This is a genomic window from Streptosporangium sp. NPDC049376, assembly GCF_044466505.1.
Classification (GTDB): domain Bacteria; phylum Actinomycetota; class Actinomycetes; order Streptosporangiales; family Streptosporangiaceae; genus Streptosporangium.
Genome location: NZ_JBITMT010000032.1, coordinates 1 through 57,671, shown reverse-complemented (window position 1 = coordinate 57,671; position 57,671 = coordinate 1). Strand labels below are relative to the sequence as shown.

Annotated in this window: 43 protein-coding genes (1 of these 43 running past the window's edge); 19 read left to right on the top strand and 24 right to left on the bottom strand. The window is 70.7% G+C overall.

Annotated features, from left to right (window positions below):
• From ACIBVQ_RS38680 to glgP, 10 genes are all read right to left on the bottom strand, one after another.
• Positions 1–884, bottom strand: the start of a protein-coding gene (locus tag ACIBVQ_RS38680) for a serine/threonine-protein kinase (protein WP_399183836.1). It extends 1,156 nt beyond the left edge of the window; the window shows 884 of its 2,040 coding nt (coding positions 1–884); it begins with the start codon at positions 882–884; its stop codon lies beyond the left edge, outside the window.
• Positions 881–3,073: a protein kinase gene (locus ACIBVQ_RS38675; protein WP_399183834.1), complete on the bottom strand. Its 2,193-nt coding sequence runs from the start codon at positions 3,071–3,073 to the stop codon at positions 881–883. Before ACIBVQ_RS38675 ends, ACIBVQ_RS38680 begins: the two co-directional genes overlap by 4 nt.
• Before the next feature lie 131 nt (positions 3,074–3,204).
• Positions 3,205–3,723 carry a YbaK/EbsC family protein gene (locus ACIBVQ_RS38670; protein WP_399183832.1) on the bottom strand — a complete coding sequence of 173 codons (519 nt, stop codon included), beginning with the start codon at positions 3,721–3,723 and terminating at the stop codon, positions 3,205–3,207.
• A 49-nt stretch (positions 3,724–3,772) separates the two neighbouring features.
• Positions 3,773–5,362 (bottom strand): flavin monoamine oxidase family protein, encoded by a 1,590-nt coding sequence (locus ACIBVQ_RS38665; RefSeq protein ID WP_399183830.1) that lies wholly within the window; start codon positions 5,360–5,362, stop codon positions 3,773–3,775.
• Positions 5,359–6,606, bottom strand: coding sequence for a DUF6395 domain-containing protein (locus ACIBVQ_RS38660; protein ID WP_399183828.1), 1,248 nt, complete (start codon positions 6,604–6,606; stop codon positions 5,359–5,361). The genes ACIBVQ_RS38665 and ACIBVQ_RS38660 overlap by 4 nt, the downstream gene beginning before the upstream one ends.
• Complete coding sequence (locus tag ACIBVQ_RS38655; RefSeq protein ID WP_399183826.1) at positions 6,603–6,956, bottom strand: hypothetical protein; 354 nt, start codon at positions 6,954–6,956, stop codon at positions 6,603–6,605. The genes ACIBVQ_RS38660 and ACIBVQ_RS38655 overlap by 4 nt, the downstream gene beginning before the upstream one ends.
• A 52-nt stretch (positions 6,957–7,008) precedes the next feature.
• Positions 7,009–8,115 (bottom strand): glycosyltransferase family 4 protein, encoded by a 1,107-nt coding sequence (locus ACIBVQ_RS38650; protein WP_399183824.1) that lies wholly within the window; start codon positions 8,113–8,115, stop codon positions 7,009–7,011.
• A gap of 54 nt (positions 8,116–8,169) precedes the next feature.
• Positions 8,170–10,290 (bottom strand): glycogen debranching N-terminal domain-containing protein, encoded by a 2,121-nt coding sequence (locus ACIBVQ_RS38645; protein WP_352015189.1) that lies wholly within the window; start codon positions 10,288–10,290, stop codon positions 8,170–8,172.
• A gap of 113 nt (positions 10,291–10,403) precedes the next feature.
• Positions 10,404–12,380 carry a M48 family metalloprotease gene (locus ACIBVQ_RS38640; protein WP_399183822.1) on the bottom strand — a complete coding sequence of 659 codons (1,977 nt, stop codon included), beginning with the start codon at positions 12,378–12,380 and terminating at the stop codon, positions 10,404–10,406.
• A 730-nt stretch (positions 12,381–13,110) separates the two neighbouring features.
• On the bottom strand, positions 13,111–15,693 hold the full coding sequence (glgP, locus tag ACIBVQ_RS38635; protein ID WP_386187494.1) for an alpha-glucan family phosphorylase: 2,583 nt from the start codon (positions 15,691–15,693) through the stop codon (positions 13,111–13,113).
• Between the two features lie 366 nt (positions 15,694–16,059).
• Here glgP and ACIBVQ_RS38630 point away from each other — a divergent pair, with 366 nt between their 5' ends.
• Genes ACIBVQ_RS38630 through ACIBVQ_RS38620 form a run of 3 tightly spaced genes read left to right on the top strand, consistent with a single transcriptional unit; the run spans position 16,060 to position 21,212 of the window.
• Positions 16,060–18,147, top strand: a complete 2,088-nt coding sequence (locus tag ACIBVQ_RS38630) for an alpha-1,4-glucan--maltose-1-phosphate maltosyltransferase (RefSeq protein ID WP_399183819.1) — start codon at positions 16,060–16,062, stop codon at positions 18,145–18,147.
• 43 nt (positions 18,148–18,190) lie between these two features.
• Positions 18,191–19,894, top strand: coding sequence for a maltose alpha-D-glucosyltransferase (gene treS / locus ACIBVQ_RS38625; RefSeq protein ID WP_352015185.1), 1,704 nt, complete (start codon positions 18,191–18,193; stop codon positions 19,892–19,894).
• Between the two features lie 4 nt (positions 19,895–19,898).
• Positions 19,899–21,212 (top strand): phosphotransferase, encoded by a 1,314-nt coding sequence (locus tag ACIBVQ_RS38620; RefSeq protein WP_399183816.1) that lies wholly within the window; start codon positions 19,899–19,901, stop codon positions 21,210–21,212.
• Between the two features lie 7 nt (positions 21,213–21,219).
• Here ACIBVQ_RS38620 and ACIBVQ_RS38615 read toward each other — a convergent pair whose 3' ends face one another.
• Entirely contained in the window at positions 21,220–22,419 is a 1,200-nt protein-coding gene (locus ACIBVQ_RS38615; RefSeq protein ID WP_399183814.1) for a serine hydrolase domain-containing protein, read from the bottom strand.
• A 562-nt stretch (positions 22,420–22,981) separates the two neighbouring features.
• Between ACIBVQ_RS38615 and ACIBVQ_RS38610 the strand changes: the two genes are divergently transcribed.
• The gene (locus ACIBVQ_RS38610) at positions 22,982–24,106 is read left to right on the top strand and encodes a right-handed parallel beta-helix repeat-containing protein (RefSeq protein WP_399183812.1); all 1,125 of its coding nucleotides are present in this window, start codon (positions 22,982–22,984) and stop codon (positions 24,104–24,106) included.
• Between the two features lie 56 nt (positions 24,107–24,162).
• Here the strand turns inward: ACIBVQ_RS38610 and ACIBVQ_RS38605 are convergent, their stop codons facing one another.
• The 3 genes from ACIBVQ_RS38605 to ACIBVQ_RS38595 form a co-directional block, all read right to left on the bottom strand.
• A complete protein-coding gene (locus tag ACIBVQ_RS38605; protein WP_386187514.1) occupies positions 24,163–26,502 on the bottom strand; it encodes an ATP-binding protein in 2,340 nt (779 codons plus the stop codon).
• Positions 26,503–26,579: 77 nt separating this feature from the next.
• Entirely contained in the window at positions 26,580–27,215 is a 636-nt protein-coding gene (locus tag ACIBVQ_RS38600) for a DUF6879 family protein (RefSeq protein ID WP_362780529.1), read from the bottom strand.
• A complete protein-coding gene (locus ACIBVQ_RS38595; RefSeq protein WP_352015179.1) occupies positions 27,208–27,477 on the bottom strand; it encodes a hypothetical protein in 270 nt (89 codons plus the stop codon). The genes ACIBVQ_RS38600 and ACIBVQ_RS38595 overlap by 8 nt, the downstream gene beginning before the upstream one ends.
• Before the next feature lie 484 nt (positions 27,478–27,961).
• Here ACIBVQ_RS38595 and ACIBVQ_RS38590 point away from each other — a divergent pair, with 484 nt between their 5' ends.
• From ACIBVQ_RS38590 to ACIBVQ_RS38575, 4 genes are all read left to right on the top strand, one after another.
• On the top strand, positions 27,962–29,476 hold the full coding sequence (locus tag ACIBVQ_RS38590) for an alpha/beta fold hydrolase (protein WP_399183809.1): 1,515 nt from the start codon (positions 27,962–27,964) through the stop codon (positions 29,474–29,476).
• 132 nt (positions 29,477–29,608) lie between these two features.
• Positions 29,609–30,115: a DinB family protein gene (locus tag ACIBVQ_RS38585; protein WP_399183807.1), complete on the top strand. Its 507-nt coding sequence runs from the start codon at positions 29,609–29,611 to the stop codon at positions 30,113–30,115.
• A gap of 343 nt (positions 30,116–30,458) precedes the next feature.
• Positions 30,459–31,700, top strand: coding sequence for a glycosyltransferase (locus ACIBVQ_RS38580; RefSeq protein WP_399183805.1), 1,242 nt, complete (start codon positions 30,459–30,461; stop codon positions 31,698–31,700).
• Between the two features lie 423 nt (positions 31,701–32,123).
• A complete protein-coding gene (locus tag ACIBVQ_RS38575) occupies positions 32,124–32,351 on the top strand; it encodes a hypothetical protein (RefSeq protein ID WP_399183802.1) in 228 nt (75 codons plus the stop codon).
• Positions 32,352–32,384: 33 nt separating this feature from the next.
• On the opposite strand, the gene ACIBVQ_RS38570 is transcribed toward ACIBVQ_RS38575, so the two are convergent.
• Both ACIBVQ_RS38570 and ACIBVQ_RS38565 read right to left on the bottom strand, forming a co-directional pair.
• The gene (locus tag ACIBVQ_RS38570; RefSeq protein ID WP_399183800.1) at positions 32,385–33,623 is read right to left on the bottom strand and encodes a hypothetical protein; all 1,239 of its coding nucleotides are present in this window, start codon (positions 33,621–33,623) and stop codon (positions 32,385–32,387) included.
• A gap of 265 nt (positions 33,624–33,888) precedes the next feature.
• Positions 33,889–34,950, bottom strand: coding sequence for an STM4015 family protein (locus ACIBVQ_RS38565; RefSeq protein ID WP_399183798.1), 1,062 nt, complete (start codon positions 34,948–34,950; stop codon positions 33,889–33,891).
• 477 nt (positions 34,951–35,427) lie between these two features.
• Here ACIBVQ_RS38565 and ACIBVQ_RS38560 point away from each other — a divergent pair, with 477 nt between their 5' ends.
• The gene (locus ACIBVQ_RS38560; protein WP_399183796.1) at positions 35,428–35,955 is read left to right on the top strand and encodes a hypothetical protein; all 528 of its coding nucleotides are present in this window, start codon (positions 35,428–35,430) and stop codon (positions 35,953–35,955) included.
• A gap of 5 nt (positions 35,956–35,960) precedes the next feature.
• On the opposite strand, the gene ACIBVQ_RS38555 is transcribed toward ACIBVQ_RS38560, so the two are convergent.
• A complete protein-coding gene (locus ACIBVQ_RS38555; RefSeq protein ID WP_352015168.1) occupies positions 35,961–36,701 on the bottom strand; it encodes a DUF4328 domain-containing protein in 741 nt (246 codons plus the stop codon).
• Positions 36,702–36,888: 187 nt separating this feature from the next.
• On the opposite strand from ACIBVQ_RS38555, the gene glgB reads away from it, so the two are divergent.
• The 4 genes from glgB to sppA all read left to right on the top strand — a co-directional run bounded on the left by glgB (position 36,889) and on the right by sppA (position 45,002).
• Positions 36,889–39,141: a 1,4-alpha-glucan branching protein GlgB gene (glgB, locus tag ACIBVQ_RS38550; RefSeq protein WP_399183794.1), complete on the top strand. Its 2,253-nt coding sequence runs from the start codon at positions 36,889–36,891 to the stop codon at positions 39,139–39,141.
• Between the two features lie 283 nt (positions 39,142–39,424).
• Entirely contained in the window at positions 39,425–41,065 is a 1,641-nt protein-coding gene (locus ACIBVQ_RS38545; RefSeq protein ID WP_399183793.1) for a glycosyl hydrolase family 18 protein, read from the top strand.
• A gap of 188 nt (positions 41,066–41,253) precedes the next feature.
• Positions 41,254–43,227, top strand: coding sequence for a S8 family peptidase (locus ACIBVQ_RS38540; RefSeq protein ID WP_399183791.1), 1,974 nt, complete (start codon positions 41,254–41,256; stop codon positions 43,225–43,227).
• A gap of 74 nt (positions 43,228–43,301) precedes the next feature.
• Positions 43,302–45,002, top strand: coding sequence for a signal peptide peptidase SppA (gene sppA, locus ACIBVQ_RS38535; RefSeq protein ID WP_399183789.1), 1,701 nt, complete (start codon positions 43,302–43,304; stop codon positions 45,000–45,002).
• Here sppA and ACIBVQ_RS38530 read toward each other — a convergent pair.
• Positions 44,971–46,230, bottom strand: a complete 1,260-nt coding sequence (locus ACIBVQ_RS38530; RefSeq protein ID WP_399183787.1) for a multidrug effflux MFS transporter — start codon at positions 46,228–46,230, stop codon at positions 44,971–44,973. The two genes, sppA and ACIBVQ_RS38530, sit on opposite strands and share 32 nt — an antisense overlap.
• A 167-nt stretch (positions 46,231–46,397) precedes the next feature.
• Here ACIBVQ_RS38530 and ACIBVQ_RS38525 point away from each other — a divergent pair, with 167 nt between their 5' ends.
• Positions 46,398–46,904 (top strand): MarR family transcriptional regulator, encoded by a 507-nt coding sequence (locus tag ACIBVQ_RS38525; protein WP_352015162.1) that lies wholly within the window; start codon positions 46,398–46,400, stop codon positions 46,902–46,904.
• A 22-nt stretch (positions 46,905–46,926) separates the two neighbouring features.
• Here the strand turns inward: ACIBVQ_RS38525 and ACIBVQ_RS38520 are convergent, their stop codons facing one another.
• From ACIBVQ_RS38520 to ACIBVQ_RS38500, 5 genes are all read right to left on the bottom strand, one after another.
• Positions 46,927–47,409, bottom strand: coding sequence for a flavin reductase family protein (locus ACIBVQ_RS38520; RefSeq protein ID WP_352015161.1), 483 nt, complete (start codon positions 47,407–47,409; stop codon positions 46,927–46,929).
• 74 nt (positions 47,410–47,483) lie between these two features.
• On the bottom strand, positions 47,484–48,410 hold the full coding sequence (locus ACIBVQ_RS38515) for an ABC transporter substrate-binding protein (protein WP_362909552.1): 927 nt from the start codon (positions 48,408–48,410) through the stop codon (positions 47,484–47,486).
• A gap of 38 nt (positions 48,411–48,448) precedes the next feature.
• Positions 48,449–49,120: an ABC transporter permease gene (locus tag ACIBVQ_RS38510; RefSeq protein ID WP_399183784.1), complete on the bottom strand. Its 672-nt coding sequence runs from the start codon at positions 49,118–49,120 to the stop codon at positions 48,449–48,451.
• The gene (locus ACIBVQ_RS38505) at positions 49,117–49,779 is read right to left on the bottom strand and encodes an ABC transporter permease (protein WP_352015158.1); all 663 of its coding nucleotides are present in this window, start codon (positions 49,777–49,779) and stop codon (positions 49,117–49,119) included. Before ACIBVQ_RS38505 ends, ACIBVQ_RS38510 begins: the two co-directional genes overlap by 4 nt.
• Entirely contained in the window at positions 49,772–50,875 is a 1,104-nt protein-coding gene (locus tag ACIBVQ_RS38500; protein ID WP_352015157.1) for an ABC transporter ATP-binding protein, read from the bottom strand. Before ACIBVQ_RS38500 ends, ACIBVQ_RS38505 begins: the two co-directional genes overlap by 8 nt.
• A gap of 280 nt (positions 50,876–51,155) precedes the next feature.
• On the opposite strand from ACIBVQ_RS38500, the gene ACIBVQ_RS38495 reads away from it, so the two are divergent.
• Complete coding sequence (locus ACIBVQ_RS38495) at positions 51,156–52,904, top strand: hypothetical protein (protein ID WP_399183782.1); 1,749 nt, start codon at positions 51,156–51,158, stop codon at positions 52,902–52,904.
• Between the two features lie 17 nt (positions 52,905–52,921).
• Here ACIBVQ_RS38495 and ACIBVQ_RS38490 read toward each other — a convergent pair whose 3' ends face one another.
• Entirely contained in the window at positions 52,922–53,329 is a 408-nt protein-coding gene (locus ACIBVQ_RS38490) for an acyl dehydratase (protein ID WP_352015155.1), read from the bottom strand.
• A gap of 614 nt (positions 53,330–53,943) precedes the next feature.
• On the opposite strand from ACIBVQ_RS38490, the gene ACIBVQ_RS38485 reads away from it, so the two are divergent.
• The 4 genes from ACIBVQ_RS38485 (at position 53,944) to ACIBVQ_RS38470 (ending at position 57,487) form a co-directional block, all read left to right on the top strand.
• Positions 53,944–54,552 (top strand): TetR family transcriptional regulator, encoded by a 609-nt coding sequence (locus tag ACIBVQ_RS38485; protein WP_352015209.1) that lies wholly within the window; start codon positions 53,944–53,946, stop codon positions 54,550–54,552.
• Positions 54,553–54,670: 118 nt separating this feature from the next.
• Positions 54,671–55,705, top strand: a complete 1,035-nt coding sequence (locus ACIBVQ_RS38480) for an MBL fold metallo-hydrolase (protein WP_399183779.1) — start codon at positions 54,671–54,673, stop codon at positions 55,703–55,705.
• A gap of 37 nt (positions 55,706–55,742) precedes the next feature.
• On the top strand, positions 55,743–56,417 hold the full coding sequence (locus ACIBVQ_RS38475) for a FadR/GntR family transcriptional regulator (protein WP_352015153.1): 675 nt from the start codon (positions 55,743–55,745) through the stop codon (positions 56,415–56,417).
• Positions 56,418–56,494: 77 nt separating this feature from the next.
• A complete protein-coding gene (locus ACIBVQ_RS38470; RefSeq protein WP_352015152.1) occupies positions 56,495–57,487 on the top strand; it encodes an Lrp/AsnC family transcriptional regulator in 993 nt (330 codons plus the stop codon).
• The last annotated feature ends 184 nt before the right edge of the window (positions 57,488–57,671 follow it).

Sequence of the window (57,671 nt, the reverse complement as noted above, 5' to 3'; positions counted from 1 at the left end):
CGGGTGCCGTCCGCGCTGAACACCCTGGTGCCGCCGTCGTTGGCCTGCGGCGGCGCGGCCTCGTGGAAGGCGGTGACCGTCGGGTCGAGGTCGCGTGCCATCCGCAGCAGCGCGTGCGCGCTCGGCCTGGCCTTGGGGTCGACCGCCAGGGCCTGCCTGAGCCAGCCGCGCAGCCAGACCGGGGCCTGGTCGACGTTGGCCCGGCCCTCCATGATGTTGAAGCAGACGACCTCGAAGCTCCCGGTGCCGAACGGCGGCTTGCCGGTCGCGCCGAAGAAGACCGTCGAGGCCAGCGCGTGCACGTCGGCGGCCTGGGTGATCTCGGAGTCCCTGATGATCTCCGGGGCGAGATAGCCGGGCGTGCCGACGAACATGCCGGTCTGGGTCAGCCGGGTCGCGTTGACCAGGTGCGCGATGCCGAAGTCGATGACCAGCGGCTCTCCGTCGACCATCATCACGTTCGACGGCTTGAGGTCACGGTGCACGACGTCGGCCGCGTGGATCGCCACCAGCGCCGCGCACAGGCCGCGGGCGAGCTTGATGACCTCGCGCGGGGCCAGCGGCCCCTCCGCGAGGACGATCTCCTCAAGCGTGCGGCCCGGCGCGAAGCGGGTCACGATGTACGGCTGCGCGCCGGTCAGCTCGGCGTCGAGCACCTCGGCCACCTGCGCGCTGCGCACCCGCCGCATGGTCTCGACCTCGCGGGTGAGCCGGTCGCGGGCCTTGAGGTCGGCCGCGACGTGCGGGTGCAGGACCTTGACCGCCACCTCGCGGCCGTCCTCGTCGAGCCCCAGGTGGACGACCCCCATGCCGCCCTCGCCGATCTGCCTGAGCAGCCGGTACGGCCCGAGCCGCTCCGGTGCCTGCGTCTCTCCCGTCGTCATCGTGTCGCCCTGTCCCGTAGATTGCGCAGTTCCCCCACCACCGTTCCGACGTCGACCGGCGCCCATTGCACCCGCGACGTCCCTCCCCTGAAGGTGCCGATCGCGAACAGGAGCGCCAGTGCGGCGACCGCTCCCAGCACCGCGGCCACGGCCGTGGCCGCGCCGCGCGAAGGCAGCAGTGATGCCAGCGTACGTCGCATCTGCCTCCTGGGGCCCTCGACTCCAGGACCTGCGCAGATCGTCCACAGCGCCACAGCCGCACCCCAGCTGAGCGCGGCGGTCTGCGGCAGGCTCCTGACCAGCACCGACAGCAGCAACGTCACCGGCAGGCCGAGGATGAGGCCGTACGGCACGAGCGCGAGGGTGATGCCTGCGGACTTCGCCAGGGCGGCGGGCCTGCCGAGCACCCGCAGGACGTCGGCGGCCCCCTCGGAAGCCTGCCTGCGGCCGTTGAACTCGGGCTGGGCGATGTCGGCGGCGCGCAGCAGGATCACCAGCGGGATGGCGACGACGGCGGTCAGAACGGGCGCCAGGACGGCGACAGCCGTCACGGCGACCATCAGCAGCGCGCTCGCGACGCCGTAAACCGCGGAGCCCCGCGGAGCGGAGGAGGCGGTGGCACGCCACTCCTGGCGTTCCTCGGCGGGCGGGTAGGACTGCACCCGTGTCGCCTGATAGGGCTGCGGGCCCGCGGCGCCCGGATGCGCGGGGTGCCCGCCCGGCTGGGGAGCCCGCTCGAAGGCCGCCTGCCCCTGGGGGTACTGCCGCTGCGCCTGGTTGCGCAGTTGTTCGAGCTCGTGGGGCCGGACCCGCTGGGTCGGGATGTCGCCGTCGCCACCGGGCCTCGCCGGCAGGCCCCTCGTCCCCGGCTGCTCCTGGAAGGCCTGCTGCGGCATCGGCTGCGAGACCGGCTGGGCGGCCGCCTGACGCAGTTCCTCCGGCGTCACCCTGCGGGTCGGCCACGGGTCGGGCCCCTGCTGCTGCTCGCCGAGCAGCGAGACGTAGTCGGGCGGCGTCGAGACCGGGGCGGGCGGCCACGGCATGGACGTGCCGGGACGCGAGGCGACCGGGGTCGGCACGTCACCGGGGTCGGTTCGCTCCCCCGTACGGCCGGGCGCCGCGACGTCACCGGGGCGGGAACCCAGGCCCGTGGGCACGTAGGGTCCGGTCGGCTGCCCGGGGTCCGCGACGGGACCGGACCGGAAACCCGGGCCGGTGGGCACGTAGGGCCCCGTCGCCTGACCCGTCGCCTGGCCGGGGGCCACGCCCGGAGCGCCACCGGGAGTGGCGCCGAGTCCCGTCGGCACGTACGGCCCGGTCGGCTGCCCGAGGTCCGTCGTGCGGCCCTCGAAGCCGGTGACCGTGGGCACCTCGTCCGGCGGGCTGGGACGTCCGGAGGCCGACATCAGCCGTTCGATCTGGGCGGCGAGCTCCGCCGCCCTGGGACGCCTGGCGGGGTCGCGCTGGAGGGCGGCGCGCAGCACGGGCCGCAGCGCCTCGGGGACCGCGTCCACGTTCGCCCGGCCCGCGGTGATGTTGTAGAAGATCATCTCCAGCGTGCCCTTGCCGAAGGGCGGCTGGCCGGTGGCCGCGAAGACCATCGTGCCCGCCCAGGCGTGCACGTCCACCTCGGGTCCCGCCTCGTGCCCCTCGATGATCTCGGGCGCGAGGTAGCCGGGCGTGCCGATGAACATGCCGGTCTGGGTCAGCCGGGTCGCGTCCACGGCCTGCGCGATGCCGAAGTCGATGAGGACCGGCCTGCCGTTCAGGATGAGCACGTTGCCGGGCTTGAGGTCGCGGTGGATCACCCCGACGGAGTGCACGGACGCCAGCGCGGAGGCCACCCCGTAGGCGACCTTGAGCAGCGCGGGCAGGTCCATCGGACCTTCCTGCTTGACATGGTCGTCCAACGGCTGACCCGGCACGTAGCGGGTCACGATGTAGGGGCGGTGTCCTGTCACGTCGGCGTCGAGGACCTCGGCGATGTGCTCGCTGCGCACCCGCCGCATGGTCTCGACCTCGCGAGAGAGCCTGCGGCGGGCCACGTCGTCGCCCGCGACCTCCGAGCGCAGGACCTTCACCGCGACCTGCCGCCCGTGGGGGTCGGCCGCGAGGTGGACAACGCCCATGCCGCCTTCACCGAGCCGCCGGAGCAGTCGGTACGGGCCCAGTCGGTCGTCCTGATTCATGGCATGAAAAACCATACCGGCTTAAACCCCGCCCATGAGATGAACCATCAGGCCATATTCTCTGATGGGATAACGTGTGCCAGATCTCCACGGTTTCCCAAACCGGGGTAACACTCAATCTCTTTTCGGCGTCAGTTCGCCAGGCCGATCACCTGGGCGGTCTTCAGACCGGCCAGCAGGGCGCCGGAGACCGCCAGCTTCGACCTGCGCGCACCGCTGCCGATCACCACCCCCGGATGGGCCGCGACCGCCTCGTCCACCAGCACCGGCCAGTCCTCGGGCAGGCCGAGCGGGGTGATGCCGCCGTACTCCATCCCGGTCAGGCCGACGGCGTCGTCCTGCGGGGCGAAGGAGATCTTCCTGGCGTCCAGGTGCCGCCTGACCACGCCGTTGACGTCGGCCCTGGTGGTGGCGAGCACCATGCACGCGGCGTAGCGGACCTCGCCGGCGCGCTTGGCGGCCACGATCACGCAGTTGGCCGACTCGCCCATGCCGACGCCGTAACGCTCGCAGAAGGCCGCCGTGTCGGCGAGGTCCGGGTCGATCTCCGCGACCTCGACGTCCTGCCCGGTCACGGCCCGCGCGACCGGCTCGGCGAGCAGGTCGGGCCGCTCCCCGGCGGGCACCCAGTCAAGTGTTCCGATCCTCACAGCCTTCTCCCAACCACTCACCGCGTCGTTCCTGAGACTGTACGGCGAATCAGGCCGGGGCCCGTACGACCCGGGTGTGCAGTTCGGTCACCGCACGCCTGGCCGACTCCATCGCCCCCGCCTGCCAGGCCACCAGGTGGGTGAGCCAGTCTCCGGCGAAGTGGACCCGCCCGGCGGGGCGCCGCAGCAGGGCGAAGGCCCCCTCGTAGGAGGGCCAGCGGACCCAGCCGCCTTCGATGTGCGGTTGCCTGTGCCAGGCGATGGAGACGCTGGAGCGCAGGTCCGCGCGGTACCTCTCGCCGTGGATCTTCTTGCCCTGGGTGAGCGCGCGGGCCCGGCGCCCGGCGTGGGGGAGCCTGCCGTACAGCTCGGCGTTCTCCTCGGTGTTGTAGTAGCCGACGATCAGGCCGGACGCGGAGTGGTAACCGTGCGAGGGGTACCAGATGTGAGTGATGTCCAGGTCCGTCTCGGTGACGCCGCCGTAGATGCGTTCGTCGATCTCCCACCAGCGCCTGCCGTACTCAAGGCCGATCTTCCCGGCGGCGACCGGGACCGGGGTGCGCAGCGCGGCGGTGACCTGGGCGCCCAGATTGTGCGGGAGGCGGGCCATCAGGTGCGGCGGCAGTGTCGCGACGCAGTAGTCGGCGCGGACCGTGCCTCCGGTGTGGGTCACCTCGACGCCGTCGGGCAGGTTCTTCAGGCCCGTGACACGGGCGCCCGTCATGATCCGGTCCCGGCCGACCGCGCGGGTGAGCGCGGTCACGATCGCGTCCATGCCGCCGACCGGCTGGAACATGGGCACGGCCTGGTCGTAGCCGAAGTCCATGGTGATCGCCCTGCCCATGCCCGCGGCGAAGACCTCGGCCAGTGAGCCCGGGGCGCCGAGCGGGACCCCGTCGTCGACCCCGGGGTAGACGGTGAAGCCCCTGCGGGTCGAGCCCCGGTAGGACAGGTCGGGGCCCAGGTCGCCGAAACGGCGCAGGAACTCGCCGAGCCGTTCCCTGTCGTCCCTGGTCAGCCTGCGGTTGAGCGCGCCCGCGTGGCTCGCCTTCGCCAGCAGTTCGGCGACGTAGCCGTACATGTCGGCGCGGGCGGTCCTGGCCCTGACGGGGGCCTTCATGCCGTGGGTGTAGACGTAGGCGGAGGCGTTGTTGTTGACGAACGTCTCGATGGGCACGCCCAGCTCGCGGCAGTAGTCCATGGTGACCATCCACGGCGCGATACGGCCCGGCCCGGCGTTGAAGTAGGTCCCCTCCTGGAAGTCCGCCGTCTGGGCCTGCCCGCCGTTCTCGGTCAGCCGGTCGCCCCGGCGCAACGTGAGGTTCCGCCCGCCGACCCGGTCCGCGGCGTCGAGGATGGTGCAGTCGTAGCCCGCCTTGCCCAGCTCGTAGGCGCAGGTCAGCCCGGCGACCCCGGCGCCGAGGACGACCACCTTCGCCGCGCCCCTGCCGCTGAGGGAGAAGTCGGAGGCCCGGGGCGGGACGTAGTCCTCGGGCCGGGTCTCGTGGGAGCCGGGGGCCAGGCCCAGCGCGCCCATGGCCGCGAACATGGCGCCCGCCCCGCCCGCGGCCCCGACGCCGACCAGCAGCGCCCTGCGGGTCAGCGTCCCCCGGGGCCCCCGGGCCTCCCGATCGCTCATCGTGTTCCCTGAGCCGTCCCCCGGGTCGTCCCCCAGCTCTCGACGCGGCGTGCCTCGTCCTCACTCATGAAGCCCACCTCGGCCGCCATGAAGTCGTGGACCTGTTTGCGCCACGGCTCGGGGATCTCCTCGACGGCCGGGGGGTAGCAGCGGTCGAGCCAGGCGGTCGAGGCCTCGGTCGCGCCGAGGAACCCGGCGGCCCTGCCGAAGACGGTGCCCTCGACGCCGGGGACCCTGGCGCAGCCGTACTCGATCATCTCCTGCCCGCCGTACGGCGGGGGCTCCTGCCACTTGCGGGCGACGGGGCGCTTGGGGCCGACCGCGGTGCGCAGCGGGCGGCGTTCCACGGCGGCCTGGATGAGCTCCTTGTAGAGGCACTTCCCGCAGGTCCCGCAGGGTCCCTCGACGCCCCGAAGGCACCAGCGGACCTGCTCGCGCAGGGAGGAGTTCAGGGCCAGGCGCATGGTGACCGCCTCGCTCACCCCGCCGACCGGGAGCACGATGTGCACCCCGACGGCGGCGAACGCCCTGCCCCAGGCGCCGTGCGGCGCCCACATCGGGTTGTCGGGGGTGTATCTGAGCAGGTAGCGGTCCCCCCCGAGCCAGCGCGACCCCAGCTCGTAGCCGAAGGCGAGACCGCCCAGGTCGAGTTCGTCGGCCAGCAGCAGCGCCCCGGCGGCCACCGCGTGGTGCTCGGGATAACCGGGGCGGGGCTCGGCGAGGGTGAACTCCAGGTCGGAGCGGACCACGGTCAGCTCCCTGCCCGTCTTCTCGGCGAGGCGGGCCAGGACGTCGGAGCGGTAGTGGGTCCAGCGGTTGGGCACGCGCGGGTGGGAGACCCGCTGGAAGTGCACGAACGGCGCCTCGGGCAGCATCGCGGCCACGGCGACCGAGTCCGCGCCGCCGCTGTAGGAGACCGCGAGCCTGCTCCCCGAGCGCGGCGTCCCGCCGACCGGCCCCGCCTCGACCCCCCAGCCGTCGGCGAGGGCCTCGGCCAGAACCGGTGAGATCGGCTCGTCGAAGGTGACCGTACGGCGCGTCCACGGCGCGACGATCGTCCAGGCCGCCAGCGCCCGCAGGTCGGGGTGGACCTCGCCGGGAGTGCGCGGCAGCTCGACCCGGCAGGAGTTCGTGGCCATCCTCAACGGCTGGCCGTCGGCGCAGAGGCCGGTGATCTCGTCCTCGGCGTCCAGCCGGAAGGCCAGGCGCATGACGTCGCCCTCGGTGGTCCAGGTCACCCTCATGGAGCACCCACCCCACGGCGGCCCAGCGCCTGGTCGGCGGCCTGCCAGAGCAGGACCTCGTTCTGCAGGACGTGCTCCATGGCGGCCGCGGTCTCCTGCGCCAGCCGGTGCGCGTCGTCCCAGCGCCGCACCTGCGCCTGTTCCGGGGTGGCCTTGGCCACCTGTGCCCTGAGCCTGTCGACCTCGGCCCGCAGCGCGGTGACCTCCCGGCCCAGCGTCTGGACCTCCCAGAGCGCGTCCTTGATGTCCTGCCGGTGGTCGGCCCTGGAGATGTACCGCGCGTCGAACCAGCCGAGCACCGCGCGCCGCAGCCATGCGGGCAGCAGCGCGCGCTTCCTTAAGCGCACCATAACCCGGCACGATACCGGCAAAACACGATCTACCAGGACGCTCTTCGACGCTTCAGGTGACGGGCAGCGCCAGATCCCTGGTTCCTCCGGCGGGTTCTCCCGGGGCGGCGATGACCTGCCGGTAGATCCGCTCGTACCCGGCGGTCATGACCTCGACGTCGAAGTTGCCCGCGACGTGGGCCCGGCAGGCGTGCGGGTCCAGCCCGCCGGCCGCCTCGACGGCCTCGGCGAGTTCCTCGGCCTCCTCCCTGACGAATCCGGTGACGCCGTCGGCGACCACCTCGGGAACCGCCCCCCGTTTCAGGGCGACGACGGGGGTGCCGCAGGCCATGGACTCGATCATGACCATGCCGAACGGCTCCTCCCACAGGATGGGGAAGAGCAGGCAGCGGGCCGCGGCCAGCAGTTCCCGCTTGCGGGCGGCGTCGGCCTGCCCGACGTACTCGGCGTCGGGGCCGAGTCTCGGCTTGATCTCCCGCTCGAAGTAGTCGTGTTCCGCGGGCTCGGTGAGCTTGCCCGCCAGCACGATCCTGCGGCCCGCCTCCCTGGCCACGTCGATGGCGATGTGCGCCCCCTTGTCCGCGTTGAGCCTGCCCAGCCACAGCACCCAGTCCTCCTTGCGCTCCTGGAAGGGGAAGGAGGCCGTCTCGACGGCGTTGTGGACCACCCCGGCCCAGTTGAGGTCGGGGGCCAGCCGCCGTTGCGCCTCGGAGATCGCGACCATCGACACGGCCGGGCCGAGCACCCGGTAGTACTCGCCCAGCTCGCCCTCGATCTCCCCGTGGCAGGTGACCAGCGTCGGCACCGCCCTGGCCGCCGCGCTCAGCGGCCCGGCCAGCGAGTGGTCGTGGACGATGTCGGCGTCGATGTCCAGGGCCAGCGCGTACGCCTTGGCCGCGTGCAGCACCTCGGGCATCGGCTCGCCGATCCGCTCCGAGGGCGCCGGGTCGTAGGTGGGCAGGAACCTGGCCCCCGTCCGCGCCCTGCCCGCCCCGATCAGGGTGACGTCGTGCCCCCTGCGGGACAGCCCGGAGACCAGCTCGGCGAGCATCGCCTCGATGCCCCCGTAGCCCAGGGGCGGGACGTCGTACCAGGGGGGCGCGACCATGACGACGCGCATCGCGTCGCGTCGTCGGGAAACAGCGGTTGTGGCGATCATTCTCAACCTCACCTACGGCCGTCCGGCCCGCCGGAATCCGACTTGAGTGGAACCTCAGGGGGCGTAGCGCAGGGCGGCCGCCGTCGGGCGGCGCGGCTCGTTGATCAGGGTGACGCCTTCGGAGAGGCCGGTGACGGACACCTCCGAGCCGTCGACGTCGACGGTGACACGGGAGTCGTCCAGGGGGAGCCCGGTGATCCGCAGCTTGCCCAGCCCGACCGGGTCGACCCACACCCGGCCCCGGGGGATCCACGGGTCCAGGCGCATCAGGGTGCGCACCAGGTGGATGGGGGCCGCCGCCGCCCACGCCTGCGGCGAGCAGGAGGTGGGGTACGGCACCGGCCAGGAGAATTCGGAGCGGCCGAAGCCGCAGAACAGCTCGGGCAGCCGCCAGCCGAAGACCTCGGCCGCGTCGAGAAGGCCGAAGGTGATCCGCTTGGCCTCCTCGGCGAAGCCGTAGCGCATCAGACCGGCCGCGATCAGGGCGTTGTCGTGCGGCCACACGGAGCCGTTGTGGTAGCTCATCGGGTTGTAGGCGCCCATGTTGGAGGCCAGGGTGCGCACGCCGTACCCGGTGAACATCTCCGGGGAGAGCAGGTGCTCGGCCACGGAGGCGGCCCGGTCCTCGTCGATGATGCCCGTCCACAGGCAGTGCCCCATGTTGGAGGCGAGGCTGTCGATGGGCCGTCCCGCGTGGTCGAGCCCGATGGCGTAGTAGCCCCGGTCGGCCAGCCAGAAACGCTCGTTGAAGGCGTCCCTGATCCGGGTCGCGCGGGCGTTCCACTCCTTCTCCAGTTCGATGTCACCCACCTCGTGGGCGAAGTGGGCGCGGGCGATGTAGGCGGCGTAGACGTAGCCCTGCACCTCGGCCAGGGCGATGGGGGCGCGGGCCAGGGTGCCGTCGGCGAAGTTGACGCCGTCGAAGGAGTCCTTCCAGCCCTGGTTGACCAGGCCGTGGTCGGTCTTGCGCTGGTAGGAGAGGAACGGGTCGGCGCACCTGACGATCCAGTCGAGGGCGTCGTCCGCGTACGGCATGAGCTCCTCGACGGCCTGCTGGTGCACCCCCCACCTGCGCAGTTCGCCCAGGAGCATCACGAAGAGCGGGGTGGAGTCGACCGAGCCGTAGTAGGCGTGACCACCGTGCGGCGAGGCGCCGGTCTGCACGCCGAACCGCAGCTCGTGCAGGATCTTGCCCGGTTCCTCCTCGGTGAGCGGGTCGTCCACCTTGCCCTGGAGCCTGGCCAGGCGGCGCAGGGTGCCCAGCGCGAGCGACTGGTCGAGCGGCAACGCCATCCACGAGGTCAGCAGCGAGTCACGGCCGAACAGCGTCATGAACCAGGGCGCGCCCGCCGCGATCGTCGGCGGCTCCTCCGGCCGGTCCGGTTCGAAGAGCCGCAGCGCCCCCAGGTCCTCCCTCGAACGGTGGATCACGTGGGCCAGGGCGCGGTTGCTCGTGGTGAAGGAGGGGCTGAGCCGCTCCCAGTCGGCGCGGCGCCTGGCGGGCTCGGCGTGTTCGAGCGGGTGGTGGGTGGAGAACCAGGCCGGTGACTCCTCCCCCTCCAGGATCGGGTTGACCTGGAACGTCGCCTTCCACTCGCCGCGCGCGGGCACGACGACCCTGAAGATGAGCACGCCGGGCACGGCGAACGGCGGAGGGTCGGTGACCACCCGCGTCCCGCGCGACCTGGTGGCTGAGAAGATCAGCAGCCCCGACCTGTCCGCCGTCATCTCCACGTCCGTCACGTGCCTGATCCGGCCCGCCTTCACCTCGAACAGGTCGGCCACGTCGGAGGAGACGTGCACGTCGAGCACACACCCGGCGGGTTCGTCGGACAGGTTGCGCAGGATCAGGTCCTCCCGCAGGCCGCCGCCGACGTAGCGGTCCCTGATCACCAGCAGACTGCTCTCGACCCGTCCGGGACGCGGCGCCGCCCTGCCCACGAACGTCGCGTGGTACGGCTCGCCCGCCAGCACCCTGAGCGGCTCGACGGGCGACTCGTCCACCCGCAGCTCCCAGCGGGACAGCAGCCGGGTGTCGGCGTGGTAGACCCCCTGCGGCCCTCCCTGGATGATGTCCCCGCTCCGCGAGCACACGCAGAAGGAGCCCCCCTCGACCAGGGTCACCGTGGTGTCGCCCAGTGCTCCGGGCTGTCCTTCGAACGTCCAGGCGTTCAATGCACTCTCCGGGGTCCACGTCCTCGTTTCCTGCCCCATTCCCTCCTCCCCGGGGGAAAGAACGCTTCCATGGCGTGTCTTGCCTGTTCACAGGCGTGTCGCCGGGAGATGGACTACCGTTTGGTGCCGTCTTCGTGACGCCTGGCGAACTCCTGCTCCAGGAGTTCGTGCAGGCGCCGGACCATGCCGGGGCCGGGGCTCGGGCGCGGCGTCTCCGGCGGGACGTGGGGGGACAGCGACGGCTGAGCGGGGATGATCTCCCGCCACGGCGTGACGAACACCCCCGCGGGTTCGGAGTCCTCCGGCTCCTCCGGGGTGTCCGAAACCGACGACACGGCGGTCACCAGGAACAGGATGCCGATCAGCGCGGCGCCCGCCAGACGGAGCGTGAGCCTCCTGCGGCTCCTGCGCGCCCTCTCCACGCCCACGGCCACCGGGGCGCCCGCCGTCGCGACGGGCTCCTCCGCCTGGGGTGTCCCCTCGGCGTCGTGGCCGAGCCAGGTCCCGGGGTCGACCCCGAGCGCGGCAAGCCGCAGCCGCAGCCGCCTCACCTCGGGGGCGCCGCCGAGGACGGCCGCCGCCACCAGGGAGTGGATCTCCCCGACGGTGACGCCCGCCGCGACCGCCCGGCCCCGTTCGCTCCAGGCCAGGCGGCTCGGCCCGGTCCATGTCGTCTCCCAGTTGGCCCGCCCCCGCACCACCAGGGCCTGGCCGACCAGCGCGAACAGCGCGGTCTCCAGCCGGGCCAGGCTCCCGGCCGTCTCCTTCCCGCTCCGCTCCTCCTGAGGGCCGAGGCAGGCGGCGAGCCGTCCCGCCCGGCCGTCGGCCAGCAGGTCGAGGACGGTCTCCAGCGCGGGCCGCGCGGTGCCGCCGACCCTGCGGGCGGCCCGGACCAGGCCCCGCACCGGCTCCGTCGCCAGGGTCTCCATGGTCAGCCCGACCCACTCCTGCCAGGGCAGTACGGCCCGCCTCTCCCGCTCCCCGGGGAACAGGCAGTGCCGTACGGTCCCCGGCCTCACCTCGAACCCGGCCTCCAGGGCGGTGGTACGGCCCCGGCCCGCGGGTTCCCGGCGCCCGCCCAGGGCCCGCATGCGCCGTTCCACACTGGGGTGGGGGTCGTGACGCGAGGTCCGCCGGGACGGCGTCGCGTGTTCCATCCCCTCGATCGCGGCCCGGTAGCCGGACGAGGCGAGCATGGCGGCGAACACCGCCGGCGGGTCGTCGGGCAGGTAGCCCCTGGCGTACATGGGGTCGAGATACCGGTCACGGAACTCGCCCCACGCCACCGGCAGCACCACCAGGGTCCGCCACAGCGCCTCCGCCGCGACCGTGCCTCCCGTGCCTCCTGTGCCTCCCGTGCCTCCTGCGGCTCCCGTGGCCTCGACGGCCCTCGCCGCAGCCGCGTCCGCCTGGAGTTCCTGCCGCCGGTTGACGGCGGAGGAGACCCAGAGGTACAGCCTCGCGTAGCCGGAAAGCGGCCACCGGATCCAGGAGACCGGGACGCCGCGCGCGGCGGGGTCCGGGGTGCGGGGGCGTTCGAGCCGGTCGAGGACGGCACGCAGCGCCAGGTGCCCCCGGTAGACGACCGCGCCGAGCCCGGTGGGGGCGTGGTGACCCAGTTCGTGGCAGAGCACCGCGCGCAGCTCGTCGGCCGTCAGCCCGGCCAGCAGCGGCAGTCCGAGGCGCAGGTGCCGTCTGCCCCCGACGAGGCCGAGCAACCTCGTCTCCTCCGTCAGCTCGGCGTCCACCTCCGCGGTCAGCCGCAGGGTCGCGGGCGGGCGGGTGCCGAGCCGCCCGGCCAGTTCCGTGACCACGGCCCACAGCTCGGGCGCCTGGCCGGGGGTGACCAGGACGCCATCGGGGGCGGGCCGCACCCCGGCCCCGGTGACGAACAGGCGGCGCAGGATCCACAGCGCCGGGATCGCGGTGAGCGCCGCCGTCACCGTCCCCGCCCGCGACGGCCTGCCCAGCGCGGGCGCGTCCCACACGAACAGGACGAGGACGCCCGCGTCGAGCAGGACGAGGACCAGGCCCAGCAGGCAGGGGCCCGCGAGCAGTCCGAGCGCCAGCAGCGCGCGCACCGCGATCACGGCAGCCCCCTTCCCCGGTCCGCCGCCGTCCCGATGGCATGGCGGACCCGGTCGAGGCAGGTCCCCTTCTTCCTCAGCCGCTCCCACGCCCCGCGCGGGAGGAGGCCTCCGGTGGACACACCCGCGAACGTCAGGTGGTGGAACCCCCCGAACCCGTCCGCCCTGTCAGGTGCCCGTGTGTCTTCCTGTCGTGCGACGTCCCGTTCCGTCATCGTTCGCCCCTCCGCCGGAGGCCGGACGCGGAGACACCATGGAGACACCTGATGAGCGTCCCCTCGCCCGCCCTGTGGCCGATGGGCACGGGCTCCTCACCAGCCCGTGCCCGTACCACCGTGACCTGGCCGCGCGCCTGACTCCCGCCGGTCGAACGCATGCGGTACAGAACCACCGAGAACACCGGCCTGACCGAGCCCGCGAGCAAGGCGGGGACGACCGATCGCTCATCGCCGAGGTGTTCCGACGGCCGGCGCGCCCTGCGCAGGCCCCGTGCTCCGAGAGGGTCTCGACAGTGAGAGATCTTGGCCGGAGTCGACCTGAACCACAGCGGTGCGCGGGCCCGCCCGGCCGCGCCCGCCGGAGCGGGCGGCGGCCCGGTGGGCCACGAACACCGGTAATGCCAGTAAAGCAGCAGGCTGCGGCGTTGCGGAGGGAAAGACGGATTTCCGGACTTCGGCGATCCCCGGCCGGACGAGGCCGGTCGGGGACAGCCGGGGACGGCGTTACGCCGGGGTCAGCGCAGGGTGCCGTTGGTCATGCCGACCGGTTCCTCGGGGACGGCGATCAGGCCGAGTTCGGCGGGCGTGGCCACCAGCGGGTGGTCCGGCACGACCCGGACGGTGTATCCGAAGGAGCCGGTGCGGTCGAGCGGGATCGTGCCGCTGTAGACGGCCTTGCCGTCGTCGGCCTCCGTCTCCAGGGTCAGGTCGGCGTAGGACGGGCCGACCATCTCGTCGTGCTGGCCGACCAGCCCGTAGGCGGCCTGGACCCGGATGTCGGACGGCTGCAGCTCACCGAGGGCGATGGCCGCCCGCAGTTCGAGGGAGGCGCCTACCTCGGGGGTGTCCCCCAGGTTGGTCGCCTCGACGTGCTCGACCCGGACCCCCGGCCAGGCCTGGTGGACCCGGAGCTTCCAGGCGGCGAAGTGCCTGGCGGGCTCGTAGCCGTCCGCGGACAGGGCGCGGGCCGACCCGGCCGCCGGGGCGTACAGGCCGATCACGTAGTCGCGGAGCATCCGGCCCGCCAGGACCTTGGGCCCGAGCGAGGTCAGGGTGTGCCTGACCATCTCCAGCCAGCGCAGCGGCAGGCCGTCGGAGGCCCTGTCGTAGAACCGGTCGGCCACCTCGTGGTCGATCAGGTCGTAGAGCGCGTGCGCCTCAAGCTCGTCGCGGCGGTCGGGGTCGGCGACCCCGTCCGCGGTGGGCACGGCCCAGCCGTTCGTGCCGTCGAACCACTCGTCCCACCAGCCGTCGCGGATGGACAGGTTGAGCCCGCCGTTCAGCGCGGCCTTCATCCCGGAGGTCCCGCAGGCCTCAAGGGGACGCAGCGGGTTGTTCATCCACACGTCACAGCCCTGCACGAGGAGCTGGCCCAGGGCCATGTCGTAGTCGGGCAGGAAGACGATGCGGTGCCGTACGTCCTCGCTGTCGGCGAAGCGCACGATCTGCTGGATGAGTTTCTTGCCGCCCTCGTCCGCCGGATGGGCCTTGCCCGCGATCACGATCTGGACCGGCTTCTCCGGGTTGAGCAGCAGTTCGCGCAGGCGTTCCTGGTCGTTCAGCATCAGGGTGAGCCGCTTGTACGAGGGCACCCTGCGCGCGAAGCCGATGGTCAGCACGTTGGGGTCGAGGGCGTCCTCGATCCAGCCGAGTTCGGCCCGGGAGGCGCCCCTGGCCAGCCAGGACCTGCGCAGCCGTTCCCTGGCCGCGTTGACCAGGCGGGCCCTGAGCCTGTTCCTGATCCCCCAGACGTCCACGTCGGAGATCTTGTTGACGCCCTCCCAGCCCTGGGCGCGCTCGACCAGGGTGGGCAGTTCCCTGCCCGCGAGTTCCATGATCTCGCGGCCGACCCAGGTGGGCGCGTGCACACCGTTGGTGATGGACCCGATCGGGATGTCGTCGGCGTCGAAGCCGGGCCACAGGCCGCGGAACATCTCCCGGCTGACCTCGCCGTGCAGCTCGGACACGCCGTTGACCCGCTGGGCCAGGCGCATGCCCATCGCGGCCATGTTGAACTTGCCCGGTTCGTCCTCGGCACCGAGTTCGAGGATGCGCTCGACGGGGACCGTTGGCCAGGCGTTGTCGCCGCCGAACTGGCGGGCGATCATCTCGGCCGGGAAGCGGTCGATCCCGGCGGGGACCGGGGTGTGGGTGGTGAAGACCGTGCCCGCCCTGACGGCCTCCAGGGCCTCGTCGAAGGAGAGCCTGGCCTCGGTCAGCTCGCGGATGCGCTCAAGGCCGAGGAAGCCCGCGTGCCCCTCGTTGGTGTGGAAGACCTCGGGCTCGGGGTGGTCGCCGACCCGGCAGTAGGCCCGGATCGCGCGCACGCCGCCGATGCCCAGCAGCAGTTCCTGGAGCAGGCGGTGGTCGGTGCCGCCGCCGTACAGGCGGTCGGTGACGTCGCGGGCGGCATTGTCGTTCTCCGCGACGTCGGAGTCGAGCAGCAGCAGCGGGACCCGGCCGACCTGGGCCACCCACACCTGGGCGTGCAGAGGACGCTGTTCCGGCAGGCTGACCGTGACCCGGACCGGGGTGCCGTCCCGCTCCTTGAGCAGGGTCAGCGGCAGGCCGCCCGGATCGAGCGAGGGGTAGTGCTCCAGCTGCCACCCCTCGGGGGAGAGCGACTGGGTGAAGTAGCCGTGGCGGTACAGCAGGCCGACGGCCAGGATCGGCACCCCGAGGTCGCTGGCCGCCTTGAGGTGGTCGCCCGCGAGGATGCCCAGACCGCCCGAGTACTGCGGCAGCGCGGCGGCGATGCCGTACTCGGGGGAGAAGTAGGCGATGGCCCGCGGTGCCTCGGCGAGGGTCTGGTACCACCGGGGCGCGGTCATGTACTCGTGGAGGTCGTCGGCGGCGTCGGCGACCCGCCGGAGGAAGCGGCGGTCGGCGGCCAGCTCACGCAGGCGGCTCGCCTCGACGGCGCCGAGCAGCGCGACCGGGTCGTGACCGACGCGTTCCCAGGTCGCCGGATCGACCTCGGCGAACAGATCGAGTGTTTCGGGGTGCCACGACCAGCGCAGATTGTGGACAAGCTCGCCGAGGGGGGCCAGCTCCGGGGGAAGGACGGTGCGGACAGTGAACCTACGGATTGCTCTCACGCTGCCAGACCCTAGTTACTCAGCGCCATGACGGCGACCCGGACACTCACGCGTCTCCCCCTCACCACTATCAATCCGCTCCAAACACATCCAAGGGCAGTCGATCGACCGGGAGACCACACCCTGGGAACAACTCGCCGAACAGTAAGAGGTCCCGCACTCTTCCACCTAGGCGCATGAAGATGGACTATTGGGGCACGCATCTGTGGGTCGCGACGCCCCACCCCCGGGGGGCCGACCGTCGATGCAACGGCAGGGTATTGTCCTGCATCAAAGCCGGTGACCAGGGGCTTTTAGAGAATCGAAGATCTATTCTTGCCGACTTTTTCGGCGGCACCGGGTGTGCCGTCGCTACCTTGAGACGCGATGATCGGACGAATTCCCATCCAGGACATCCAGCCCACGGTCGAGTGCGGGAACTACCCCGCCAAGGCGGCCGCGGGTGAGACCTTCGAGATCACCGCCGTCGTGTTCCGTGAGGGCCACGACGCGGTCGCCGCGGGCGTCGTGCTGACGAGCCCCGACGGCGCGCGTGGACCGTTGCTGCCGATGCGCGAGCTCGCGCCGGGCACCGACCGCTGGGGCGTCGAGGTGACGCTGCCCGCGGAGGGTGAGTGGAGTTTCCGCGTCGAGGCGTGGGGCGACCCGATGGCGACCTGGCTGCACGACGCGGGCATCAAGATCCCCCGTGACCTGGACGCCGAGCTGATGTGCGAGGAGGGCGCCCGGCTCTTCGACCGCGCCGCCAAGGCCGTACGGCCCGCGGACTGCGCGCCGGCGGGCCAGGAGCCGAAGAAGAAGTCGGGCAAGACCGGGAAGAAGACCGCGTCGGCCCACGTGTGCGGGCACCGGGCCGCGTTGCAGGCGGTCGCGGCCAAGCTGCGTGACACGGCGCTCGACCCCAGGGCCCGTTTCGCGGTCGCCCAGTTGCCGGAGACGGCGGAGCTGCTGCGGGCGCATCCGCTGCGTGAGCTGGTGACCCGCTCCCAGCGGCGGCTCGTCAGGGTCGATCGCCGCAGGGCGCTCTACGGCTCGTGGTATGAGTTCTTCCCGCGTTCGGAAGGGGCGATCGTCGAACCGGACGCAGCCCCCAAGTCCGGAAATTTCAAGACTGCCGCGAACCGGCTGCCCGCCGTCGCGAAGATGGGCTTCGACGTCGTCTACCTGCCCCCGATCCACCCCATCGGGCACAGCTTCCGCAAGGGCCGCAACAACACCCTGACGCCGGAGCCGTACGACCCGGGCTCGCCGTGGGCGATCGGCTCCGAGGAGGGCGGCCACGACGCCATCCATCCCGACCTGGGCACCTTCGAGGACTTCGACGCCTTCGTGGCCAAGGCCCGTGAGCTGGGCATGGAGATCGCGCTCGACCTGGCCCTGCAGTGCGCCCCCGACCATCCGTGGGTCAGGGAGCACCCGGAGTGGTTCAACGTCCGCGCCGACGGCTCGATCGCGTACGCGGAGAACCCGCCGAAGAAGTACCAGGACATCTATCCGCTGAACTTCGACAAGGACCCCGAGGGCCTCTACGCCGAGGTCAAGCGGGTGGTCCGGCTGTGGATGGACCACGGCGTACGGATCTTCCGGGTGGACAACCCGCACACCAAGCCGGTCGCGTTCTGGGAGCGGCTGATCGCCGACATCGGCTCGGCCGACCCGGACGTGCTGTTCCTCGCCGAGGCCTTCACCAGGCCGCCGATGATGCACGCCCTGGGCAAGGTGGGCTTCCACCAGTCCTACACGTACTTCACCTGGCGCAACTCCCGGCAGGAGCTTGAGGAGTATCTCACCGAACTCTCGCACGGGTCGTCGAGCTTCATGCGGCCCAACCTGTTCGTCAATACTCCGGACATTCTCCATGAATACCTGCAACACGGGGGAGTCGCGGCATTCCGCATTAGAGCCATCATCGCTGCGATGGCCATGCCAACGTGGGGCGTTTACTCGGGTTATGAACTTGCGGAAAATGTCCCGGTTCGCCCTGGTAGTGAAGAATACCTAGATAGCGAGAAATATCAGTACAGACCTCGCGATTGGGCCAGTGCCGAGCGAGAGGGCCGTAGCCTGGCTCCACTGATCACGCAACTTAATCTGGTGCGCAGAGCACACCCGGCGCTCCAGGAATTGCGTAACCTACGGTTCCATAGCGTCGACAATCCGGACGTGGTCTGCTTCTCCAAGCGGCTGCCCGGCGCCCACGATACGGCCACACGACGGCACGGCATGGGCGACGTGGTCCTGACTGTCGTCAACCTCGATCCGCACCGCACCCACGAGGCGACGGTTTCGCTGGACATGCCCGCCCTGGGTCTCGGCTGGAACGCCGAGTTCGTCGTCGACGACGAACTCTCCGGCGAGTCGTACAACTGGCGGCAGTCCAACTACGTGCGCCTCGACCCTTATATCCACTCAGCACACATCTTCACTCTGCGTGCCACGGCGAACCAGCGGTGAGCCGGCCGGGTACGCATACCGGCAAACAGCGGGGAGTCCACTGGTGAGTCAGGTACCTGAGCCAATTCCGAACACCTTCGACGAGGAGAAGCCGCGCGACCCGTACTGGTTCAAGCGCGCCGTCTTCTACGAGGTGCTCATCCGGGGATTCGCCGACTCCAACGGAGACGGCACCGGAGACATCCGAGGGCTGATCGAACGGCTGGACTATCTCCAGTGGCTCGGCGTCGACTGCCTGTGGCTGCTGCCCCTGTACGAGTCCCCGCTGCGCGACGGCGGCTACGACATCGCGGACTTCATGAAGATCCTGCCCGAGTTCGGGGACCTGGGAGACTTCGTGAAGCTCGTGGACGAGGCCCACAAGCGCGGCATGCGGGTCGTCGCCGACCTGGTGATGAACCACACCAGTGACGCCCACCCCTGGTTCCAGGCGTCCCGGCACGACCCGCAGGGCCCCTTCGGCGACTTCTACGTCTGGAACGACGACGACGAGCTCTACAAGGACGCCCGGATCATCTTCGTCGACACCGAAACCTCGAACTGGACCTACGACCCGGTCCGGCAGCAGTACTACTGGCACCGCTTCTTCTCCCACCAGCCGGACCTCAACTACGAGAACCCGGACGTGCAGGACGCGATGCTCGAAGTGCTGCGGTTCTGGCTCGACCTCGGCATCGACGGCTTCCGGCTCGACGCGGTGCCGTACCTGTTCGAGCAGGACGGCACCAACTGCGAGAACCTGCCCAGGACCCACTCCTACCTCAAGCGGATCAGGGCCGAGGTCGACCGGCTCTACCCGGACCGGGTGCTGCTGGCCGAGGCCAACCAGTGGCCCGCGGACGTGGTCGAGTACTTCGGCGACCCCGCGACCGGTGGCGACGAGTGCCACATGGCCTTCCACTTCCCGCTCATGCCGCGCATCTTCATGGCCGTGCGGCGCGAGTCGCGCTACCCCATCTCGGAGATCCTGGCCCAGACGCCGAAGATCCCGGAGAACTGCCAGTGGGGCATCTTCCTGCGCAACCACGACGAGCTGACGCTGGAGATGGTCACCGACGACGAGCGTGACTACATGTACGCCGAGTACGCCAAGGACCCCCGGATGCGGGCCAACGTCGGCATCCGGCGCCGCCTGGCGCCGCTGCTGGACAACGACCGCAACCAGATCGAGCTGTTCACCGCGTTGCTGCTGTCGCTGCCCGGCTCGCCGGTGCTCTACTACGGCGACGAGATCGGCATGGGCGACAACATCTGGCTCGGCGACCGTGACGGGGTGCGCACCCCGATGCAGTGGAGTCCCGACCGCAACGCCGGCTTCTCCAGCTGCGACCCCGGCAGGCTGTACCTGCCGATCATCATGGACCCCATCTACGGCTACCAGGCGATCAACGTCGAGGCCCAGCAGAAGAGCTCCGGCTCCCTCCTGCACTGGACCAAGCGCATGATCGACATCCGCAAGCGTCACCCGGTCTTCGGCCTGGGCGCCTACACCGAGCTGAACTCCTCCAACCCGAGCGTCCTGGCCTACGTGCGTGAGCTGGGCGACGACCGGATCCTGTGTGTGAACAACCTGTCGCGGTTCCCGCAGCCGGTCGAGCTCGACCTGCGCCGTTTCGAGGGATCGGTGCCGGTGGAGACGATGGGTGGAGTTCCGTTCCCACCGATTGGCGAACTTCCGTATCTTTTGACGCTTCCTGGGCATGGGTTCTACTGGTTCACCCTGCCGCCCACATCCCAGGAGGCGTGAGACCGTGTTGACGGAGCTCCTTTCCGGCTGGATCACCCATCAGCGATGGTTCGCCGGTAAGGGGCGCCCGATCGACGAACTCGGCGTCGACTCCGACGTCGAGCTGAGCCCCGGTCTGCGCCATCTGATCATCTCGGTGCGCCAGGCCGGGGACCACGACCGCTACCAGCTCCTGCTCGGCACGGACGGCGACGCCTCAGGCCGCTACAGCCACGCCAGGATCGGCGGCGACTACTACGACGCCGTCTACAACCCCGACCTCACCGGGCCCCTGCTCACCGGGATGGCCGAGGGCCGCGACCTGGGCCCCCTGCGCTTCCGCCATCTGGAGGGCGCCTCGATCGACACCTCCCTGCGCAGTCTGGTGCTGAGCGCCGAGCAGTCCAACACCTCCCTGGTGTACGGCGAGACCTACATCTGCAAGCTGTTCCGCCGCCTCATCCCCGGGGTCAACCCCGAGCTTGAGATCGTCACCGCCCTGGCCCGCCACGGCGCCGGGCACATCGCACGGCCGTACGGGTGGATCGAGACCGACCTCGACGGGGAGACGACCACGCTGGCGATGACCCAGGAGTTCCTCGCGACCGCGAACGACGGCTGGTCGCTGGCCCTGGCCAGTGTCCGTGACCTGTACGCCTCACTCGACCCCTCGGCGGAGGACGCGGGGGGCGACTTCAGCGCCGAGGCCTACCGGCTGGGCGTGGCGACCGCCGAGGTCCACCGTGAACTGGCCGTCGCCTTCCCCACCGGAGTGCTGGAGTCCCAGGACGTCAAGCAACTGGTCGAGGACCAGCGCCGCCGCCTGGCCCAGGCGATCACCGAGGTGCCCGCGCTGGCCGCGCACGCGCGGGTGGTCGAGGACGCCTACCAGCGGATGGCCGACGTGGTCTCCGAGATGCCCGTCCAGCGCGTCCACGGCGACTACCACCTCGGCCAGGTGATGCGCACGACGACCGACTGGGTCGTCCTCGACTTCGAGGGCGAGCCCGGTCAGCCGCTGGCCGAACGCCGCGCGCTGTCGTCCCCGCTACGCGACGTGGCCGGGATGCTGCGCTCCTTCGAGTACGCGGCCCGCCACCTGCTCGCCGACAATCCGGACGCCGAGGCACTGCGCCCCAGGGCGGCCGAGTGGGCCGCGCTGAACCGCGCGTCCTTCCTCGACGGCTACGCGGCAGGCGGCGGCAGGCTGCACCCCCAGGACACCGTCCTGCTGCGCGCCCTCGAACTGAGCAAGGCCGTCTACGAGGTCGTCTACGAATCCCGTAACCGCCCCACCTGGCTGCCCATCCCCATGGCCGCCTTCGAAACGGACCGCTGAGGGTTTCTCACTCCAGCCGGCCCAGGTCGGCCAGGGAGCCGTTGAACAGGAAGTCGGAGGTCTGGGTCATGGCCATGACCACGAGGTCGCGGGCGGGGTGGTTGAACCACGAGGTGCCGTAGCCGCCGTCCCAGCCGTAACGGCCGGGGACCGAGGAGATCTCGTCCGGCTCGGTGACGACGGCCACGCCGTACCCCCAGCCGTGACCGGCGAGCACGATGTCGCCTGACGCCCGCTGCCCGGCCGTCAGGTGGTCGGTCGTGATCAGCTCGACGGACCGCTCGGACAGCACCCGGCGTCCCTGGTGGACGCCCCCGGCCAGCAGCATGCGGGCGAAGGCCAGGTAGTCGTCCACGGTGGAGACCAGACCGGCCGCTCCCGAGGGGAAGACGGGCGGCCTGGTCCAGGCTTCGTCGGTGGTGTGCGTCTGCGGCGTCAGCTCGCCGGTCGGACCGGTCATGTAGTGGACCGGCAGTCTGCCGAGGTGTTCCGCGGGCAGGTGGAAGCCGGTCTCGGCCATGCCCAGCGGCTCGAACAGGCGTGTCCTGAACAGGTCGCCGAGCGACATGCCCGTGGCGCGGGCGACCAGCACGCCAAGCACGAGGGAGGCGGTGTTGTACTGCCAGCGCTCCCCCGGCTGGCACATCAACGGCAGCGTGCCGAAGCGGCGCATCCACTCGTCGGGGTCGTGCGGCGTGCGGGGGTCGGGCGGGCCGGTGACGAGTTCGAGCTCCCGGGCCGCCTCGATGACGGGATAGGGCAGGTCGATCGTGGGGTACGGCGAGTCCGGCGTGACCCCGAAGACCAGGCCGTATCCCATCCGGAAGGTCAGCAGGTCCTCCACCGTGATCGGGCGTCCGGCGGGGACGGTGTCGTCGAGCGGGCCGTCGAGGCGCCTGAGCGCCCTGCGCCCGGCCAGCTCGGGAAGCAGCCGGTCGACCGGTTCCTCCAGTCTCAGCGTGCCGTCCTCGACCAGGGTCATGGTCGCCGCGGCCAGGACCGCCTTCGTCATCGACCCGACGCGGAAGATCGTGTCGCGCCGCATCGGCTCGTCGCCGCCCAGGGCCGTCGCCCCGATCGGCTCGACGAGCGTCTCGTCCCCCTGGGCGACGAGAAGCACCATGCCGGGCAACTCGCCTTTCTCGACACGCGCGGCCATCGCCTGGCGCACCCGGTCGAACCCGGCTCGCAACGGAGAGGTTGTCATCGTCGTGCCTCCACGCTCAGGGCTCCCACCCACCGGTACGGCGTCACCCCAACCCTGCCATCCCCGACCGACATTTCCCACGCGCCTTCGGGGTACGGCGGTGCCGTACGACCACTTCCGCCTCCGGAGGGAGGCGAGGAAAAGGGTGCCGTAAGCCGGAAAGAGGTTAGGAAAGAGCGGACATAAGGCTTTCCCATAGCTTTTCACAATCGCCTGACGGGTTCGCGGAAATTACCAGGACAGGCCCTTGTCGTCGTCGCGAACCAGTGGACGGGCATACACCGCCCACCTCAGGGCATGAATCCGGTCACACCCTCACCACCCGTACGGTCCCGCGACGCACCAGGTGTTTCGGCTGCCCCATAGTCCTCGTGACATAACACACGCCACGCGCGCCACTCCCGGAACGGATTGAATCCACAAACCCTGACGGACCAATTCACTGACTTCCGTGATCGCCGTGGGAGGGGCAATCTTGTCGGTGATCCTTCCGGCCGAAAAAACCTTCTCATCGGCTCGGGAAAAACACGGGAAAACTCATCGGGAGTCTGGAGAATCGAACATGGATCACGGAAGGAAAACAAAGGGAATCTTATCCGGATCGGGGACGCTGCTGGCGTGCGCCCTGCTGGTCGCCGGAGTCGGGGCCGTACCGGCGCAGGCGAGCGCGGCCGCGGTGAACTGCGGCGACACACTGACCGCGGACGCCGCCCTGACCGCCGACCTGGTGTGCGCCGGCGGCGGGCTGACCATCGCGACCGACGGCGTGACCCTCGACCTGGGCGGGCACGTCCTCACCACGACCGGCCTCACCCTGCGGGCCTCGGGCGTGACCGTGAAGAACGGCAAGATCGTGGGAACGGGCGGGGAGGCGGTGACCGTGCAGCCGGGCACCACCGGCGGCACCGTGGAGGCGACGCTCTCCGACGTGCAGGTCACCGCAGGGGCGACCCGGGTGCAGGACGCGACCCTGACCGTGGCGGGCAGCAACCCGGCCCTGTGCCTCCTGACGGGCCTGACGGTGCTGAAGTCCACGGCGACGGTCGAGCAGTGCGTCGTGCACGGGGAGGTCAGCGTCCAGGACTCCCCCGAGGTCACGGTGGCGTCGAGCACGCTGAGCGAGGGGAGGCTGACGACCGCCAGGTCCGGCGGCGTCTACAACGGGACGGTCTTCGACAACTTCCCGGTGACCGTCGCCGCCGACGCGGGTGAGGACGTCTTCCAGGACAACCTCTTCAGGAACGCCGACACCGCCCTTGAGGTCAAGGGCGGGCAGCGGACCACCTTCGACGGCAACGTCTTCATGAACAACTCCGTCGGACTGCTGAGCACCGGCGGCTTCGCCCTCACGACCGTGAAGAACAACGTCTTCCACAGCAACAAGACGGTCGGCCTGCTGGTCAACCAGAACCTCGCCGGGGTCAACCCCGACCCGGTGGCCGACAACATCTTCTTCGCCAACGGCATGACCCCCCGCAAGCTCACCGACCTGGGCGGCAACACCGTCCGCGGTGGCCTGCACCTGTTCACCGGCACCGTCACGCAGGCCGCCCTCACCGTGGCGCGCAACGGCGGCCTGGCCAACGGCGGCTTCCTCATCTGGGCCAGGCCCGGCTCGGTGACGGACGGCGGCGGCAACCGGGGTCCGTGCGGCCCCAAGCCCAAGTCCGGCCTCACCTGCGCCTGACCCCGCCTTCGACCTTGACGCTTGAGGCGGCTCCCGCCGGACACGGCGGGAGCCGTTCAGCCGTCCGAGGTGATCCGTCGCTCGATCCGGTGGCGGATCCCGGCCGCGCGGGGGTCGTCGTAGTCGGCGAGCAGGCCAAGCGCCTTCGTCCAGTGCCGTCTGGCCGCCTCGGGGTCCTCCTCCACCAGGGACGCGCCGAGGGCGTCGAGGTCCAGGGCCTCGTGCCAGGTGTCGCCGAGCATGTGGTGGATCGAGGCGGCCTGGCGGTGGAAGTCGGCCGCCTCCCCGTGCCGGTCGAGCGCGTAGAAGGTCTCGCCGGTGCCGTACCAGGCCAGTGCCTCCCGGCTGCGGTCCCCGAGGCGCCGGTGGAGCGTGGCCGAGCGCTGGAAGGAGGCCAGCGCGTCGACGAACTGCCCGGCCGCCCGCTGGGCGTTGCCAAGGGCGATGAGCCAGAAGCCCTCAAGCCGGTTGTTCCTGAGCACGAGGGCGATCTCGACCGCCTCGTTCGCCGTGGCCAGCGCCTGTTCGACCTCGCCCCGTTCACGCAGGACGTCACTGAACAGGCGCAGCGCGTTGCCCTCGCCGCGTTTGCTCTCAAGGAAGCGGTGCATCTCCAGTGCGCGCCGTACGGCCTGCTCCGCCTCGGTGAGCCGTCCGGCGTGGTAGTGGGTGCTGGCGAGGTTGGCCAGGGTGGTGGCCTCCCAGTGCGCCGAACCCTGCTCCCTGAAGGCGGCGACGGCCCGCTCGAAGTGCTGCGCCGCCTCGTCCAACCGCCTCCTGCGGAGGTTGACCAGCCCGATGAGGTTGAGCGAGTGGGCCTGGCCGAGCCGGTCGTCCACCTCGGTCCAGATCGCCAGCGCCTGGCGGTGGCTCTCCAGGCTGTCGTCCAGGCGGTTGATCCGGACGTAGCCGATGCCGAACTCGGTGAGCAGCCGTGCCCGGGCGGGCAGGTCGCCGAGCCGTTCCGTCGCGGCCAGGCCGAGCCTGCCGACCTCCAGCCAGTCGGCGACCGGCGCCGAGGGCGGCTGGCTGTTGGCCAGCACGACCGCCAGCTGCCAGGTCAGCTCGTCGTATCCGGCGGAGATAGCGGTCCTGGCGACCTGCAGGAGGTTGGCGTGCTCGCGTTCCGACCAGTCGACGGCCGTGTCGTAGTCGGCGAAGGTCAGCGGTCGCACACCCTCCATGGGAGGTGTGAGCCGTATCCGGTTCTCGGCGGGGCCGATCCAGTTCTGGGCGGCGTCGGCGGTGTGCAGGTACCACTCCAGGACGCGGCGGAGCGCGGCCTGCCGGTCGTCGTAGGAGCCGTCCCGCTGCGCCTGGTCGGCGGCGTAGGCGCGCAGCAGGTCGTGGAACTGGTAGCGGCCCGGCGTCGTCTGTTCGAGCAGGTGGGCGCCGACCAGGGAGTCCAGCAGCTGCCGTGTCCTGCTCGGGGTCAGCCCGCCGAGCGCGGCGGCGGCGTGCAGCCCGAACTCGGGGCCCGGGTGCAGACCGAGTAACCGGAAGAGCCGGGCGACCTGGTCGGGCAGCGCGCGGTAGGACCACGCGAACACCGTCCGTACGGCCCCGGCCTCCTCGTCGTCCCCGGTGCTCAGCGCGTCCCACAGGGCGGACTCGTCACGCAGGTCGGCGATCAGGTCGTCCAGCCGCATGTGGGGGTAGCTGACGGCTCGTTCCGCGGCGATCCGCAGGGCCAGCGGCAGCCGGGCGCACAGTCTGGCCAGCTCGGTGAGCTTGCTCTCGTCGTCCTCAGGACGGTATCCGGCGGTGACGGCCCGCAGCAGGGCGACCGCCTCCGGCTCGGGGAGCGTGCCCAGCGTCAGGCGGTGCGCCCCGTCGCGTACGGCGAGGATCGACAGACGGCTGCGGCTGGTGACGACGACCAGGCAGCCCGCGCTGCCGGGCAGCAGGGGGCGGACCTGGCTCACCATGGCCGCGTTGTCGAGGACGATCAGCATCCTGCGGCCGGCCAGCAGTGAGCGGTAGAGCGCGGCGGCGGCGTCGAGGTCCTGCGGCACCGAGTGGGCGCGGACGCCGAGGGCGACCAGGAACCGGTGCAGCGCGTCGTAGGCGGTTACCGGCTCTCCGGGGTCGTAGCCGCGCAGGTTGACGTAGAGCTGCCCGTCGGGGAAGCGCTCCTGGATCTGGTGGGCCCAGCGCAACGCGAGCGAGGTCTTGCCGACACCGGCCGTCCCGGCGATCACGCACACCGAGATGACCCTGGGGTCGCCGTCCTCACCGGTCAGGACCGCGTTCAGCCGTTCGAACTCCTCGACGCGGTTGACGAACCCTCGCACGTCCGCGGGAAGCTGGCGCGGCACCGGAGCCGGGGAGGCGCCCCTGTTCCTGCCGCCGTGGTCGTGGAAGTGCACTCCCCCGCTGACGTTCCTGGCCTGCACGACGTCACGTGAGGACCCCGACAGTTCGGAGTACGAACCGCCGGGGTGTTCTTCATCTTCTCTGTGCTTTTTGACGGCTACTCCGTTTTCGACCCGACCGTGGACGAGGAGAGGGAGGTGAGCTCCCGGTCGACATAGGACCTGACGTCCTCGCCCGTCTCGTAGAGGCCTCTGATGTAGTCCTCCCAACCCCTGACGAGGTGGGGAGTGGTGTAGCGGAACGCGCCGTCGGGGACACCGCCCTCGGTGTAGAGGACACGGTAGAGAGTCCGGCCGCCGAGGACGACCACCTCGGGAAGCGGGCCGCCGCGTTCGAAGGCCGCGACCGCCTCGGCGCCGACCACCCGGATCCGCTCGCCGCACTCCGCGCGCATCCGCAGCGAGCGCAGCTCCCAGCGCATGTACGGCGTGAGCGGCGTCTCGACGACCCGCACCCGGTGGAAGAAGGAGTTGCGGAGCTCGTCCTCACGCGTCATGGCGAGCAGGCTGTCCGTGCGCTCTTCGAGCAGCCGCATCGACTCGTCCCAGTCACCCCGGCGGAAGGCGTCGTAGCTGGGAACGGCCTGCTCCTCGAAGTGCTGGCGCCGTTCGAGCTTCCAGGAGTCACGGTTGCGGAGGACCGCCTCCCGCTGCCGGAAGTCGCGCCGGTAGGCCTCTCTGACGAGCCTTTCGCCCTGGGCGGGGATGAGATGGGGAGCGCGGAGGTCAGACATCGGCGATGTCCGGTTTCGCGACGCTGAGCATGATGCCAGGGATGACGACCAGTCGCTCGTCCGGAGCGAGGGAGACGCCTTCCGGCAGACGCGGCTCGTAGACGGCGGTGAGATCTCTGCCGATCACCGCGATGTCACCGTTGTCCAGCTGCCAGATGTCGGGGCACTCGTCTCGACCGTCGGAACGGTCAAGCTCCTTGGCCGACTTCCCCAGGCGCCGTTGGAACAACGCGGACGGGTCAGCCTCCCAGGAACGAGCCATGCCTGCCTCCCAGTCGGCTTGGCCGTACGTGTGACTTGCACGGAGCATATGCGAGACGGCCTCCCGGAACAATGGAAAGTTCGCCTTCGCCGCCGAACATCACCCAAAAAACAAACGGCTAGCCCTAAACAGGATGAAAGCAGACCAATAACCGGCAATCACCCAACCCAGCCGAGAGGCCATGGACACCCCTGACCTGGGGATTGTCTCCACAGAAAGCCTTTTTCCCGCAAACGATCATGGTCTCGTATTCCGACGTCACCCCCTTTGGGCACCGTTTCCGGCAGACACCGGACGCCGAAGACACCAAGAACGGCACGCCCGAGATATCGGCCTCCGAAAAGCCGCTCCCGGCACTCACGGACGCCGTCGTCCCGAGTACAGCCAGCACCACGAGAAGAGAGGCGCTGGTGGGATGTAGCCGGGTACGGCGTCGCCGTGAGGATCGACGGGCTCTTCCACCGTCCAGAAACAGGAGAGGCCCGTGGCGAAACGACATATCCCCATCGCCCTCATGATCGGCGCCGCCCTGGCCGCCGTGACACCCGTACTGCCTGCCCTGGCGGGCGGATCCCGCCCCACGGCCGCGGCGGTCTCCGACGTCCCCTGCCCGGTCGTGAAGGGAACGGTGGCCCGCTGCGGAGAGATCACGGTGCCGCTGGTCCGCGCCGACCCCTCAGCGGGCACGAACCGGATCGCCTACGCGCTCCTGCCGCGCACCGACGTCGGCCGTCCCCCTGCGGGAACGGTCATGGTGGTCAGCGGCGGTCCCGGCGAACCGGCGATCGCCTACGCGGAACGCTTCGCCGAGGACATGACCGCCCTGCGCGACGACCACGACCTGCTCCTGGTCGATCCGCGTGGCACCGGCGGATCGGAGCCGGTCGGCTGCGGTGTCCCCGCGGACTACGACCTGCTCCCCCGAGAGCGGCAGATCGACGAGGTCGAGGCGTGCGGACGACGGCTCGGAGAGCGGGCACGGGCCTACACCTCGGCGGAACTGGCCGACGACCTGGACGCCGTCCGCTCACACCTCGGCGTCGACAGGGTCGATCTGTACGGCGTGTCCTACGGCACCTATCTGAGCACCGTCTACGCCTTCCGGCACCCGGAGCACACCCGCAGCGTCGTCCTGTCCGGGGCCTATCCCCTGCGTTTCGACTCGCTGGGCCGTCCGAACGCGCGGGCGGTCGAACGGGCCCTGCTGCGGCTGTGCGCGCGCAGCGACGGCGCCTGCCAGGGTGAGAAGGCGGTCGCCAACCTCGAACGGCTGGCCGCCCGCCTGCGGGAACGCCCCGTTCCCTTCGAGATCGAGGTCTCAGGGCGTCGCCGTACCCTGCTGCTCGACGAGCACATGCTCGCCCTGATCCACTTCTATGTGGCGAGCAGCAACGGCACCCCGCGAGTCTGGTCCGAGCTGCCGGCCATGGTCTCGCGGGCGGTCTCCGGTGACACGGCCCCGCTCGTCGCCCTGGCCGGGCAGCTCGCCGAGGGACTCGCCTCCCAGCCGCCGGAGAAGCGGGCCACCAGGGCCCAGGCCCTGTCGATCGTCTGCAACGACTATCCGACCGTGTGGGACCGGCGGGCCACCGTCGCGGACCGTACCGCCGTCTTCGCCGGGGCGCTGCGACGGGCCGAGGGACGGTTCGGGCCGTTCAGCGCGCGTGGCTGGACCGAGGCCGTGATGGACGGCGCCGACCTGTGCCTCAAATGGCCCCGTACCGACCGGCCCGCGGGCCACGGCACCGCGCCCCGCGTCCCGGTGCTCGTGCTCTCCGGTGAACTCGACACCAACACCCCCGTCTCCCAGGGGCGCCTGGCCGCGGAGCAGTTCCCGGTGAGCACCTTCGTGGAGGTTCCCTCCTCGGGACACGTCCCGACCTGGGAGGAGACCGGTTGCGCGGCCAGACTGGCGACGGCCTTCATCCGCACCGGCTCGACCGGTGACCGCTCCTGTCTGAAGGACATCCCTCCCCTGCCGGTCACCCGCCTCCGCTGACCCTGCCGTACGGCGGGGCCCTTTTCGTACGGCGGGCCCCGCCGTACGAAAAGGTGTTGAGAGGTTGTCGGACCTCCGTGAGAGGCTGGGCGACGGTGATCAGGGCCGATCAAGATAAGAGGACCACGAGTCATGACCGACGACCGCGTTTCCCCCGCTTTCATCGCCGACGAACGCGCCATGCTGGACAGCTGGCTCGACTGGCACCGCGAGACTCTGGCCGTCAAGTGCGCCGGTCTGCCCGAGGAACGGCTCCGTGAGCGTTCCGTGCCGCCGTCGTCCCTGTCGTTGCTCGGCCTGGTTCGTCACATGGCCCATGTGGAACGCGTCTGGTTCCGCCGGGTGCTGGACGGCGAGGACGTCCCGCTTCTCTACAGCAAGGCCGAGGACCCCGACTCCGACTTCAACGACGTGGACACCGCCTCCGTGGAGGAGGCCTTCGCCATCTGGCGGGCCGAGATCGAGGTGGCGCGCGAGATCTCGGCCCGGGTACCGCTCGACGCCGTCGGCAAGCAGCAGCGTCACGGCCAGGACGTCTCGCACCGCTGGATCCTCGTCCACATGATCGAGGAGTACGCCCGCCACAACGGCCACGCCGACCTGCTCCGCGAACGCCTCGACGGCGCCGTCGGCGAGTGACCTTGTCCAGGGGACAGACCAGGTAAGCCGGAAAGGACCGGTGGTTGAGAGCTGGTCTCCCGGTGGCGCGATGTCCCCTCCGGTGCGAGCACCGGCTTTCGCCGCCCCGCCTTGACGTGGACGGTCCCGGGTCGTCCATGGGCTGCCGGGCCGCGGATGCCGAAGTCGTCTCCCGAGGCGGGGAGGTCACCTGCCGGACGGCGAAACGACTAAAAGGGCAAGAGGGATATACAACTCCTGCCACTACCAAGCTATAGCGCATGGGGGGACTTGCCACAAGGCCCCGGTTGTGCCGCACAATCCTCCTTCGACACCGGAACGTACGGACATCGGGGGCCGTGGAATGCGCGTTGTGTTGGTGACCTACGGATCACGCGGGGACGTCGAGCCGATGACGGGGCTGGCGGTGCGGCTACGGGCGCTCGGCGCCGAGGTGCGGGTGTGCGCGCCGCCGGACTTCGCGGAGTTGCTGGACGATGTCGGCGTGCCGCTGAGTCCTCTCGGCTGGCCGATCCGCGCGCTGGCGACGGGGGCGATCCCCGACAAGGCGAAGGCGGGCCTGTCCGGCATCGCCGCCGAGCTGACCGCCATGGCCTACGAGACGGTCGGCGAGGCGGCCGGCGACCGTGCCGCGGTGGTTGCGACCGGTTCCTTCCCCGCCGTGGCCGGTGCGCGGGCGGCGGCCGAGAAGCTGGGCGCGCCCTATGTGTTCGCCTCCCTCTCCCCCTCCTACCTGCCGTCGCCGCATCACGCGCCTCGTCCCTGGCCGGGCCAGGTGGTCCCCGAGGGGGTGACCGGCAACCGGGAACTGTGGGCCCTCGACGCCGAGCACAAGGACGCGTTGTTCGGCGAGACGATCAACAACCATCGGGCGTCGGTCGGCCTGCCCCCGGTGGACGGCATCCGCGACCATGTCTTCACCGGCCGCCCGTTCCTGGCGACCGACCCGGTCCTGGGTCCCTGGCAGGAGACGCCGGAGCTCGACGTGACGCAGACCGGCGCGTGGATCAGGCCGGACGAGCGCCCGCTTCCTGTCGGCCTGGAGGCGTTCCTGGCCGCCGGGGACAAGCCGGTGTACGTGGGCTTCGGCAGTATGCCGATGCGGGGCGCGAGCGCCCAGGAGATCTCGCGAGCCGTCATCGAGGCGGTTCGGACGCGGGGTCGCCGTGTCCTGCTCGGGAGCGGCTGGGCCGACCTGACCGCGATCGACGACCGGGACGACTGCTTCGTCGTCGGCGAGGTCAACCAGCAGGCGCTGTTCAGCCGGGTGGCCGCCGTCGTGCACCACGGCGGCGCGGGCACCACGACGACGGCGGCCCGTGCCGGAGCGCCGCAGGTGATCGTGCCTCAGGTCGCGGACCAGCCGTACTGGGCGAGCCGGGTGACCGAACTGGGCATCGGCGCGGAACACGACGGTCCGACGCCGACCGCCGATTCTCTGTCGGCCGCGCTCAGGATCGCCCTGGCCCCCCAGACCGGTGCCCGCGCGGCCGTCGTGGCCGGGACGGTCCGTACCGACGGGGCGGAGCGGGCCGCGAAGCTCCTGCTCGACGTGGTCGACCGGAGTGGATCCGGGTTTCCCTAGAAAGCGGCCCCACTCAGGCTCGCCGTCAAAAGCCGATGAAGGCGTCCCGCGCACTCGCACTCACCATGAACGGCACCTGAAAGAAAACCCCGGTGACACGAATCCCCACCCGGCCACGGAGCCATCTCAGGACAGTCACCTTGATTCGGCGGCTTCAGCTCGTCGTCGAGGGTCATGAGGGGCTCCCCGGGGAAGGGCGGCACTCCCCCGAAGATAAGCACGGGAAATCTCTGGGAGGTCATGCCCCCGGCCACGGGACCGGCAAATCCGGGAGCCGTCGAATTCCGTATGCGGCCTGCTTGATGACCCGTGGAGGCGGACGCCAGGAGGTATTCTCCTGGCGTCCGATCATTTCATTCTCTTTCACATGAACCGGGAGTTGGTGTGGGAGCCGGGGGTTTCACATGGATAGGCGCCGTAATCGTGTCGATCATCTGGGCGATCGCCCCGTGGCCTGGGAAATGGCCCAGGAGGGTGATCCTCGTCGCCCATTTGCTGGCGACGGCGTATATAGCGGCTTCGATCCTCTCGGGATATCTGGCGAACAAATCGTTCTCAGGGAGCGACACCGTGAACGGCATGGTCAACGTGGGTTTCCTCCTGGCGCCCGGTGCGCTCATCGCGGTCTTCCGTCTGTGCCGTGACGTATGAGACGCTCACGAACCCCGCACCGATGTGTGAGCGTCATCCGGTGATGACGTCCAGGCCGCTCCAGTCGCGGGTGGCCGTGCCGAAGTCCTGGAACACGATCCACTCCCTGCCCTGGTTGTTGGTGGCGTAGGCGGTCGTGGTGCCCATCGCCTGGACGCGGTCGCCGGCCAGGGAGAACACCGGGCCTCCGCTGTCACCGGGCCGACCGGCCGTGCCGTCCTTCCACGCCGAGATCAGGTCGTTGTAGCACTCGTGGTTGCCGTAGAGGTCGGTGCCGCAGCCCGAGACGATGGTCCCGTCGACCGTGTAGCCGCACTTGGCGCCGGACGTCGTGCCGGAGAAGCAGAGCGACTGGCCCCCGGCGGTCCAGCCCCAACCGGCCACCCCCTTGGTGAAGTCGTTGACACCGGGGGTTCCGTCCCAGATGCGCCCGCCGGTGTCCGCCCTGACGAGCAGCAGGTCATGGGCGGTGTGCTCGTGCGTCGCCCGGCCGATGACGTTGCCCGCCCCGCTGAGGAAGGTGTCGCCGATCGCTCCGCAGTGTCCGGCGGTCAGCAGATATCGCTGGGACTGCAGGGTGACTCCGAAGCCGCCGGTGCAGTTGTACTGCCAACTGCCGTTCCCGCCACAGCTCGGGCCGCTGAACTTGTCGTTGTGGATGGCCACGCCCCCGTACCAGTCCGGGGAGTCGTCGCAGCGGACCGCGACGGTCCTGAACGGCTCGCCCTGGGTCACGGCCACCGGGACCCCGACGTCGGGGACCGGCGCGAGCCCACGTGCGGACAGGGACCGGACGGCCTCAAGACCGCTGCCGTCGGTGAGTGCCTTGACCATGTGGACCTGGCCGCCGTTCTCCATGCCGGCCCGCCGCCACAGTTCCTTCGCGGCGGCGCGCAACTCCTGCTTGGAGTACCGCGCGCCTCTGACCTCGACCGGCACGCCCGCCTGGCGAACGATCCTCCTGATCTCCCCGGGCGGGGTTCCCCTCCACCACAGGATCGCCCGGTCGGCGGCGAGTTCGACGCCCGCGTATCCCGTGTCGGCCCCTCCCTCGGCACGGTCACGGATCTTCTTCACCACCTTGAGGTACGGCTCCTGCCTCCGCATGGCCGCGCCGTCCTCCGGCGAGGGGACGGCGGGGGCCGCCACGGGCCGGGGAACGGGCTTGACCTCGCCGTTCTGCGCCGAAGCGGTTCCGCCTGCCAGCATCAGCGGGGACAGGAGGGCAAGGATCGCGCCCTTCGTCACGATTGATCTGATCTTCTCGCGCACGTGTCCTCCGAGAGGGGGATGACCCACGACGCGGCCGGGGAACGCCGGTCACCGTGGGCGCGTGGGCGGCCGATCACACATCAGCCTGGCCCTGTCGTATCACCGGGCGGGCGGCGCAGAAAGAGATCCGATGACGTGGTGGATGACCGTAAGGAGCCGTAACCAGGCCGCATGCCGCCACGAGGTCGCGTCCGCGGGAGTAGTGGACGAGTGCGGCCGGGCCACAGGTGTGCCGGACGGCTGCTCGGCGGCGGTGTCACGCCTTTCACTCCGCGACGGCGACGTAGCGCCAGGTCCTCAGGTGTGCTTGGGGTTCGGAGAGGTCGAGCTCGACATCGGGCAGGACGCGCCGGATTCGTTTGGCCATTTCCTCACTCAGGAAGTGATGGTGCAGGTCGAGGTGGCGCAGGTGGGTGAGAGGCTGGCCGCTGAGCAGGGCTTCGGCTCCGGCGTCGCTCAGTTCGCCCATGGCCAGGCTGAGCGCCTCCAGCCGGGCGACGACCGGCGCCGCGGCGACGGCGGCGGCCACCTCGTCCTGGATCTCACTGTCGCGCAGGCCGAGTCGGCGCAGCGCGGGCAGACCCGCCCCGGACAGGACTCCCTCCAGGTCGTTCACCGTGGCGCCGCCGCCGTACTCGGTGACGCCGAGCCACAGCTCCAGATGTTCCAGCGCAGGCAGGTCGCACCGCCCGAGTGCGCGCACGACCTCACCGGGCAGTCCGCCGGTCTCGAATCGCAGGACCTTGAGGGAGGCGTGCCGTACAGGGCGCAGCCGCAGGCCCTCGCTGCCGCGCACGTCCAGCCGTTCCAGGAGGGGGAACGCCTCCAGGATCGGGGTGATGTCGCCCTGCTGAATCCAGGAGATCTGATAGTCGGGCTCGACGAAGCCGAGGAACAGCGAGCGCAGCCGGGGTAGCCGGTGGGCGTTGGCGACGAGCACGGCGGGGGCGTCCCGCGCGCTGATCCCGGCGACCACGATGGCCTGGATCCCGGAACCGTCGACGACGGTGAGCAGTTTCTCCAATCCCTCGGTGAACCCGGGGCCGTCGGCCTCCTCGTACATCTCGCCGCCGTGCAGAGGCCAGGCGAAACACGAAGGGTCGGGGACGGTGTCACGGCCGGTGAGCATACGGAATCCGGCGACGGGCAGCCCGGCGTAGGTCTCGCGGTGGCCGCCCATCCTGTCCCAGCGGTAGAACCCGTCCTCATGGAGGAACCTCTCGCCGGGGTCGCGCGGGTCGGCCGCTCTTTTTCCGGGGTAGAGCGCGTCGAGATATCTGTCGTACTCGTCGTTGTCTACATACATCTCGTTGCCATCGATGAACATGCGGCGTCCTCGGTCGGGGTGTGAGCCTCTGTCCTACCAGGCGTGGGTGACGGTCTCGGAATGATCACCCGCATCCGAGTCATGCACCCCTTCCGTGGATGCGGCCCGCCACGGCTCGGCGGCGTGCTCCGGCCCGCGTCGCCGTCGCGGTGTCCGCGTGTTCTCCTGCGCGCCGTCCGCCTTCGGATTCCACAACCGATCTTTACCGATGAGCAAAACGGTGTTGATTGTCCATGGTTACTCGATCATGTCAATTCCTCATGGATCGCAGCCATATGTTCGCCGCCTCGACGGCCCGCCCACCGGCTGCGATCGGTACGCCGGGCGGTTGACACGTCTTCGGCGCCGGGGATTGTGAACCGTTCCAAACAGGTGGGTCACAAGGAGGTTCCGGATTCGTTTTCGGGATTGCCCTGCCGGGAAAATCCCTCTAAATCCATTTAAATGCGATATGGGGATGTAGTTCGAGGTCGTGTGGTGTTAGCGGCGGCGGTGGGGGCGCTGGTCGCGGGAGTTCTGGGGGGCCTCGCGGCCCGGCTGCTGATGCGCGGGGTCGCGGTCGCCGTGGGCGTGGACACCTCCTTCACCCTGGTGGCGACGGTGATGATCACCGTCGTCTTCGTCGTGCTCGCCGTACCGGCCGCGATCACCGCGACCGCGCGTCCGGGCATCAGGCGCGGCGGCAGGTGGGTGACCGTGCTGGTCACCGGCTGGACCTCGGCCAGGACCGGGTTCGCCGACGCCAAGTCCATCCTGCTGGCCGAAGAGGAGCAACTGCCGGTGCTCGCGGCGCTGGCGGTGGCCTTCGCGGCGGTGGTCACCGCCCACGGGCGGTTCGCGCAGTGGCTGACCCGCCGCCTGGCGACCTCGGGGGAACCCGCGAGGCCGTACGCGGCGAACCTCGGACATCCGGAGCCGGGGGCGGAGTTCGCCGACGGCGAGGCCTTCATCCGGGGGTCCTGCCAGAGCCCCGCCCCGTCGGCCCGTGGGACCGGCGGTCACTGAGCCCGTCAGCCTCCGGCCGCGACCCGTGCCTCCTGGAAGCGGGTGATCCGTACCACGACGATGGCCAGCAGGGCGGCGGCCAGCAGTGTGGGGATCCAGGTGAACGGGTCGAGGCCGAACCCGACGAGCGCGCCCACCTCCTCGGGCGGGCGCCCGGCGAGGCTCAGCAGCGCGACGGACGACAGCGGGACCACCCAGAAGGCCAGCAGCCACGCGATCCACCAGGCCCACACCAGCCAGGAGTGCGGCTGCCTGCCGATGCTCTCCCCCCGCACGCCGCCGGGGCGGGAGGCGGCCCAGACGTCGTCCACGATCTGTTTGGGGATCCACCACCCGACGACCGGCAGCGCCCACCCGAGCACGATGAAGATCTTGAACCAGCGGTGCGGGACCCGGGTGAGGGACTCGGCGTTCAGGCGCGCCCGTACCAGCCAGACCAGGAAGACGACGACCAGACCTGCCCTGACCAAGGCTCTGGAGGCCGTCAGGGCGACCAGGAACGCGGAGTTCGACAGCAGCGGGAGGGCGCCCTCACCCACGACCTCGACGACGGTGGCCAGGGGGTCGGCCGCCACCGCCCAGGCGGCCCCCACGAGGGTGTCGAGGCCGAGCAGGGTCAGTACGGCCGTCGCGAGCCCTCTGACCGGCCGCAGCGGGCGGGGCGGCGGAGGGAAGGCCGTCTCCGCGGGCAGCGGCCAGTGATGAGGGCGTGCGGGAACGGGTGCCCCGGCCGTGTCACCGCGCATCGCCGCCCTCCAGGTGATCAACGGAACCGACGGCCAGTATTCCGCACCACGTGATGGCGACATACAGGATTTTCCTCATCGCATATCCGCACATTTTCGCGACACGCATGGTGATAGCGGACAAGGGCATGGGTCGTAACGCCCGAGTAGGGCAGGGTTAGGGGATACCGATCTACGGGAGTGATCCATGAACGCGGACTTGGACCTGGAGCGGCTCGCGGGCGGAGCGCACCACGATCCGCACTCGATCCTCGGCGCGCACCCGGGGGCCGGTGGCGTGACCGTCAGGACGCTGCGGCCGCTGGCGGAGAAGGTCCAGGTCGTCGTGGACGATCACACCCATGACATGGAGCACCTGGCCCACGGCGTCTTCGCGGTGACGATTCCCGGTCTTGACAAGATCCCCGACTACCGGTTCCTGGTCACCTATCCGGGCGCGGAGCCGTACGAGATGGCCGATCCCTACCGGCACTGGCCGACGCTGGGCGAGGTGGACCTGCACCTGATCGGCGAGGGGCGCCACGAGCGGCTGTGGGAGGTGCTCGGTGCGCGGGTCATGCGGCACGAGGACGTCGAGGGTACGGCCTTCGCCGTCTGGGCGCCGAACGCGCGGGGCGTCCAGGTGATCGGCGACTTCAACCACTGGGACGGCACCGCCCACCCGATGCGCTCGCTGGGCAGGTCCGGGGTCTGGGAGGTGTTCGTCCCCGGCCTCGGCGAGGGCGAGCGCTACAAGTTCAACGTGCTCGGCGCCGACAGCGTGTGGCGGGCCAAGGCCGACCCGATGGCCAGGCGCACCGAGGTCCCGCCCGCCACGGCCTCGGTCGTCGAGCGCTCCTCCTACGAGTGGCACGACGAGGAGTGGCTGCGCGGGCGCGCGGCGGCGGACGCGCTGAAGGAGCCGATGAGCGTCTACGAGGTGCACCTCGGCTCGTGGCGGCCCGGCCTGTCCTACCGGGACCTGGCCGTCGAACTGGTCGAGTACGTGGTGGACATGGGGTTCACGCACGTGGAGTTCCTGCCGGTCGCCGAGCATCCGTTCGGCGGCTCGTGGGGTTACCAGGTGACCTCCTACTACGCGCCCACGTCCCGCTTCGGCGGCCCGGACGACTTCCGGTACCTGGTGGACAGCCTGCACGCGGCGGGCGTCGGGGTGCTGGTCGACTGGGTGCCCGCGCACTTCCCGATGGACGACTGGGCGCTGGCCAGGTTCGACGGCACCGCGCTCTACGAGCACGCCGACCCGACCAGGGGCGAGCACCCCGACTGGGGCACCTACGTCTTCGACTTCGGCCGCAGGGAGGTGCGCAACTTCCTGGTCGCCAACGCGCTGTACTGGCTGCGCGAGTTCCACGTGGACGGGCTGCGGGTGGACGCGGTCGCCTCGATGCTCTACCTGGACTACTCGCGGCGCGAGGGCGAGTGGCGGCCCAACGAGTACGGCGGGCGGGAGAACCTCGACGCGGTGGCCTTCCTGCAGGAGATGAACTCGCTGGTCTACCGGGACCAGCCGGGCATCATCACCGTGGCCGAGGAGTCGACCGCGTGGCCCGGGGTCTCCCGGCCCGTGCACCTGGGCGGTCTCGGCTTCGGGTTCAAGTGGAACATGGGCTGGATGCACGACACCCTGGCCTATCTGGCGCACGAGCCGGTCTTCCGGCAGTACCACCACCACCAGATGACCTTCTCCCTGATGTACGCCTTCTCGGAGAACTTCGTGCTGCCGCTGTCGCACGACGAGGTGGTGCACGGCAAGGGGTCGCTGCTCGGCAAGATGCCCGGCGACGAGTGGCAGCGGTTCGCGAACCTGCGCGCGCTCTTCGCCTTCATGTGGGCCCATCCGGGAAAGCAGCTGCTGTTCATGGGCGGCGAGTTCGGGCAGGGGTCCGAATGGTCGGAGGTCCGAGGTCTCGACTGGTGGGTGCTCGACTTCGACGGCCACAAGGGGGTGCAGCGGCTGGTGCGCGACCTCAACCGGATCTACCGGGAGACGCCCGCGCTGTGGACCCGGGACGACACCCCGGACGGTTTCCGCTGGATCGACGCCGACGACGCCCAGGGGAACGTTCTCTCCTTCCTGCGTCTGGCCTCCGACGGCTCGGTGCTGGCCTGCGTGGTCAACCTCTCCGGCGCGCCGCACGAGGACTACCGGCTGGGGTTGCCCCTTCCCGGCACCTGGGAGGAGGCGCTCAACACCGACGCCTATGACTACGCGGGCAGCGGGGTGGGCAACATGGGCGCGGTCGAGGCGGTCGAGGAGGAGCGGCACGGCCTGCCGTACTCGGCGCGGCTGCGCGTGCCGCCGCTGGGCGCCGTCTGGCTCCGGCACGACGCGCCGTCGGAGAGTCCCGCCGCGGAGAGCCCCGTCGCGGAGGCGGCCGGGGAGGCCGTGGAGAAGACCTCCGGGAGGAAGGGCACCGGGAGGACCGCCCGCCGCTGAGGGTTCCTTGACCGACGGGACAACCGCCGGGTCAACGTCACAGGAAGATTTTTTCGGTCGGGCCTGGCCGGTCACGCAGCGTGTGACCGGCCCTTTTCCGTTCAGACCGGGTTCGCCAAGGCTTCCGTGAACCTTAAATCCGCCTTATATCGGTCAGCGAGCCATTGACCGCCCACGAAGGAGAACCTACGCTCTGGAAACTAATAGGAAACTTTCCTATGAATTCGGGGGCTAGGAACTCTTTGACCTGGAGCGACCCTTGCGACGAATGACCATCGGCTCCTTGATCGCAGCCACAGCGCTGATAGTCCCGGTGGGGATCGGGATGGGCAGCGCCACGGCCGCCACCTCCGCCACCGCCGTCTACACCACCACCTCCGACTGGGGCACCGGCTTCCAGGGCAACGTGACGGTGAAGGCGGGCTCGACCGCCCTGACCAGCTGGAAGGTCGAGTTCGACCTCCCCGCCGGCAAGTCGATCGCGTCCGCGTGGGACGCCGACATGACCAAGAGCGGCAGCCACTACACCTTCGCGAACAAGTCGTGGAACGGTGCGCTGGCCGCGGGTGCCACGGTGAGTTTCGGCTTCACCGGATCCCCCGGCGGAGTCTCCGGTGTGACGAACTGTAAGTTGAACGGCGCACCTTGTGAGGGCGGGGACGCCACCCCGACGCCCACGGTGACGCCGACCGTCACCCCCACCGTGACGCCGACCGTGACGCCCACGGTCACCCCCACCGTGACCCCGACCATCACGCCCACGGTCACCCCCACCGTGACCCCGACCATCACGCCCACCGGCCCCGCCGGGAACAAGAAGGTCGTCGGCTACTTCACCGAGTGGGGCGTCTACGGCCGTAACTACCACGTCAAGAACCTGGTCACCAGCGGCACCGCGCCGAAGCTGACCCACCTGCTCTACGCCTTCGGCAACACCGCCGGTGGCCGCTGCGCGATCGGCGACGCCTACGCCGACTACGACAAGTCCTACGGCGCCGACCTGAGCGTCGACGGCGTCGGGGACACCTGGGACCAGCCGCTGCGCGGCAACTTCAACCAGCTCCGCAAGCTGAAGAAGGCTTACCCGAACCTCAAGATCATCTACTCCTTCGGTGGCTGGACCTGGTCCGGTGGCTTCACCCAGGCCGCCGCCAACCCGCAGGCCTTCGCCGACTCCTGCTACAACGTCGTCAAGGACCCGCGTTGGGCTGACGTCTTCGACGGCATCGACGTCGACTGGGAGTACCCGAACGCCTGTGGCCTGACCTGCGACACCAGCGGCCCCGACGCCTTCAAGAAGGTCGTCTCCGCGCTGCGCGCCAAGTTCGGCTCCAGCGCCCTGGTCACCGCGGCGATCACCGCTGACGGCGCCGACGGCGGCAAGATCGACCTCGCCGACTACGCCGGTGCGACCCAGTACCTCGACTGGTTCATGCCGATGACCTACGACTTCTTCGGTGGCTGGGACGCCAAGGGCCCGACGGCTCCGCACTCGCCCCTGACCTCCTACCAGGGCATTCCGAAGGAGGGCTTCAACACCGACGCCGCCATCCAGAAGCTGAAGGGCAAGGGCATCCCCGCCAGCAAGCTGCTCATCGGCATCGGCTTCTACGGCCGTGGCTGGACCGGCGTGACCCAGTCGACCCCGGGTGGCACCGCCACCGGTGCCGCTCCCGGCACCTACGAGGCCGGCATCGAGGACTACAAGGTCATCAAGACCAAGTGCCCCTCCAACGGCACCATCGCCGGTACGGCCTACGCCTTCTGCAACGGCCAGTGGTGGAGCTACGACACCCCCGCCACCATCACCAGCAAGATGGCCTGGGCCAAGAGCCAGGGCCTCGGTGGCGCGTTCTTCTGGGAGACCAGCGGAGACACCCCCAACGGTGAGCTGATCACCGCGCTCTCCAACGGCCTCAAGTAATATTTCGGACACTCGGCCCTCCGTGCGCGACACGCCGCGGGGGGCCGAGCCATGTCCGGCCCCGAGATGAACTCGGGCTGAGAAGATCCTTCAAATCCGGTACGTGCTATTCACTGGCGACAAAGCAGTATTTAAACTCCGTATCGCATGATCAGCAGCCGGAGCTGTCCTTACCCCCCGGAGGACGTGTGCGACTTCGAGCCCTCGTGGCCCAGGTGATCGTGCTCGGCGTCGTTTTCTGCGTCGTTTTCTGTGGGACCCCCGCGGTACCGGCCCTCGCCGAGGAGCCGCCGGCGGAAACGGTCCAGACGACACCGGAGCCGGAGAAGCTTGAGGCCGGGCTCGTCTCCGACGAGGACGGCGCCCGCGCCATCGTCGAGCTCGCCGTCCCCGCGCAGGCCGAACAGGTCGCGGGCGAGGCACGGCTGCTGCCGGAGACCGACGTCGTGCTCCAGCCCCAGGACACCTCCTTCATCGTCGTGCAGGGCACCGGTGAGTCGCTGGCCGAGCTGGCCAAGGACCCCCGGGTGGTCTCCATCCGCAGGGACCGCACCTACTCCCCCAGCTCGCTCGCCTCCGGCCTGACGCTCGTCGGGGCCGACCGCGCCCACGCTGAGGGAGCCGACGGACGCGGAACGACGATCGCGATCGTCGACACCGGGATCGACGCCGCCCACCCCGCCCTGGGGAGCAAGGTCGTACGGCAGGCCTGCTTCTCGGTCGTCGACGAGGGCGTGCGCTCCCTGTGCCCGAACGGGCAGGAGTCCGACACCTCCGAGCGCGCCGCCGACGCCGCCGCCCCCGCCTGCCTGGACGGCCAGGTCAACCTGTGCGAGCACGGCACCCACGTCGCGGGCATCGCCCACGCCGTCGCTCCGGGGGCGGACATCGTGGCGCTCCAGGTCTTCAGCCGTGTCGACGACTGCGGAGCCGGTGAGCCCTGCGTCACGGCCTACGAGTCCTCGCTCCTGCTCGCCCTCGAATACCTCACGCGGCTGAAGGACACCGTCCCCGGCCTCGTCGCGGTCAACATGAGCCTCGGCGGCGGTCTCTACGGCGCCTCCTGCGACGGCGAGCCCGAGGTCCAGGAGATGAGGGGACGCCTCGGCGCGCTGCTCGCGAAGGGCGTCGCGACCGTGGCCGCGGCCGGGAACGAGGGCTCCCCCGGCGCCGGGGTGCCCGGCTGCCTGTCCGGAGCGGTGACCGTGGGCGCCACCGACGACGCCGACCGCGTCCCCGACTGGTCGAACCACGGCTCCGTCCTCGACCTGTTCGCCCCCGGCGTCGACGTCGACTCCTCGGTCCCCGGCGGCAGGACCGAGATCTACAGCGGGACCTCGATGTCCACCCCGCACGTCACCGGGGCGCTGGCCGTACTGGCGCAGCGGGCCGCGGAGACGGGCGCGGACGCCTCGGCGGGCGCGCTCACCGGCAGGCTCACCGCCGCGGGCCGCCCGATCGTCTACGACGGGGTCGCCGTCCCCCGCCTCGACCTGTACGGCGCGCTCACCGGCGCCGCCCCCTCCCCCGGGGTGACCCAGAACCCCGGCGACCCGGGTGATCCCGGCCCCGGAGACCCGGGAGACTCCGACGTTCCCGAGGAGCCCGGCGACGACCCGAGCCCCGAACCCGGCACCCCGCCCGTCGGGCCGACCCAGGCGCCCGTCCCGATCCCGCTGCCGACGGTGACCGTCACCGTGACCGTCACCGCCGACCCGGTCGATCCGCCCGCCGTCGCGGCGCCTGTCAGGCCCACGATGTGCGTGCGCGGGACATCGAAGAAGACGCTGAGCGCCGCCAAGTGGGCCGCCGAGTTCGGCACGGGCAAGGGCACGCTGACGGACGCGACGCTCCGGTGCTATCTCGGCATGGTGGGCAAGGCCAGCAGGGTCTTCCCCGAGTTGGGCGGGGCCTCGACCCCGGCCGCCGCCCGCCGGGTGCTCAAGCCCGCCAAGCGGACGAAGCGGACGGTGTTCGAGAGCGAACTGCTGGCGGCCTGGCTGAACTGGGCCAGCGGCTCCGTCAACCTCACCGCCAGGGTGAACGAGACCACGTCGGTCGGGGACGCCCTCACCACGGCGGAGGTCAGGCGGCTGCGGGGGTCGTTCCCCTCGGCGTCGGCCTCACTGCTGGGCAGGCACGTCAACGCCCGCCGTACCTGACGCCCCCGGCGCCGGTTCGGAGAGGTTCTCCGCCACAGGACCCTGTCGCCAAGACGTCGCTTAGGGTGTCAAGCATGGATGCGACCAAGGTGATCATCGACACCGTCGACCGGTTCAGGCAGCGGCGGACCGCTCCGCTTGTCCTTGAGCTCGACCTCACCGAGGGGCTCTTCGAGGGGCCTCCCGCCGACCCTCTGGGCGCGATCCTGTCCATGCGCAAGACGCGGCTGGCCGACGTGCTCTCCGGTCTGCGGCGCGCGGCGAAGGACCCCAGGGTCAGGGCGCTGATCGTCAAGGTCGGCACCCGGCCCCTCGGCCTGGCGACGGTTCAGGAGCTACGGCGGTCGGTGACCCGGCTCAGGGAGGCGGGCAAGCTGACGGTGGCCTTCTCCGAGACCTTCGGGGAGTTCGGCGCGGGCACCGTCCCCTACTACCTGGCCACCGCCTTCGAGAAGGTCTACCTGCAGCCCTCCGGCGACGTCGGGCTGACCGGCGTCTCCCTCGAACAGCGCTTCCTGCGGGGCGCGCTCGGCAAGCTCGGCGTCGAGTACCAGATCGGCCAGCGGCACGAGTACAAGACGGCCGCCAACACCTTCACCCAGGACCACATGACCGACGCCCACCGCGAGTCGCTGGGCCGCATCACCGAGTCGGTCGTCGAGCAGGTCGTCGCGGGTGTCGCCGAGGGTCGCGGCCTCGAACCCGCCAAGGTCAGGGAGCTGATCGACCGGGGGCCGTTCATCGGCGCCGAGGCGGTCGAGGCCGGGCTCGTCGACCGGCTCGCCTACCGCGACGAGGTCTACGACGAGGTGCGCGGGGCCGCGGGCGAGGAGTCCCTGCTGCTCTACGTCGGCCGTTACGCCAAGGGACCGATCGCGGGCAAGCTCCCGCAGCCGGGCGGCCAGACGGTCGCCCTGGTGCACGGCAGCGGCCCGATCCGGCTGGGCCGCAGCGGACGCAGCCCCCTGGGCGGCGGCGAGGCGATGGGGTCCGACACCGTCTGCGCCGCGCTGCGCGCCGCCCGGCGCGACGAGCACGTCAAGGCCGTCGTCTTCCGGGTGGACAGCCCCGGCGGGTCCTACGTGGCCTCCGACGCCATCTGGCGTGAGGTCGTGCTCACCCGCAGGGCGGGCAAACCCGTGGTCGTCTCGATGGGCGACGTCGCGGCCTCCGGCGGCTACATGGTCTCGATGTCCGCCGACGCGATCGTGGCCCAGCCGGGCACGCTCACCGGCTCCATCGGCGTGTTCGGCGGCAAGGCCGTCATCGGCGGTCTGCTGGACAAGATCGGCGTCTCCACCGAGTCGGTCGGGGAGGGCGCCAACGCCGGGATGTTCTCCTCGACGCACGCCTTCTCCGAGGCCCAGTGGGAGCGGATCAACGTCTGGCTCGACCGGGTCTACGACGACTTCGTCAACAAGGTGGCCGAGGGACGCGGCCTGTCACGGGAGCGCGTCCACGAGCTGGCCAGGGGCCGGGTCTGGACGGGCGCCGACGCCCACGAGGGCGGGCTCGTCGACGTGCTCGGCGGCCTTGAGGACGCCCTCGCCCTGGCCCGGCGCAAGGGCGGTCTGGCCGAGGACGCCCCGGTGCGCGCCTACCCCCGGCTCAACCCGATCGAGCGCCTGCGCCCGGCGGACTCCAGCGAGGACAAGGCCGCCGCCATGACGCGGCTGCGCCTTGAGTCGTGGGGGCCGTTGGCCCACCTGGCCGCCGAGCTCGGCCTGCCGTCCTACGGGCCGCTCATGCTTCCCGGGTCGTGGACGATCCGCTGAGCCGTACCGGCTCTCCGTGGCCCTGCCACGGACGGGCGAACGCCAGGGCCAGGGCGGCCAGTGCGAGAGCGACCAGCATGACCGCGGCCGTCGGCGTCGGGCTGTCCGTCCCGAGCAGGCCCGCCAGCGGGGAGGCGGCGGCGCCCAGCACGAACTGGGTGCCGCCGAGGAGGCCGGAGGTGGCTCCCGGGGCGTCGTGACCGAGGGCCTGGACGATGGTCGTGCTCGCGGGCAGGACGAGGCCGAAGCCGACGATGACCAGGAAGAAGCAGACCCAGGTGACGACGAGCCCGCCGCCCGTGGTGAGGAGCACCACGAGCAGTACGGCCGTCGCCGCCAGGGCGGTGCCCAGGCCCACGGTCAGCAGGGCGTTGATCCTGACCCGGGAGGCGACCCGCCCGAAGACGATCCCGCCGACCAGCATGCCGAGGGCGTTGACGGCGAAGATGAGGCTGTACTGGGTGGGTGAGACGCCGTAGACGTCCTGGAACACGAACGCCGAGCCCGCGATGTAGGTGAACAGGGCCGCGCCGCAGAAGGAGGAGGTGAGGACGTACCCCATGAGGGCGCGCCTGCCGAACAGCCCGGCGATGGCCCTGAAGGTGGTGCCGACCCCGCCCGAGTGCCTGCGGGAGGCGGGCAGGCTCTCCGGTGCCCAGGCCAGGACGCCCAGCACCAGCAGGACGCCGAAGCCCGCGAGCGCCGCGAAGACGACCCGCCAGGAGGCGACGCCGAGGATGGCTCCGCCGAGCACCGGGGCGGCGATCGGGGCGAAGGACACGATCACCGACAGGGTCGCGAAGTGACGCGGGGCCTCGGGAGTACCGTGGAAGCGGTCGGTGAGGACGGCGCGGCCGACGACCATGCCCGCCGCCCCCGCGACGCCTTCGAGCAGGCGGGCGACGTTGAGCACGTCGACGTTCGGGGCCAGCGCGCAGACCAGCGAGAACACCGTGAACAGCGTCGCGCCGCCGAGCAGGACCTTACGGCGGCCGACGGCGTCGCTGACCGGGCCGAGCAGGATCTGCCCGACGGCCAGGCCGATGAGGAAGGCCGTCATGGACAGCTGGACCGACGACTCGGTCGTGCCGAGAGACCGGACCAGCCCGGGGAAGCCGGGGACGTACATGTCCGTGGCCAGCGGGGCGACGGCGCCGAGGGCGGCGAGCACGACAAGCAGCCGTCCGACGTGTTCCGGCGGCCGTTCACCGGTCTCTGCGTCTGTCACTGTGTCTGTCACTGTGGGGGCGACGAGAGGGGGGTCCTTGGGCATGGCACGAACTGCTTTCTCGCCACCGGGCGAACGTGACGCCGCTACGATGGGCGACATCAGCAACAGGTAGTTAACTAGTTAACGGATATAAGTAGTTTATAGGTTAACGAATTGGAGGGCTCATGCAAGCCCCCGCCCAGCAGGTGTACGAGCGGTTGCGGCAGATGTATCCAGGCCTCGACACCTCCTCGATGGAGGTCGTCGGCCCGCTGAAACGGGTTCAGGCGCTGCTCGACCTGGCCATCGAGCCACTCTTCGCCGGCGCCTCGGTGACCTCCCCCGAGCTGGACGTGCTGCTCCGGCTGCGGTACGCCGAACAGCCGACGATCGCCAGGCAGCTCGCCAGGCAGATGAGCCGCTCCCCCGCCGCGCTGAGCAAGACCCTGGCCAAGCTGGAACGGCGTGGCTACATCAGCCGCACCGCCAACCCCGCCGACCGCAGGGCCGCCCTGGTCCACCTCACCGACGAGGGCAGCGAGGTCGTGAACACGCTGTTCCCGCAGCAGCTCGCCGTCGAGGTGCGCCTCCTCAGCGGCATGACCGCCCAGCAGCGAGCCCAGATCATCGAGGGGCTCACCCAGCTGGTCAAGGTCATGGAGGCGGGCCTGCGCGACATGACGGCCCCCTGAACGCGCCCCCGGTACGGCGGGCTCAGCCGCCAGCCGGGCGGTAGCGGGCGCGTAGCCGTACGAGAGGGGTCAGGCCGGGGGTGACGTAGTCGACGGCCAGCACCCTGGCGACGAAGAGCGTGTGGTCCCCGGCGGGGACGACCTTGATCGTCTCGGCCTCCAGGGCGGTCACGCCGCCGTCCACGACGAGTGCCTCGCTCAGCTCGCCCCGGTGGTGCGGCGTTCCGGCCAGCAGGAGCCGGGCGCCGGGACGGCCCGCGGTGGCGAACCGGCTGGCGATCGCCTTCTGCCCGCCGGACAGCACACTGGCGGCCCAGCGGTCGCGGCGCAGCAGCAGTTCGTTGAGGTAGCCGCCGCTGTCCATGCTCACCATGACCAGCTGCGGATCGAGCGAGACCGAGGTGAAGGTGCCGACGGTCGCCCCCACGTCGTCGCGCTCGTCCTTCACCGTGACGACCGTCACGGCGGTCGGCACCTGTCCCATGGCCTCGACGAACTCGTTCATTGGTCAATCATGGCGAAAACGGCGCACGGCCCGCGCCGCGGGGCGGCACGGGCCGTGCTGGAGGACCGGCGGGGTCAGGCGAGACCGTTCTGGGTCAGCCAGTCCTTGGCCACCGTGGCGGCGTCGGCCTTGTCGATCGAGACGCGCTTCATCAGCGTGAGCAGCCCGGCGGTGTCGAGCTTGGCGGAGACCGCGTTCAGCGTGCCGGTGACGGTCTCGTTCACCCCGGCCTTGTTGACCAGGGGCGCGACGTTGTCGGCGCCGAAGGCGTGCTTGGTGTCCTGCAGCGAGACCAGGCCGTTGATGATCACCTTGGGGTCGGTGGTGAAGACGTTGCCGACCTCGATGGTGCCGTCCTTGATGGCGTCGGCGGTCGCGTCACCGGTCTTCTTCCACTCCTTGAACTCCAGGCCGTAGACGTCCTTGAAGTTCTTCTCCTGGCGGGCCTGGAACTCGGGCGGGCCGCCGACGGTGTAGTTCTTGGCGACCTTGGCCAGGTCCTCGATCGTGACCAGGCCGACCTTCTGGGAGAGCTCCCTGGTCACGGTCAGCGAGTTGTTGTCCTCGGCCGCGGCGGGTTCGAGGACCTCAAGCTCGGCGGGGAGCTTCTCCTTGAGCGCGGCGAGGATGTCCTCCTTGCTCTTGGCGGTCGCCGACTTGTCGACGAAGGCGAGCAGCGAGCCGACGTACTCCGGCAGGATGGTCAGGCCACCGCTCTTGACCTGCCCGTAGAGGACCTCACGGCTGCCGATGTTGAGCTTCTTCTCGACCTGAACGCCCTTGGCCTCAAGGGCCTGGGAGTAGATCTCGGCGAGCAGGACGTTCTCCGGGAAGTTCGCCGAGCCGACGACGACCTTGCCCCCGCCACCCCCGGTCGCCGGCGCGGCCCCGGAGTCTGCCGGGGTCGGGGAGGTGTTGGTGAGCGGATCACCGCCACCGCACGCGCTGAGTGTGAGCGCCGCGGCGAGGGTGACCACCACGGTGCTGAAAAGGCGCTTCATCGTGCTTTTCCCTTCTAAGGCGGGAGGTAAAGGTGACATTACCGTACGGCGTTACGCCGCCTCACCCCCGGTGAGACCACCAGTCTCTGGACCAGGACGAAGACGAGTTGGACGAGCAGGGCGAGCAGCGCGACGAGCACCGCCCCGGCGAGGGTGCGGGGGTAGTCGTTGGTGGCGAACCCGTCGACGACGTAGCGCCCCAGGCCTCCCAGTCCGACGAAGGCGGCCACGGTCGCGGTCGCCACCACCTGGATCGCCGCGAGCCGCAGGCCCAGCAGGATCAGCGGCAGCGCGACCGGCACCAGCACCCGCCCCAGGACCTGGCCGCCGCGCAGGCCCATGCCGTACGCGGCGTCCCTCAGGTCGGGGTCGACACCCCTGACGCCCTCGTAGGTGTTGACGAGGATGGGCGGCACGGCCAGCGCGACCAGCGGGATCAGCACCGGCAGGTCGGTGCCCAGGCCTGCCAGCAGCACGACCAGCACCAGCAGGCCGAGCGTGGGCAGGGCGCGGGCGGCGTTGGCGCTCAGCACGACCAGCAGCGCCCCCCTGCCGGTGTGCCCGATCCACAGCCCGAGTGGCAGCGCCACCAGCATGGCCAGCAGCAACGCGACCGCGGAGAACTGCAGGTGCTCGGCCAGCCGTACCGGGATGCCGTCGGGGCCCGTCCAGTTGGCCGGGTCGCCGAAGAAGTCGACCAGCCAGTTCATGTCGTCCCCCTCGCCCGTGACCACGGGGTGAGCAGCCGCTGGGCCAGCACGAGCAGCGCGTCGGCGATCGCGGCCAGCAGCACGACCAGCACCACGCCCACGATGATCGGGGTGTAGAACTGCCGCTGCCAGCCGTCGATGAACAGGTAGCCGAGACCGCCCCTGCCCACCAGCGCCCCCACGCTGACCAGGCTGATGCTGGAGACCGCGGCCACGCGCAGCCCGGCCAGCACCACCGGGACCGCGATCGGCAGCTCGACCAGCAACAGCCTGCGCAGCGGGGTGAAGCCCATGGCGACCGCGGACTGGCGCACGTGGTCGGGAACCGAGCCGAGCCCGTCGACCACCGCCGGGATGAGCACCGCCAGCGAGTAGAAGGCGAGCGGGACGATGACCGTCGCCCTGGTGGCCAGGCCCGTGACCGGGATGAGCATGACGAAGACGGCCAGTGAGGGAAGCGAGTAGGTCACGTTCATGACGCTCATGGTCGGCTGGTAGATCCCGCGCCAGCGGACGCAGGCCAGCCCGAGCGGGAGCGCGACGAGCAGCCCGACGACGATCGGCACCAGCGACATGACGACGTGATCTTCGAGGAGGGACTGGATGGAGGGCCAGTTACGCCCGATCCAGTCCCAGCGGACCAGCGGCTCCTCACGCATGGGCGCCCCCGGCGACCCGGTCGAGCGCCTCGTTCAGCGCCTCGCGGGTGACCACGCCCTCGGCCCGCCCGGCGTCGTCGACCGCGATCGCGCACCCCGACGGGGACAGCAGTGTCGCGTCGAGCGCCGCGCGCAGCGAGTCGCGCCCCCTGACGAACGTCCCGTACGGCGCGGGCCGCACGTCGGCGAGCGTGCCCGAGGCGGGCAGGTCGGCGACCCTGACCCAGCCGAGCGGCCTGCCGTCCTCGTCGAGCACCGCCAGCCAGGGATCGGCCGCGGCGCGCAGACCGGCGACCTCGGCGGAGACGGGCGCGGTGAGGTCGGTGCGCAGCCGTACCTCCTGGCCGGGGACGAACGACAGGCGCCTGATGCCCCGGTCGCGGCCGAGGAACTCGCGGACGAAGTCGTCGGCGGGCCTGGACAGGAGGGTCGCGGGGTCGTCGAGCTGGGCGAGGTGGCCGCCGACGCGCAGCACGGCCACCCGGTCGCCGAGTTTGACGGCCTCGTCGATGTCGTGGGTGACGAAGACGATGGTCTTGTTCAGCTCGGCCTGCAGCCGCAGCAGCTCCTCCTGCAGGCTGGTGCGCACGACGGGATCGACCGCGCTGAACGGCTCGTCCATCAGCAGCACCGGCGGGTCGGCCGCCAGCGCGCGGGCGACGCCGACACGCTGCTGCTGCCCGCCGGAGAGCTGGAAGGGGTAGCGCTCGGCGAGCCCGAGGTCGAGCCCGACCCGTTCGAGCAGCTCCATCGCGCGGTCGCGGGCCTTCTTCCTGTTCCAGCCGAGCAGGTGGGGCACCGTCGCGACGTTGTCGACGATCTTGCGGTGCGGGAAGAGGCCCGCCTGCTGGATGACGTAGCCGATGCCCCGGCGCAGGGCCGGTGGGTCGATGGTCGTGACGTCGACGCCGTCGAGGAGGACACGGCCCTCCGACGGGTCGATCATCCTGTTGATCATGCGGAGTGAGGTGGTCTTGCCGCATCCTGAGGGGCCCACGAAGACCGTGATCTCGCCCGTCGGCGCCTCAAGGCTGAGACGGTCGACGGCCACGGTCCCGTCGGCGTAGCGTTTGGTGACCCCGTCAAATGTGATCATGCGCAACCCCATGCTTCTCGGCAGGGCCGCGGCCCCCCTGCCACAACCGCCCCATGATCTGTCCGACCGACAGCCTACGGTGGCCCTCCGACATTCGACCCCGTCCCCCCGGCCAAGTCATCCGGGATCGTGAGATATCGAGCAAAAGAGCACTCAATAGTGCCCAGAATCTCGGCGTCTCACCACGATTACCCATATCGTGGACATCGACCCCTCCAGTCACACGTACCACGGGCTTTTCGCCCTCGCTTCTCACCACGACCCCAGAGGAACCGGTCTCGTGAACCAACCGATCCTCGGTCAGCGCTCGCGCGGCGAACTGATTACCGAGCTCTATGACACACACGCCGCCGGGCTGTTCGCCTACTGCCACGACCAGCTGGGCGATCCGGGGGCCGCGGGCACGGCGCTGGCGGCCGTCTTCGCCACCCTCACCTCCTCTGGCGCCTCCACTCATGCTTCCTCGGGTGCCGTCTCCGACGCACGGCCGCCGCGCGCCGCGCTGTACGCGCTCGCCCGCCGCGAGATCCACCAGCGGGACGTCGTCCACGCCGCCCCGCTGCCCGGCGCCGACCCGGTCTCCCTCTTCGTCGACCGGGTGCTGCACGACCTGCGCCCGCACCAGCGCGAGGTGCTGTACCTGTCCGGCGTGCGCGAGATGGACACCGCCGAGCTGTCCTGGGTGCTCGACGTGGCCGCCGACACGGCCGACGAGCTGACCGTGAGCGCCTGCCGCCGCTTCGCCCAGTCCCTCCAGCTCGCCCTGGTCTCTGCCAGGGTCCCGGCCCACCTGGCCGACGCCTTCGGCGCGCTCGGTGTGGCCCCGATCAGGGACGTGCTCGTCCGCGCCCCGTGGGCCGTCCCGCCCGCCGGACTGCGCGCGGCCGTTCTGGGACTCCCCGGCGCGCCGGCGCTCCCCCCGGCCTCCCCCACGCGGACCCCGGCGCTGCCGGTCTCGCTCAGGCCCCTGTGGCCGACGCCGCCCGCCTGGCCGCTGCCGCTGGCCGACACCGACGCCCTGACCAGCACCAGCGTCTTCGCCACGCCGGAGCTGCCGCCGCCCTTCTCCCCCGCGGACTTCTTCCCCGCCGCGCCCGCGCGGGACAACTTCCCCGACCCCTTCTCCCCGCCGGACCCCGACGTCGTCTCCGCGCACGAGGCGACGACCGAGCCGATGCCCAAGCTCAAGGACTCGGTGCTGAGCGCGCTCGACGAGATCGTCCCGCGCACTCCCCGGCGCAGGCTCCAGCGGCCCAAGCCGCGCGGGGCGAAGCCGCTGTCCGCCCCGATCCCGGGGGACGTGCTCGACGACGCGCCCGCAACCCGCCATGAGGGCGCCCCCGAGGACCTGTTCCAGCCGTTCACCCCCGAGCCGAGGCCCAGGCAGCACTCCGACAAACTGGTCGCCGCCGCTCCCAGGGAGACGGCCCCCGAGGACTTCGCCGCCTTCGAGTCCTCCGGGGTCGTGACGCCGCTGCCCGGCTGGCCGCTGCGGGCCGAGGAACTGGACGCCGCCGCCCCGGTCCTCCCCGAGCCGGAGGCCGTACGGCCCGCCCCGGCCGGCTGGCCGCTGCGGACCGACGAGCTGGGCACCGTGGAGGCCTCTGCGGAGGCCTCTGTGGACTCCTCGGACTTCACGGACTCCGGGGACCGTGCCAGGCACGCGAGGAGGCCGGGCCGGAGCGCCAGGAGAACGGGCGCGCACCGCGGCGCGCACGCGGAGCAGCCCGGCGACGACGCCCCGGCCCCCGCGCCCCTCCCCGAGAGCCTTCCCGAAGACCTTTCCGGCGTACCGGACTCGCCTCGGGAGATCCTCGCCGAACCCGAGACCGCCGGCGTCTCGGAGAAGGCCCCCGCCACACGCCTGTCGCGGCTGGGCGGGAGGGCACGCCGCAGGCGCGGGCAGGCCAGGCGGGGCGGGCAGCGCCACGACTGGGCGTGGGAGCTGTTCGGCTTCGTCATCTGCGTGGTCTGCGTGGCGATCGCGATGCTCGTCTTCTTCGCGATGCCCACCCCGCTGACGCCCTGACGCCCGGCCCGGCGCCCTCAGTGGTCGGGGAAGGCGAGACGGACGGTGCCCGAGACGTGTGTTCCGAGGCCGATCTGTCCCAGGACCCGCACCGTGAGCCTCTCGCCCTCACGGGACATGACGGTCCCGGTGAGGGCCAGCGTCTCCCCGGCGTGGGCGGGAAGGCCGAGCTTGACGTTGATCCCGCGGACCAGCGCCTCCGGCCCCGCCCAGTCGGTGACGTACCGCTCGACGAGGCCCATCGTGGTCAGGATGTCGAGGAGGCCGCCCTCAGGGCGGTCACGGTGCGGCGGGGCGAGGCCCGCGGTCGAGGTCAGCGTGATCGTGGCGGTGGGCAGAAGGGTTCCGACCTCGACGAACGCCGCCTCCTTCCCGGGAGGCCCGCACCTGCGAGCCGACTCGTCATCCTGCTGGCGGTACGTCACACACGACGGCATACCGATACCCACTTCTCCAGGTGGGCGGCCCACGACGCCGCCACCGCCCACACACCTTCCGGCAGTTACCACCACCGTCCTCCCGGCGCCGGGGGTCACGGCGCACGGCGAGGCCGCGGGTCCTCGCCGTGACAACCGCGCTCCCGCGACGTGCCACGCCGTACGGCCCGGCGGCCCGGTCGGTGGGGGAAGGACCGCACCCGACGCGTCCCGCCCCCGGCACACCCTTCCAGAAGAAGGCGGTCCCGCCTTTCCCCCTGCCTTCCGGAGGGTACGGCTCGCATGTGTCGGGCTGGTTTTTCCCTCCCCAGGGCGAAAATCCAGTACCCGAGGACTTCCGCGCAGTGGGGTAGAACCAATTACATTTTTCACCCCGCCCCATACCTGCCCCATGATGACGACAGGGCTCCATAACACGCGTGACATGTGGAGACAGAGATCCCCTGTAACTGACAGATAACCCACCGGAGCGGGCGAAGGTCAGATAACGTGTTCTCATGCGTACCCCGCGTGCGGCCGTGGGTCTCCCGGTCGCCCCGCGCCCCGGCGGAGCCCCGGCCACCGGCGGCGCCGGACCGGCCACGATCGAGGGGGCATCCGGCATGCAGAGCGAACCGCACCCGAGCGGTGTCCGCGCGAGAAGCCAGCACCAGCGCCGCAGGCGCATCGTCCAGGCCGCCGCGGCCCTGGCCTCCCTCGGCGGCGTCGAGGCCATGCAGATGCGCACCGTCGCCGAGCGCGCGGGGGTCGCCCTCGGCACGCTCTACCGCTACTTCCCCTCGAAGATGGACCTGGTCGTCGCGGTCGTCAGTGACGAGATCGACCTGATCGAGGGCAGCGTCGAGCGCAGGCCCCCGGCCACGACCACCCCCTCGGGCCGTGCCGTGGACGTGCTGATGCGCGCGACCCGGGGTCTGATGCGCGAGCCCGAGCTGGCCGACGCCCTCGTCCGTTCGCTGATCATGGCGGAGATCGACACCCCGTTCGCCGAGCGGGTGACCGGCCTGCTGCTGCGTGTCTCCGGGCACGAGCCCGACGCGCGGACGGTGACCGAGGAGCAGCGCGTCCTCGCGGGTTCGCTGACGAGTGTCTGGGTGCACGAACTGCTGGCGATGCTCAGGGGGCAGCGGACCTACGACCAGGTCCAGCGTCATCTGGAGATCACCGCCACCCGGCTGCTCGCCGATTTCCCCGCCCCGCCTTCACCCTGAAGGCCGGCACGCGTTACTGTCGGCGAGGCGAACAGACTAACGTTCTAGAGCGGCGCGCCGGGAACCCCCTGGACCGTGGAGCCGCCGGGACGACGCCGACAGACAGGGAGCGCCGCCGTTGAAATCCCTCCGCAGGCCCTACAGCGAACAGCGTCCGACCGACATCGGTGGCGGGGTGTGGAGCGTGCCCGTGCCGATCCCCGGCAACCCCCTCGGATACACGTTGATCTACGCGATCGAGTCCCCCGCCGGGCCGGTGCTGGTCGACGCGGGCTGGAACCACCCCGACGCCTGGCTGGCCCTGCGGGACGGACTGGCCGCCACCGGCATGGACATCCGCGAGGTCAGGGGGGTCGTCGTCACCCACTTCCACGCCGACCACGCCGGACTCGCCGGCCAGGTGCGGCAGGAGTCCGGGGCCTGGATCGCCATGCACGAGGCTGACGCCGAGCTGGTCGGGACCATGCGCGAGGCCGAGGAGGACGCCCAGCGCACCGAGCGGGCCGGGATGCTGCGCCGGGCGGGAGCCGGCGCGGCCGAGATCGAGGCGGTGACCACCGCCTACCGTCCCGAGCCCCCCGCCGCACCGGACAGGACCCTGCGCGACGGCGACATGATCGACATTCCCGGGCGCAGGCTCCGCACCGTCTGGACCCCCGGTCACACCCCGGGTCACGTCTGCCTGCACCTGGAGGACGCCGACCGGCTCTTCACCGGGGACCACGTACTGCCGGGCATCACCCCGCACATCGGCGTCTACCCCTACGACCGGACCGACATGGACCCGCTCGGGGACTTCCTGGCCTCGCTGGAGAAGGTGGCGGAGCTGGGACCGCTCGAAGCCCTGCCCGCCCATGAGTGGATATTTCAGGACACGGCGGAGCGGGCGCGGGCGATCGGCGCGCATCACGAGGAGAAACTCACCTCCCTGATGGCCCTGCTGGCCGAGGCGGGCGAGCCGCTCACCATCTGGGAGATCGCCTCACGGATGACCTGGAAGCGCTCCTGGGACGACCTGCCCTCCATGCTGCGCGGCATGGCCGCCGCCGAGGCCGCCGCCCACCTGCGCGCCCTTGAGGTGCGGGGCAGGGTCCGCCGTACCGCCGAGGGGGACCCCAAGGAAGATATGGTGCGCTTCGCCGTACACTCATAGACATCCGATGTCTGAGCGTGACCAGGGAGGGCGAAGCGTGGCGGTCACCGACACCGCTATCGACAGGATCAAGCAGATGATCCTGGAGGGCGAGATCCCCCCTGGCGGCAGGCTGCCGAAGGAGGCCGACCTGGCCGAACGGCTCGGCCTGTCGCGCAACTCCCTGCGCGAGGCCGTCCGCGCCCTGGCGCTGATCAACGTGCTGGACGTACGGCAGGGCGACGGCACCTACGTGACCAGCCTGGAGCCTCGCCTGCTGCTGGACGCGATGGCGTTCGTGGTCGACTTCCACCAGGACGACACGGCGCTTGAGTTCTTCCAGGTCCGCCGGATCCTGGAGCCCGAGGCGACCGCGATGGCCGCCACCCGGATGACCGAGGCCGAGATAGCCGAGCTGCACGAGATCCTCACCCGGTTGCCCGAGAACCCGAGCGTCGAGCAGCTGACCGCCAACGACCTGGAGTTCCACCGGCGCATCGCGGCGGGTTCGGGGAACTCGGTGCTGTGCTCCCTCATCGAGAGCCTCTCGGGACCGACCACACGGGCCAGGCTCTGGCGGGCCCTGACCAGGGAGAACGCCCTGACCAGGACGCGTGAGCAGCACACCGCGATCTACGAGGCCATCGCCGCCCGGCAGCCCGAGGTCGCGCGCGCCTGGGCCACGGTCCATGTCGCCGGAGTCGAGGAGTGGCTTCGTAGCGTGCTCGCCTGAGCGGATATCGCATCATAAAAGATCACAAAGCCGTACTCTTGGGGCGGAACGATTCCCCGACGACGAGGATGCCCCCCATGCAGCCACTCGATGGAGCCGACTTACGGGTGGTGGCCGCCCTTCAGGTGAACGGACGCGCCACCTGGGACCGCATCGGAAGAGTGCTGGACGAGTCGACCCGCAACGTGGCCAGACGGGCCACCCGGCTGACGGAGGCGGGCGTCCTGTCCGTCGTCGGAGTGGTCGACGACCGCCGGATCGGCTCGGCGATCCTGCGGCTGCGCTGCCGGCCCGGTTCGGTGATCGACGTCGGCGCCGCGCTGGCCGAGTTGCCCCAGACCCGGTTCGTCTCGCTGGTCTCCGGCTCCGCCGACTGCACCGCGGAGCTGTGCGTGGCCGACGACGCCCTGGTCGATCTGATCTTCCGGGACATCCCCTCGATCGACGGGGTGGTCGAGAGCACCACCTACCCGGCGCTGCGTTACTTCAAGACCCCCCAGGAGTGGCACGTGGACGTGCTCACCCCGCAGGAGATCGAGGGACTCCTCGAACAGTGGACGCCGTTGCCCGAGCGCTTCCAGCGCGCCGGTGACACCCCCTCCGCCGAGGACGAGCGGATCATCGCCGCGGTCGCCGCGGACGGCCGGGCCACCCACGCGGAGATCGCGGCGGCCACCGGGATCAGCGAGTCGACCGCCCGCCGCAGGCTGGACTCCCTGCTCCGCAGGGGCATCCTGCGCATCCGCGCGGAGATCGAGCCCGCCTACCTGGGCCTGCCGATCGAGGCCGCGCTCTGGCTGCGGGTCGCGGAGCGGGAGGTCGAGACGGTCGGCCACGCCCTGGCCAGGCTGCCGAAGGTGAGATACGTCCTGGCGGTGGCGGGCGACCACCAGCTCGTGGCCCACGTGGCCGTCCCCGGCCGCTCCGAGCTCTACGAGATCCTCAGGGAGATCGGCGGACTGACCGGGATCAGGGCGATCGAGACGACGATGACCCTCCTGCCCCTGAAACGCGGCTTCATCATCAAGCGGGACGGCGTCGCCGACCGCTGGGCGGGCCCGATCGGCTGACCCGGGTCCCTCAGGCCGGTGCGGGGGCACCGGTTCTCGCAGACCGGAAGGCACGCGCGCCGCAGGGAAGATGCGCATACGGTTCGCCCTAAGGCCTGTCTGACAATTCGGAGTGGCGGAGCCAGAGCATGACGGATGCCAGGGTGACGCCTGCGAGGTAGCGGCTGGCGAGCTTGTCGAAGCG

Bases quoted from the DNA above. Each gene is read 5' to 3' on its own strand.
- ACIBVQ_RS38555 (WP_352015168.1), bottom strand. From the start codon at position 36,701: ATGCGCGGTGACACGGCCGGGGCACCCGTTCCCGCACGCCCTCATCAC.
- ACIBVQ_RS38610 (WP_399183812.1), top strand. From the start codon at position 22,982: ATGGATCACGGAAGGAAAACAAAGGGAATCTTATCCGGATCGGGGACG.
- ACIBVQ_RS38600 (WP_362780529.1), bottom strand. From the start codon at position 27,215: ATGTCTGACCTCCGCGCTCCCCATCTCATCCCCGCCCAGGGCGAAAGG.
- ACIBVQ_RS38650 (WP_399183824.1), bottom strand. From the start codon at position 8,115: ATGATCGCCACAACCGCTGTTTCCCGACGACGCGACGCGATGCGCGTC.
- ACIBVQ_RS38505 (WP_352015158.1), bottom strand. From the start codon at position 49,779: ATGCGTGAGGAGCCGCTGGTCCGCTGGGACTGGATCGGGCGTAACTGG.
- ACIBVQ_RS38515 (WP_362909552.1), bottom strand. From the start codon at position 48,410: ATGAAGCGCCTTTTCAGCACCGTGGTGGTCACCCTCGCCGCGGCGCTC.
- ACIBVQ_RS38630 (WP_399183819.1), top strand. From the start codon at position 16,060: ATGATCGGACGAATTCCCATCCAGGACATCCAGCCCACGGTCGAGTGC.
- sppA (WP_399183789.1), top strand. From the start codon at position 43,302: ATGGATGCGACCAAGGTGATCATCGACACCGTCGACCGGTTCAGGCAG.
- ACIBVQ_RS38595 (WP_352015179.1), bottom strand. From the start codon at position 27,477: ATGGCTCGTTCCTGGGAGGCTGACCCGTCCGCGTTGTTCCAACGGCGC.
- ACIBVQ_RS38655 (WP_399183826.1), bottom strand. From the start codon at position 6,956: ATGGTGCGCTTAAGGAAGCGCGCGCTGCTGCCCGCATGGCTGCGGCGC.
- ACIBVQ_RS38660 (WP_399183828.1), bottom strand. From the start codon at position 6,606: ATGAGGGTGACCTGGACCACCGAGGGCGACGTCATGCGCCTGGCCTTC.
- ACIBVQ_RS38485 (WP_352015209.1), top strand. From the start codon at position 53,944: ATGCAGAGCGAACCGCACCCGAGCGGTGTCCGCGCGAGAAGCCAGCAC.
- glgB (WP_399183794.1), top strand. From the start codon at position 36,889: ATGAACGCGGACTTGGACCTGGAGCGGCTCGCGGGCGGAGCGCACCAC.
- ACIBVQ_RS38525 (WP_352015162.1), top strand. From the start codon at position 46,398: ATGCAAGCCCCCGCCCAGCAGGTGTACGAGCGGTTGCGGCAGATGTAT.
- ACIBVQ_RS38510 (WP_399183784.1), bottom strand. From the start codon at position 49,120: ATGAACTGGCTGGTCGACTTCTTCGGCGACCCGGCCAACTGGACGGGC.
- ACIBVQ_RS38615 (WP_399183814.1), bottom strand. From the start codon at position 22,419: ATGACAACCTCTCCGTTGCGAGCCGGGTTCGACCGGGTGCGCCAGGCG.
- ACIBVQ_RS38565 (WP_399183798.1), bottom strand. From the start codon at position 34,950: ATGTTCATCGATGGCAACGAGATGTATGTAGACAACGACGAGTACGAC.
- ACIBVQ_RS38580 (WP_399183805.1), top strand. From the start codon at position 30,459: ATGCGCGTTGTGTTGGTGACCTACGGATCACGCGGGGACGTCGAGCCG.
- ACIBVQ_RS38665 (WP_399183830.1), bottom strand. From the start codon at position 5,362: ATGAGCGATCGGGAGGCCCGGGGGCCCCGGGGGACGCTGACCCGCAGG.
- ACIBVQ_RS38675 (WP_399183834.1), bottom strand. From the start codon at position 3,073: ATGAATCAGGACGACCGACTGGGCCCGTACCGACTGCTCCGGCGGCTC.
- ACIBVQ_RS38500 (WP_352015157.1), bottom strand. From the start codon at position 50,875: ATGATCACATTTGACGGGGTCACCAAACGCTACGCCGACGGGACCGTG.
- ACIBVQ_RS38520 (WP_352015161.1), bottom strand. From the start codon at position 47,409: ATGAACGAGTTCGTCGAGGCCATGGGACAGGTGCCGACCGCCGTGACG.
- ACIBVQ_RS38585 (WP_399183807.1), top strand. From the start codon at position 29,609: ATGACCGACGACCGCGTTTCCCCCGCTTTCATCGCCGACGAACGCGCC.
- ACIBVQ_RS38470 (WP_352015152.1), top strand. From the start codon at position 56,495: ATGCAGCCACTCGATGGAGCCGACTTACGGGTGGTGGCCGCCCTTCAG.